The 53,946-nt window shown below is 66.3% G+C and carries 58 protein-coding genes, 2 tRNA genes and 1 pseudogene (1 of these 61 running past the window's edge); 35 read left to right on the forward strand and 26 right to left on the reverse strand.

Annotated elements, in window-relative coordinates; translation table 11 throughout:
* On the forward strand, nucleotides 1-193 hold the end of the coding sequence (locus AC5FRV_RS03695) for a VOC family protein (RefSeq protein ID WP_493559752.1). Its footprint begins 509 nt before the window's first position; only the last 193 of its 702 coding nucleotides appear in the window; its start codon lies off the left edge, out of view; it ends in the stop codon at nucleotides 191-193.
* A 27-nt stretch (nucleotides 194-220) separates the two neighbouring features.
* On the opposite strand, the gene AC5FRV_RS03700 is transcribed toward AC5FRV_RS03695, so the two are convergent.
* Nucleotides 221-526, reverse strand: a complete 306-nt coding sequence (locus AC5FRV_RS03700; RefSeq protein ID WP_493559753.1) for a DUF5779 family protein — start codon at nucleotides 524-526, stop codon at nucleotides 221-223.
* A gap of 96 nt (nucleotides 527-622) precedes the next feature.
* Nucleotides 623-946 (reverse strand): hypothetical protein, encoded by a 324-nt coding sequence (locus AC5FRV_RS03705; RefSeq protein WP_493559754.1) that lies wholly within the window; start codon nucleotides 944-946, stop codon nucleotides 623-625.
* 199 nt (nucleotides 947-1,145) lie between these two features.
* Between AC5FRV_RS03705 and AC5FRV_RS03710 the strand changes: the two genes are divergently transcribed.
* The 7 genes from AC5FRV_RS03710 (at nucleotide 1,146) to leuD (ending at nucleotide 8,410) form a co-directional block, all read left to right on the forward strand.
* Nucleotides 1,146-2,357, forward strand: a complete 1,212-nt coding sequence (locus tag AC5FRV_RS03710; protein WP_493559755.1) for a LeuA family protein — start codon at nucleotides 1,146-1,148, stop codon at nucleotides 2,355-2,357.
* A 375-nt stretch (nucleotides 2,358-2,732) separates the two neighbouring features.
* Nucleotides 2,733-4,496 (forward strand): biosynthetic-type acetolactate synthase large subunit, encoded by a 1,764-nt coding sequence (gene ilvB, locus AC5FRV_RS03715; protein WP_493559756.1) that lies wholly within the window; start codon nucleotides 2,733-2,735, stop codon nucleotides 4,494-4,496.
* Nucleotides 4,497-4,507: 11 nt separating this feature from the next.
* Nucleotides 4,508-5,095: an acetolactate synthase small subunit gene (ilvN, locus tag AC5FRV_RS03720; RefSeq protein ID WP_493559757.1), complete on the forward strand. Its 588-nt coding sequence runs from the start codon at nucleotides 4,508-4,510 to the stop codon at nucleotides 5,093-5,095.
* Nucleotides 5,088-6,137 carry a ketol-acid reductoisomerase gene (gene ilvC / locus AC5FRV_RS03725; protein WP_493559758.1) on the forward strand — a complete coding sequence of 350 codons (1,050 nt, stop codon included), beginning with the start codon at nucleotides 5,088-5,090 and terminating at the stop codon, nucleotides 6,135-6,137. Before ilvN ends, ilvC begins: the two co-directional genes overlap by 8 nt.
* Before the next feature lie 4 nt (nucleotides 6,138-6,141).
* Nucleotides 6,142-6,378 (forward strand): DUF7989 family protein, encoded by a 237-nt coding sequence (locus AC5FRV_RS03730; RefSeq protein ID WP_493559759.1) that lies wholly within the window; start codon nucleotides 6,142-6,144, stop codon nucleotides 6,376-6,378.
* A complete protein-coding gene (gene leuC / locus AC5FRV_RS03735) occupies nucleotides 6,375-7,796 on the forward strand; it encodes a 3-isopropylmalate dehydratase large subunit (protein WP_493559760.1) in 1,422 nt (473 codons plus the stop codon). The genes AC5FRV_RS03730 and leuC overlap by 4 nt, the downstream gene beginning before the upstream one ends.
* Nucleotides 7,793-8,410: a 3-isopropylmalate dehydratase small subunit gene (gene leuD, locus AC5FRV_RS03740; protein ID WP_493559761.1), complete on the forward strand. Its 618-nt coding sequence runs from the start codon at nucleotides 7,793-7,795 to the stop codon at nucleotides 8,408-8,410. Before leuC ends, leuD begins: the two co-directional genes overlap by 4 nt.
* A gap of 53 nt (nucleotides 8,411-8,463) precedes the next feature.
* Here leuD and AC5FRV_RS03745 read toward each other — a convergent pair whose 3' ends face one another.
* The gene (locus AC5FRV_RS03745) at nucleotides 8,464-9,417 is read right to left on the reverse strand and encodes a hypothetical protein (RefSeq protein WP_493559762.1); all 954 of its coding nucleotides are present in this window, start codon (nucleotides 9,415-9,417) and stop codon (nucleotides 8,464-8,466) included.
* Between the two features lie 322 nt (nucleotides 9,418-9,739).
* Between AC5FRV_RS03745 and AC5FRV_RS03750 the strand changes: the two genes are divergently transcribed.
* The 4 genes from AC5FRV_RS03750 (at nucleotide 9,740) to pfkB (ending at nucleotide 15,766) form a co-directional block, all read left to right on the forward strand.
* Nucleotides 9,740-11,641, forward strand: coding sequence for an ABC transporter ATP-binding protein (locus AC5FRV_RS03750; protein WP_493559763.1), 1,902 nt, complete (start codon nucleotides 9,740-9,742; stop codon nucleotides 11,639-11,641).
* The gene (locus AC5FRV_RS03755; RefSeq protein WP_493559764.1) at nucleotides 11,638-13,659 is read left to right on the forward strand and encodes an ABC transporter ATP-binding protein; all 2,022 of its coding nucleotides are present in this window, start codon (nucleotides 11,638-11,640) and stop codon (nucleotides 13,657-13,659) included. The genes AC5FRV_RS03750 and AC5FRV_RS03755 overlap by 4 nt, the downstream gene beginning before the upstream one ends.
* A gap of 94 nt (nucleotides 13,660-13,753) precedes the next feature.
* Nucleotides 13,754-14,734: an isocitrate/isopropylmalate dehydrogenase family protein gene (locus AC5FRV_RS03760; protein ID WP_493559765.1), complete on the forward strand. Its 981-nt coding sequence runs from the start codon at nucleotides 13,754-13,756 to the stop codon at nucleotides 14,732-14,734.
* A 123-nt stretch (nucleotides 14,735-14,857) separates the two neighbouring features.
* On the forward strand, nucleotides 14,858-15,766 hold the full coding sequence (pfkB, locus tag AC5FRV_RS03765) for a 1-phosphofructokinase (RefSeq protein WP_493559766.1): 909 nt from the start codon (nucleotides 14,858-14,860) through the stop codon (nucleotides 15,764-15,766).
* Between the two features lie 18 nt (nucleotides 15,767-15,784).
* Here pfkB and AC5FRV_RS03770 read toward each other — a convergent pair whose 3' ends face one another.
* Entirely contained in the window at nucleotides 15,785-16,909 is a 1,125-nt protein-coding gene (locus AC5FRV_RS03770; RefSeq protein ID WP_493559767.1) for a PfkB family carbohydrate kinase, read from the reverse strand.
* A 120-nt stretch (nucleotides 16,910-17,029) separates the two neighbouring features.
* Here AC5FRV_RS03770 and AC5FRV_RS03775 point away from each other — a divergent pair, with 120 nt between their 5' ends.
* Nucleotides 17,030-17,179 (forward strand): DUF7557 family protein, encoded by a 150-nt coding sequence (locus AC5FRV_RS03775; protein WP_493559768.1) that lies wholly within the window; start codon nucleotides 17,030-17,032, stop codon nucleotides 17,177-17,179.
* Here the strand turns inward: AC5FRV_RS03775 and AC5FRV_RS03780 are convergent.
* On the reverse strand, nucleotides 17,176-17,619 hold the full coding sequence (locus tag AC5FRV_RS03780) for a DUF5799 family protein (protein WP_493559769.1): 444 nt from the start codon (nucleotides 17,617-17,619) through the stop codon (nucleotides 17,176-17,178). The two genes, AC5FRV_RS03775 and AC5FRV_RS03780, sit on opposite strands and share 4 nt — an antisense overlap.
* Nucleotides 17,620-17,713: 94 nt before the next feature.
* Nucleotides 17,714-18,109 (reverse strand): OsmC family protein, encoded by a 396-nt coding sequence (locus AC5FRV_RS03785; RefSeq protein WP_493559770.1) that lies wholly within the window; start codon nucleotides 18,107-18,109, stop codon nucleotides 17,714-17,716.
* A 192-nt stretch (nucleotides 18,110-18,301) separates the two neighbouring features.
* Here AC5FRV_RS03785 and AC5FRV_RS03790 point away from each other — a divergent pair, with 192 nt between their 5' ends.
* Together AC5FRV_RS03790 and AC5FRV_RS03795 are read left to right on the forward strand one after the other, a co-directional pair.
* The gene (locus AC5FRV_RS03790; RefSeq protein ID WP_493559771.1) at nucleotides 18,302-19,018 is read left to right on the forward strand and encodes a TMEM165/GDT1 family protein; all 717 of its coding nucleotides are present in this window, start codon (nucleotides 18,302-18,304) and stop codon (nucleotides 19,016-19,018) included.
* Between the two features lie 131 nt (nucleotides 19,019-19,149).
* On the forward strand, nucleotides 19,150-20,049 hold the full coding sequence (locus AC5FRV_RS03795; protein WP_493559772.1) for an NAD(P)-dependent oxidoreductase: 900 nt from the start codon (nucleotides 19,150-19,152) through the stop codon (nucleotides 20,047-20,049).
* A gap of 72 nt (nucleotides 20,050-20,121) precedes the next feature.
* On the opposite strand, the gene AC5FRV_RS03800 is transcribed toward AC5FRV_RS03795, so the two are convergent.
* Together AC5FRV_RS03800 and AC5FRV_RS03805 are read right to left on the reverse strand one after the other, a co-directional pair.
* The gene (locus AC5FRV_RS03800; RefSeq protein ID WP_493559773.1) at nucleotides 20,122-20,838 is read right to left on the reverse strand and encodes a metal-dependent hydrolase; all 717 of its coding nucleotides are present in this window, start codon (nucleotides 20,836-20,838) and stop codon (nucleotides 20,122-20,124) included.
* 65 nt (nucleotides 20,839-20,903) lie between these two features.
* Nucleotides 20,904-21,191 carry a hypothetical protein gene (locus tag AC5FRV_RS03805; RefSeq protein WP_089817322.1) on the reverse strand — a complete coding sequence of 96 codons (288 nt, stop codon included), beginning with the start codon at nucleotides 21,189-21,191 and terminating at the stop codon, nucleotides 20,904-20,906.
* Between the two features lie 83 nt (nucleotides 21,192-21,274).
* On the opposite strand from AC5FRV_RS03805, the gene AC5FRV_RS03810 reads away from it, so the two are divergent.
* On the forward strand, nucleotides 21,275-22,399 hold the full coding sequence (locus tag AC5FRV_RS03810; protein WP_493559774.1) for a S1C family serine protease: 1,125 nt from the start codon (nucleotides 21,275-21,277) through the stop codon (nucleotides 22,397-22,399).
* Nucleotides 22,400-22,440: 41 nt separating this feature from the next.
* On the opposite strand, the gene AC5FRV_RS03815 is transcribed toward AC5FRV_RS03810, so the two are convergent.
* The 3 genes from AC5FRV_RS03815 to AC5FRV_RS03825 all read right to left on the reverse strand — a co-directional run bounded on the left by AC5FRV_RS03815 (nucleotide 22,441) and on the right by AC5FRV_RS03825 (nucleotide 25,530).
* Entirely contained in the window at nucleotides 22,441-23,289 is an 849-nt protein-coding gene (locus AC5FRV_RS03815; protein ID WP_493559775.1) for a hypothetical protein, read from the reverse strand.
* Nucleotides 23,286-24,452, reverse strand: coding sequence for a DNA primase small subunit PriS (gene priS / locus AC5FRV_RS03820; RefSeq protein ID WP_493559776.1), 1,167 nt, complete (start codon nucleotides 24,450-24,452; stop codon nucleotides 23,286-23,288). Before priS ends, AC5FRV_RS03815 begins: the two co-directional genes overlap by 4 nt.
* Nucleotides 24,453-25,050: 598 nt before the next feature.
* A complete protein-coding gene (locus AC5FRV_RS03825; protein ID WP_493559777.1) occupies nucleotides 25,051-25,530 on the reverse strand; it encodes a GNAT family N-acetyltransferase in 480 nt (159 codons plus the stop codon).
* A 305-nt stretch (nucleotides 25,531-25,835) separates the two neighbouring features.
* Here AC5FRV_RS03825 and AC5FRV_RS03830 point away from each other — a divergent pair, with 305 nt between their 5' ends.
* Both AC5FRV_RS03830 and AC5FRV_RS03835 read left to right on the forward strand, forming a co-directional pair.
* Nucleotides 25,836-26,930, forward strand: a complete 1,095-nt coding sequence (locus AC5FRV_RS03830; RefSeq protein ID WP_493559778.1) for a DoxX family protein — start codon at nucleotides 25,836-25,838, stop codon at nucleotides 26,928-26,930.
* Between the two features lie 82 nt (nucleotides 26,931-27,012).
* Nucleotides 27,013-28,473, forward strand: coding sequence for an RtcB family protein (locus tag AC5FRV_RS03835; protein ID WP_493559779.1), 1,461 nt, complete (start codon nucleotides 27,013-27,015; stop codon nucleotides 28,471-28,473).
* Here AC5FRV_RS03835 and AC5FRV_RS03840 read toward each other — a convergent pair.
* Nucleotides 28,377-28,934, reverse strand: a complete 558-nt coding sequence (locus AC5FRV_RS03840) for a type IV pilin (RefSeq protein ID WP_493559780.1) — start codon at nucleotides 28,932-28,934, stop codon at nucleotides 28,377-28,379. The genes AC5FRV_RS03835 and AC5FRV_RS03840 overlap by 97 nt on opposite strands.
* Nucleotides 28,935-29,025: 91 nt before the next feature.
* On the opposite strand from AC5FRV_RS03840, the gene AC5FRV_RS03845 reads away from it, so the two are divergent.
* A complete protein-coding gene (locus tag AC5FRV_RS03845) occupies nucleotides 29,026-29,877 on the forward strand; it encodes an eIF2B alpha/beta/delta subunit family protein (RefSeq protein WP_493559781.1) in 852 nt (283 codons plus the stop codon).
* A gap of 1 nt (nucleotide 29,878) precedes the next feature.
* Here AC5FRV_RS03845 and AC5FRV_RS03850 read toward each other — a convergent pair whose 3' ends face one another.
* On the reverse strand, nucleotides 29,879-30,076 hold the full coding sequence (locus AC5FRV_RS03850) for a DUF8106 domain-containing protein (protein ID WP_493559782.1): 198 nt from the start codon (nucleotides 30,074-30,076) through the stop codon (nucleotides 29,879-29,881).
* 202 nt (nucleotides 30,077-30,278) lie between these two features.
* On the opposite strand from AC5FRV_RS03850, the gene AC5FRV_RS03855 reads away from it, so the two are divergent.
* Nucleotides 30,279-31,364: a mechanosensitive ion channel family protein gene (locus tag AC5FRV_RS03855; RefSeq protein ID WP_493559783.1), complete on the forward strand. Its 1,086-nt coding sequence runs from the start codon at nucleotides 30,279-30,281 to the stop codon at nucleotides 31,362-31,364.
* 46 nt (nucleotides 31,365-31,410) lie between these two features.
* Here the strand turns inward: AC5FRV_RS03855 and AC5FRV_RS03860 are convergent, their stop codons facing one another.
* A complete protein-coding gene (locus AC5FRV_RS03860) occupies nucleotides 31,411-31,815 on the reverse strand; it encodes a universal stress protein (protein ID WP_493559784.1) in 405 nt (134 codons plus the stop codon).
* Between the two features lie 38 nt (nucleotides 31,816-31,853).
* Complete coding sequence (locus tag AC5FRV_RS03865; RefSeq protein WP_493559785.1) at nucleotides 31,854-33,209, reverse strand: bifunctional metallophosphatase/5'-nucleotidase; 1,356 nt, start codon at nucleotides 33,207-33,209, stop codon at nucleotides 31,854-31,856.
* Between the two features lie 96 nt (nucleotides 33,210-33,305).
* On the opposite strand from AC5FRV_RS03865, the gene AC5FRV_RS03870 reads away from it, so the two are divergent.
* The 7 genes and pseudogenes from AC5FRV_RS03870 (at nucleotide 33,306) to AC5FRV_RS03900 (ending at nucleotide 36,858) form a co-directional block, all read left to right on the forward strand.
* On the forward strand, nucleotides 33,306-33,545 hold the full coding sequence (locus tag AC5FRV_RS03870) for a DUF5816 domain-containing protein (protein WP_493559786.1): 240 nt from the start codon (nucleotides 33,306-33,308) through the stop codon (nucleotides 33,543-33,545).
* A 160-nt stretch (nucleotides 33,546-33,705) separates the two neighbouring features.
* Nucleotides 33,706-34,011: a DUF7116 family protein gene (locus AC5FRV_RS03875; protein ID WP_493559787.1), complete on the forward strand. Its 306-nt coding sequence runs from the start codon at nucleotides 33,706-33,708 to the stop codon at nucleotides 34,009-34,011.
* Nucleotides 34,010-34,189 (forward strand): annotated as a pseudogene (locus tag AC5FRV_RS03880) (mechanosensitive ion channel domain-containing protein); the annotation flags it as partial. The gene AC5FRV_RS03875 and the pseudogene AC5FRV_RS03880, both read left to right, overlap by 2 nt.
* Before the next feature lie 86 nt (nucleotides 34,190-34,275).
* On the forward strand, nucleotides 34,276-35,190 hold the full coding sequence (locus AC5FRV_RS03885) for a metal-dependent hydrolase (protein ID WP_493559788.1): 915 nt from the start codon (nucleotides 34,276-34,278) through the stop codon (nucleotides 35,188-35,190).
* Between the two features lie 150 nt (nucleotides 35,191-35,340).
* On the forward strand, nucleotides 35,341-35,958 hold the full coding sequence (locus tag AC5FRV_RS03890) for a hypothetical protein (protein ID WP_493559789.1): 618 nt from the start codon (nucleotides 35,341-35,343) through the stop codon (nucleotides 35,956-35,958).
* Nucleotides 35,955-36,614 (forward strand): DUF2238 domain-containing protein, encoded by a 660-nt coding sequence (locus AC5FRV_RS03895; protein WP_493559790.1) that lies wholly within the window; start codon nucleotides 35,955-35,957, stop codon nucleotides 36,612-36,614. The genes AC5FRV_RS03890 and AC5FRV_RS03895 overlap by 4 nt, the downstream gene beginning before the upstream one ends.
* Nucleotides 36,615-36,654: 40 nt before the next feature.
* On the forward strand, nucleotides 36,655-36,858 hold the full coding sequence (locus AC5FRV_RS03900; RefSeq protein WP_089817341.1) for a dodecin: 204 nt from the start codon (nucleotides 36,655-36,657) through the stop codon (nucleotides 36,856-36,858).
* Between the two features lie 41 nt (nucleotides 36,859-36,899).
* On the opposite strand, the gene AC5FRV_RS03905 is transcribed toward AC5FRV_RS03900, so the two are convergent.
* The 3 genes from AC5FRV_RS03905 to AC5FRV_RS03915 all read right to left on the reverse strand — a co-directional run bounded on the left by AC5FRV_RS03905 (nucleotide 36,900) and on the right by AC5FRV_RS03915 (nucleotide 39,334).
* Complete coding sequence (locus AC5FRV_RS03905; protein ID WP_493559791.1) at nucleotides 36,900-37,265, reverse strand: HesB/IscA family protein; 366 nt, start codon at nucleotides 37,263-37,265, stop codon at nucleotides 36,900-36,902.
* Nucleotides 37,266-37,329: 64 nt separating this feature from the next.
* Nucleotides 37,330-38,601, reverse strand: a complete 1,272-nt coding sequence (hisD, locus tag AC5FRV_RS03910; protein WP_493559792.1) for a histidinol dehydrogenase — start codon at nucleotides 38,599-38,601, stop codon at nucleotides 37,330-37,332.
* 67 nt (nucleotides 38,602-38,668) lie between these two features.
* Complete coding sequence (locus tag AC5FRV_RS03915; RefSeq protein ID WP_493559793.1) at nucleotides 38,669-39,334, reverse strand: DnaJ domain-containing protein; 666 nt, start codon at nucleotides 39,332-39,334, stop codon at nucleotides 38,669-38,671.
* Nucleotides 39,335-39,457: 123 nt separating this feature from the next.
* Between AC5FRV_RS03915 and AC5FRV_RS03920 the strand changes: the two genes are divergently transcribed.
* Nucleotides 39,458-40,291, forward strand: coding sequence for a CPBP family intramembrane glutamic endopeptidase (locus tag AC5FRV_RS03920; protein WP_493559794.1), 834 nt, complete (start codon nucleotides 39,458-39,460; stop codon nucleotides 40,289-40,291).
* A 193-nt stretch (nucleotides 40,292-40,484) separates the two neighbouring features.
* On the opposite strand, the gene AC5FRV_RS03925 is transcribed toward AC5FRV_RS03920, so the two are convergent.
* From AC5FRV_RS03925 to asd, 5 genes are all read right to left on the reverse strand, one after another.
* On the reverse strand, nucleotides 40,485-41,573 hold the full coding sequence (locus AC5FRV_RS03925) for an SDR family oxidoreductase (RefSeq protein WP_493559795.1): 1,089 nt from the start codon (nucleotides 41,571-41,573) through the stop codon (nucleotides 40,485-40,487).
* Nucleotides 41,561-43,147, reverse strand: a complete 1,587-nt coding sequence (locus tag AC5FRV_RS03930) for a succinic semialdehyde dehydrogenase (RefSeq protein WP_493559796.1) — start codon at nucleotides 43,145-43,147, stop codon at nucleotides 41,561-41,563. Before AC5FRV_RS03930 ends, AC5FRV_RS03925 begins: the two co-directional genes overlap by 13 nt.
* 156 nt (nucleotides 43,148-43,303) lie before the next feature.
* Complete coding sequence (locus AC5FRV_RS03935) at nucleotides 43,304-44,455, reverse strand: hypothetical protein (RefSeq protein WP_493559797.1); 1,152 nt, start codon at nucleotides 44,453-44,455, stop codon at nucleotides 43,304-43,306.
* Nucleotides 44,456-44,855: 400 nt separating this feature from the next.
* Entirely contained in the window at nucleotides 44,856-46,217 is a 1,362-nt protein-coding gene (locus AC5FRV_RS03940; RefSeq protein WP_493559798.1) for an NAD(P)/FAD-dependent oxidoreductase, read from the reverse strand.
* A gap of 109 nt (nucleotides 46,218-46,326) precedes the next feature.
* Nucleotides 46,327-47,364: an aspartate-semialdehyde dehydrogenase gene (gene asd / locus AC5FRV_RS03945; protein WP_493559799.1), complete on the reverse strand. Its 1,038-nt coding sequence runs from the start codon at nucleotides 47,362-47,364 to the stop codon at nucleotides 46,327-46,329.
* Nucleotides 47,365-47,549: 185 nt separating this feature from the next.
* Here asd and AC5FRV_RS03950 point away from each other — a divergent pair, with 185 nt between their 5' ends.
* The 3 genes from AC5FRV_RS03950 to AC5FRV_RS03960 all read left to right on the forward strand — a co-directional run bounded on the left by AC5FRV_RS03950 (nucleotide 47,550) and on the right by AC5FRV_RS03960 (nucleotide 49,426).
* Nucleotides 47,550-48,593 (forward strand): tyrosine--tRNA ligase, encoded by a 1,044-nt coding sequence (locus AC5FRV_RS03950; protein WP_493559800.1) that lies wholly within the window; start codon nucleotides 47,550-47,552, stop codon nucleotides 48,591-48,593.
* Between the two features lie 6 nt (nucleotides 48,594-48,599).
* Nucleotides 48,600-49,271 (forward strand): class I SAM-dependent methyltransferase, encoded by a 672-nt coding sequence (locus tag AC5FRV_RS03955; protein ID WP_493559801.1) that lies wholly within the window; start codon nucleotides 48,600-48,602, stop codon nucleotides 49,269-49,271.
* A gap of 84 nt (nucleotides 49,272-49,355) precedes the next feature.
* Nucleotides 49,356-49,426 (forward strand) — tRNA-Gly (locus AC5FRV_RS03960).
* A gap of 47 nt (nucleotides 49,427-49,473) precedes the next feature.
* Here the strand turns inward: AC5FRV_RS03960 and AC5FRV_RS03965 are convergent.
* Together AC5FRV_RS03965 and AC5FRV_RS03970 are read right to left on the reverse strand one after the other, a co-directional pair.
* Nucleotides 49,474-49,896, reverse strand: coding sequence for a hypothetical protein (locus tag AC5FRV_RS03965; protein WP_493559802.1), 423 nt, complete (start codon nucleotides 49,894-49,896; stop codon nucleotides 49,474-49,476).
* 144 nt (nucleotides 49,897-50,040) lie between these two features.
* Nucleotides 50,041-50,859, reverse strand: a complete 819-nt coding sequence (locus AC5FRV_RS03970) for an HD domain-containing protein (RefSeq protein ID WP_493559803.1) — start codon at nucleotides 50,857-50,859, stop codon at nucleotides 50,041-50,043.
* A gap of 669 nt (nucleotides 50,860-51,528) precedes the next feature.
* Between AC5FRV_RS03970 and AC5FRV_RS03975 the strand changes: the two genes are divergently transcribed.
* Together AC5FRV_RS03975 and AC5FRV_RS03980 are read left to right on the forward strand one after the other, a co-directional pair.
* Nucleotides 51,529-51,774, forward strand: coding sequence for a twin-arginine translocase TatA/TatE family subunit (locus AC5FRV_RS03975; RefSeq protein WP_493560150.1), 246 nt, complete (start codon nucleotides 51,529-51,531; stop codon nucleotides 51,772-51,774).
* 77 nt (nucleotides 51,775-51,851) lie between these two features.
* Nucleotides 51,852-51,925: transfer RNA gene (locus tag AC5FRV_RS03980), tRNA-Arg, on the forward strand.
* Nucleotides 51,926-52,120: 195 nt separating this feature from the next.
* On the opposite strand, the gene AC5FRV_RS03985 is transcribed toward AC5FRV_RS03980, so the two are convergent.
* Nucleotides 52,121-53,014, reverse strand: a complete 894-nt coding sequence (locus AC5FRV_RS03985; RefSeq protein WP_493559804.1) for a halocyanin domain-containing protein — start codon at nucleotides 53,012-53,014, stop codon at nucleotides 52,121-52,123.
* Nucleotides 53,015-53,280: 266 nt separating this feature from the next.
* Here AC5FRV_RS03985 and AC5FRV_RS03990 point away from each other — a divergent pair, with 266 nt between their 5' ends.
* Nucleotides 53,281-53,643, forward strand: coding sequence for a helix-turn-helix domain-containing protein (locus AC5FRV_RS03990; RefSeq protein WP_493559805.1), 363 nt, complete (start codon nucleotides 53,281-53,283; stop codon nucleotides 53,641-53,643).
* Complete coding sequence (locus AC5FRV_RS03995; protein WP_493559806.1) at nucleotides 53,640-53,942, forward strand: DUF7521 family protein; 303 nt, start codon at nucleotides 53,640-53,642, stop codon at nucleotides 53,940-53,942. The genes AC5FRV_RS03990 and AC5FRV_RS03995 overlap by 4 nt, the downstream gene beginning before the upstream one ends.
* Nucleotides 53,943-53,946 lie beyond the last annotated feature (4 nt).

A 53,946-nucleotide genomic window follows, 5' to 3' on the forward strand; every position in this document is an offset into this window, starting at 1 on the left:
GGAACTGTGGGAACCTCAGCTCGGCCTCGCCGACGGCCGCGGCGGCGTCCACGTGGACTGGGGCATCACCGCCGAGGACGCGGAAATCGCCGCTGATCGGGTGACACGGGATGCCCTGGCTATCGACGAGGTGGAGTCAGGTTTTCGAATCCGGGACCCCGACGGCCACTATCTCACGTTGTGCGAAGAATAGATCTCGGAACCGGTCAGTCGAATCGGTTCACTCCAGGCGGTCCCTGTCGATGGCGACTCCCGGCGGCGTGACGACGAGGAACCCCCGGAAGTGCATCAGTTCGCCGCCGCCCTCTTTCACGTCGCGCGCGAACGTCGACGCGAGTTCGTTCAGGTCGCCGTCGACGTCGAGCACGAGGACGTCGCCGTCGTCTATCATGTCGAGCCACTCCTCCGGCGGTGTGGAGTCGTCCAGCACCGCCAGGACGACGCGGTTACTCCCCTCTTCTCCCTCGTTCCCCTCGTCCATCTGGTCCTCCACGGCCTGCAGGTCCAGTCCCTCGAAGTCGCTCATGGGAGAGTGGTTGCAGTGGACCGAGAAAAATCCTCCCCTGGCGAACCGGACTCGTCGACCCCGAGCGGACTACTGGGTCGTCGCGAACTCGTCCGGTCAGTCGACCTGTCGCCAGGTGGGGTCCGTTTCGAGCCGAGACCCGTCGGATTCGAAGTCTCTCAGGGCGGCGCCGTAGAATCGTTCTCTCCCGACCGGTGTGTGTAGCCTGAGGAGAACGGTCGCACTCGTAACGCGGTAGACGGTCAGTCTCCAGGGTGTCTCGACGTGCGACCAGGTGACGTAACGGGTCGACTCGTCGTCTTCCACGATGCGGGAGCCGAGTTCCCAGCTCAGTCGACTCAGATGAGGGATATCGAAGGGCACGACCGCCGGGAGGTCGGCCGCGTCGCCGCATTCTCCCCGGGAGATATGGGCAGCCATACCACGACTGTTGACGGTCCGTCCTGAAAAACGTCGCTGTTTCCAGTCGGCGTGACTGGACCGGCGTCCGAACGCGCTACAGTCCGTGAGCGCCTGCAGGACCGAGTCGTTCCACGCCAACGGCTCTCACGCCTGCGGGTTCATGGACAGGTTTAAATACATCGCAGGGTCTGTACTCAAACGATTATGTCCAATCATAATGAGGGCACGTCGGGATCCCCGGCGGATCGAGTTCTTCCAGGGCACACTGGATTCCACTTCTGAGATTACAGAAGCAAGACTTTTCGATACGACGCTGCGCGACGGCGAGCAATCGCCACGCACGTCGTTTAGCTACGAAGACAAACGCGAGATCGCGGCCATCCTGGACGAGATGGGCACCCACGTCATCGAGGCCGGGTTCCCCGTCAACTCGGACGCGGAGTTCGAGGCCGTCCGGGACATCGCCGACGCCAGCTCCGTCACCGTCTGTGGGCTGGCCCGCGTGGTCGACAAGGACATCGAGGCGGCACTCGACTCGGGCGTCGACCTGGTGCACACGTTCGTCTCCACCAGCGACGTCCAGCTCGAAGACTCCATGCACGCGACGCGCGAGGAAGCGCTCGAGAGCGCGGTGGAGTCCGTCGAGCGCGTCAAAGAGGCCGGCGTCGAGTGCATGTTCTCCCCGATGGACGCCACGCGGACCGACAGCGAGTTCCTCATCGACGTCATCGAGGCCGTCTCGGAGGTCGACGTCGACTGGATCAACATCCCCGACACCTGCGGGGTGGCCACGCCGCGACGCTTCTACGACCTCATCGAAGAGGTCGTCAGTCACACCGACGCCCGGGTCGACGTCCACACGCACGACGACTTCGGCCTGGCGGCGGCCAACGCCATCTCCGGCTACGAGGCCGGGGCGGCACAGGCCCAGGTCAGCGTCAACGGCATCGGCGAGCGCGCCGGCAACGCGGCCTACGAGGAGGTCGTGATGGCGCTGGAGAGCCTGTACGACGTCGACACGGGCATCGACACGACCCGGATCACCGAACTCTCGAACGTCATCGAGGAGAAGTCGGGCATCGACACGCCCGCCAACAAGCCCATCGTGGGGACCAACGCCTTCTCCCACGAGAGCGGCATCCACGCGGCCGGGGTCATCGAGAACTCCGACACCTTCGAGCCGGGCGTCATGACCCCCGAGATGGTCGGGGCCAGGCGCCAGCTCGTCCTCGGTAAGCACACGGGGCAACACTCCGTACGCGAACGGCTCGTCGAGGCGGGCTACGACCCGACCGACGACCAGGTCCGGGAAGTAACCCGGCGCGTCAAGGACTTCGGCGCCGAGAAGAAGCGCGTCACCGTCGAAGAACTGACGCGCTTCGCCGACGACGTCGGCGTCGAGGAGACAGAAGAGGAGGTCAGGCTCTAGGATGACCTCCGTCGCGGATTCGACCGCCGGCCAGCGACTGGTGTCGGTGGCGGTGTTTGACGGGCAGAACGCGTCTCGGGAGGCGGGATCGCGACGCCGCGCAGCAGCGCTTCGGGACGGCCTGTCACAGAAGTCTTATTACGGGTGCGGAACAGAAATTCGTACTGATGACGGCGCACGCTGCACGAAGGGATCGCCCCGCCGGCAGCGGCGCACTCGTTCTTCTCGCGGGTATTGTAGGGGCGCTCTAGCCCCGCACACACCACTCTCTCCGCGACGTCGTACCGGCCTTTCACGAACACAGCAGGATCTAGCAATGAACGGACACAGCACAGCACCGAGGTATCGAGGACAGACCAGACGGGGTGAGCACCGATGAGCGAGGGTGCGCCCGTCCAGCAAGAGGACGAGACGGAAGCCGAGGATGCAGCGACCGGGGACAAACCGGTCGAGACCGGCGCCGAGTCCGTCGTCCGCGCGCTCGAGAACGCCGGCGCCGAGTACGTCTTCGGCGTCCAGGGCGGGGCGATCATGCCCGTCTACGACGCGCTGTACGACTCGGACATGAACCACGTGACGATGGCCCACGAGCAGGGCGCCTCTCACGCCGCGGACGCCTACGGCATCGTCTCCGGTGAACCCGGCGTCTGCTTCGCGACGTCCGGGCCGGGGGCGACGAACCTGATCACCGGCATCGCCGACGCGAACATGGACTCGGACCCGATGATCGCCCTGACCGGGCAGGTCCCGACGAACTTCGTCGGGAACGACGCCTTCCAGGAGACGGACACGGTGGGAATCTCCCAGCCCGTCACCAAGCACAGCTACTTCGCCGACGACTCCGACACCGTCGGCTTCGACGTCAGCGAGGCGTTCGCACTCGCCGAGGAGGGCCGCCAGGGCCCGACGCTCGTCGACCTGCCCAAGGACGTCACGCAGGGCGAGACCGACGTCCAGCCCGGCGAGCCGAAGGCGCCCGACACGTACCACCCGCCCGAGGAGGCCGACGACGCGAACGTCCAGGAGGCCGCCGACGCACTCGCGGCCGCGGACCGACCGGTCATCCTCGCTGGCGGCGGCGTGATCAAGGCGAACGCGTCGAACGCGTTGCGCGACTTCGCCATCGACTACGAGGTCCCGGTCATGACGACGATGCCCGGCATCGGGAGCTTCCCCGAGGACCACGAACTCTCCCTCGAATGGGCAGGCATGCACGGCACCGGCTACGCCAACATGGCCATCACCAACACCGACTGCCTGCTCGCGATCGGGACGCGCTTCGACGACCGCCTGACCGGCGGCGTCGACTCGTTCGCTCCCGACGCCGAGGTCATCCACGTCGATATCGACCCGGCCGAGATTTCGAAGAACATCCACGCTGACTACCCGCTGATCGGGGACGCGAAGGCAGTGCTCCGGCAGCTGTACGACGCGATGCCGGCCGCGCCCGACTGCGACGAGTGGCGCGAGCAGTGCCAGACGTGGAAGGCCGAGTACCCGATGGAGTACGAGACGCCCGACGACGAACCCCTCAAGCCGCAGTACGTCGTCGAGAAGTTCTCCGAGGTGACGCCGGACGACACCATCGTCACCACCGGCGTCGGCCAGCACCAGATGTGGGCCAGCCAGTTCTGGACCTACCGCGAGCCCCGGACCTGGGTGTCCAGCCACGGGCTGGGGACGATGGGATACGGCGTGCCATCGGCCATCGGCGCCAAGCTCGCCGCGCCCGACCAGGAGGTCGTCTGCTTCGACGGCGACGGTTCCTTCCTGATGACGGTCCAGGGACTTTCCGTCGCTGTCCGGGAGAACCTGGACATCACCTACGTCGTCCTCAACAACGAGGCCGTCGGGATGGTGCGCCAGTGGCAGGACGGGTTCTACGAGGGCCGCCGGATGGCCTCTGAGTACCCGTGGATCCCTGAGTTCGACAAGCTCGCCGAGGCCTTCGGCGCCCAGGGCTTCCGACTGGAAGACTACGACGACGTCGAGGAGACCATCGAGGCCGCCCGCGAGTACGACGGCCCGTCGGTCATCGACGCCATCATCGACCCCGCGGAGAACGTCTACCCGATGGTTCCCAGCGGCGGAGACAACGGACTGTTCGCGCTGAACGAAGACCACTTGGATCAACTATGAGCGGCGGAGGAATGCCAGGACCGGCTCCGGACGAACGGATGCGTCCGGCGGGCCGGCGCAACTCGCAAGGAATTCGCATCGACCCCGAGGCCGAGGCGACCCACCAGCCCCGACAGGCGGTGCTCTCGGCGCTCGTGAAACACGAACCCGGCGTCCTCTCGGAGGTGTCGAGCCTCTTCAGCCGGCGACAGTTCAACATCGAGAGCCTCACCGTCGGGCCCACGGTGGACCACGACGTCGCCCGGATGACCATCGTCATCGAGGAGCCTGACCCGGGCGTCCAGCAGGCGAAGAAGCAACTGGAGAAGCTGGTGCCGACCATCTCGGTCGAAGAGCTGGAACCCGAGGCCACCCGACGGGAACTCGCCCTCATCAAGGTGAACGGCGAGAAGCCCGACGACGTTCAGGCCGTCGCCGACATGTACGGTGGTCAGGCCGTCGACGTGACGACCGACACCGTGACGGTCGAGCTGACCGGCAGCCAGCAGAAGATAGACGCGGCGGTCGAGGCCTTCCAGCAGTTCGACGTGCAGGAAGTCTGCCGGACCGGAACCGCAGCACTTGAGAGAGGGGCGGACACACTCGAAACTGATGACTGACGAATTCACTACCGAAGTCTACTACGACGACGACGCGGACGAAGCACAGCTAGCGGACAAGACGGTCGCGGTACTGGGCTACGGCAGCCAGGGCCACGCCCACGCGCTCAACCTCCACGAGAGCGGCGTCGACGTGGTCGTCGGCCTGCGAGAGAACTCCTCGTCGCGCGCGGCGGCCGAGGACGAGGGCCTGACCGTGGCGACGCCGAGCGAGGCGGCCGCCCAGGCCGACATCGTCTCCGTGCTGGTGCCGGACACGGTCCAGCCCGCCGTCTTCGAGGAGATCGTCGACGAACTCGAGGAGGGGGACACGCTGCAGTTCGCCCACGGGTTCAACATCCAGTACAACCAGATCCAGCCCCCGGAGCACGTCGACGTGACGATGGTCGCGCCGAAGTCGCCGGGACACCTCGTCCGCCGGAACTACGAGAAGGACCAGGGGACGCCCGGCCTCATCGCCGTCTACCAGGACGTCACGGGCGACGCCAAGGAGCAGGCGCTGGCCTACGCGAAGGGCATCGGTTGCACCCGCGCCGGCGTCATCGAGACGACGTTCCAGGAGGAAGTCGAGACCGACCTGTTCGGCGAGCAGGCCGTCCTCTGTGGCGGCGTCACGAGCCTCGTCAAGCACGGCTACGAGACGCTCGTCGACGCGGGCTACAGCCCGGAGATGGCCTACTTCGAGTGCATGAACGAGCTCAAACTCATCGTCGACCTGATGTACGAGGGCGGGCTCGGCGAGATGTGGGACTCCGTCTCCGACACCGCGGAGTACGGCGGGCTCACCAAGGGCGACGACATCGTCGACGACCACGCCCGGGAGAAGATGGAGGAAGCACTCGAAGACGTCCAGTCAGGCCGATTCGCCCAGGAGTGGATCACCGAGAACCAGGCCGGCCGACCGAGCTACACGCAGCTCCGCCAGGCCGAGAAGAACCACGAGATCGAGGACGTCGGCGAGAAGCTGCGCGACCTGTTCGCGTGGGCCGAGGAGAACAGCGGGTCCGAGGACGACGAGCAGACGAGAGTGAACGCAGACTGAGACTATGAGTACCATGCAAGACGTGGACCACACGCATCCACACACGGACGAACCGTTCGGCGCGGCGTTCCGTCGCGGCCCCGACGTGGCCGCGGACGGGGGCGAGCGTAACGGTTCGGAATCGGCAGACGAACAGCAGCCGGACGAGGAATCCATGGAAGACGTCGACCACGAGTCCCCGACCGAGGGCGCCAAACGCACCTTCGAGCGCGGGACAGAGGGTCGGGACGAGTCAGTATGAGTTCGGGAACCCTCTACGACAAGGTCTGGGACCGCCACAAGGTGACGACGCTGCCCAACGGGCAGGACCAGCTGTTCGTGGGCCTCCACCTCATCCACGAGGTCACCAGCCCGCAGGCCTTCGGCATGCTCCGGGAGCGCGACATCGACGTCGCCCGGCCGGACCTGACGCTGGCCACGGTGGACCACATCGTCCCCACCGCCGACCAGTCCCGTCCCTACGCCGACGACGCGGCCGAGAACATGATGTCCGAACTCGAAGAGAACGTCCGCGACGCGGGCATCGAGTTCCTGGACCCGCCTTCGGGCGAACAGGGCATCGTCCACGTCGTCGGCCCGGAGCAGGGGATCACCCAGCCCGGCAAGACCATCGTCTGCGGCGACAGTCACACCTCGACCCACGGCGCCTTCGGCGCGCTCGCGTTCGGTATCGGGACGAGCCAGATCCGCGACGTCCTGGCCACCCAGACCATCGCGATGGAGAAACAGAAGGTCCGAAAGATCCAGGTCGACGGCGAACTCGGCGAGGGCGTCGAGGCCAAGGACGTCATCCTGGAGATCATCCGCCGTCTCGGCACCGAAGGCGGCGTCGGCTACGTCTACGAGTACGCCGGCGAGGCCATCGAGAACCTCGACATGGAAGGGCGGATGTCCATCTGCAACATGTCCATCGAGGGCGGCGCTCGCGCGGGCTACGTCAACCCCGACGAGACCACCTACGAGTGGATGAAACAGACGGACTTCTTCCAGGAGAACCCCGAGAAGTTCGAGGAGCTGAAGCCCTACTGGGAGTCCATCCGGAGCGACGCGGACGCCGAGTACGACGACGTCGTCCACATCGACGCCTCCGAACTCGACCCCGTCGTCACCTGGGGCACCACCCCGGGACAGGGCATCGGTATCCACGACCCCATCCCAGCGCCCGAGGACCTGCCCGAGGACAAGCAGGACACCGCGCGACGCGCCCAGGAGCACATGCGCGTCGAATCCGGCGAGTCGATGGAGGGCTACGACATCGACGTCGCCTTCCTGGGCTCGTGTACCAACGCGCGCCTGCCCGACCTGCGCCGCGCCGCACGCATCGTCGAGGGCCGCGAGGTTCACGACGACGTTCGCGCGATGGTCGTCCCCGGCAGCCAGCGCGTCCAGAAACAGGCCGAGGAGGAAGGCCTCAAGGAGGTCTTCGAAGAGGCCGGCTTCGACTGGCGCAACGCCGGCTGTTCGATGTGTCTCGGCATGAACGAGGACCAGCTGGAGGGCGACGAGGCGTGTGCCTCCTCGTCCAACCGCAACTTCGTCGGCCGCCAGGGGAGCAAGGACGGTCGGACCGTCCTGATGAACCCCCGGATGGTGGCCGCCGCGGCCATCACCGGCGAGGTCTCTGACGTGCGCGACCTGAAGGAGGTGAATCTGGCGTGACGGACCCCACCGAGGAGATTCCCGAGGTCGACTACGTCGAAGGGACCGGCGTTCCCATTCGCGGAAACGATATCGACACCGATCAGATCATCCCGGCGCGGTTCATGAAGGTCGTCACCTTCGACGGCCTGGGCGAGTTCGCGTTCTTCGATCTGCGCTTCGACGACGACGACCAGGAGAAGGACCACCCCTTCAACGAGGAGCGGTTCCAGGACGCCAACGTGATGGTCGTCAACGCGAACTTCGGCTGTGGCTCCTCGCGCGAGCACGCGCCCCAGGCGCTGATGCGCTGGGGCATCGACGCCATCATCGGCGAGTCCTTCGCCGAGATCTTCGCGGGCAACTGCCTCGCGCTCGGCATCCCGACCCTCACCGCCGACCACGAGACGATCAACGAACTCCAGCAGTGGGTCGACGACAACCCGGACGGGGAACTGGAAGTCGACGTCGCGGCGGAGACGGTCCGCTACGGCGACGAGTCGGTCAGCGTCTCGGTCGACGACGCCCAGCGCCAGGCCCTCGTCGAGGGCATCTGGGACACGACGGCGCTGATGAAGGCCAACCGGAACGCCATCGACGAGACGGCCGCCTCGCTGCCGTACGTCGACTCCTGATCTGATCGCCGTCGCTCGCGGGAACTCGTTTTGCGGACCGTCGCGACTCTCACTTACGGAATCGGCTCGAACCCGGACAGGTCCCGGTTTCCGTCGCGGTGCTGTTCGAGGTAGTAGGTGACGCCCGGCTGGTGAGCGGCGCCGACGATCAGGTGGATCTCGTTCGCGTCGTCGGCGTGGTACAGCGCGTAGTCGGCCATCCGCTCGTTGCGCGCGTGCGTCACGAGTTCGAGTTCCGGGTCGTGGCGGCGCAACCACTCGCGTTCGACGGGCTGTGGGAGGAAGCGCCGCTCGTAGTAGCGCTGCAGGTCGGGGAGATACGTGGGATTGGCCGCCGCGAGTCGCCGCTTCCGGAACGACTCGAAGTCCTCGCCGGTGGCCATCGATTCCTTGTTCGTCAGGAGCGAAGACGCGACGTCGCCGAGTGCGCGGCGGACGGCGTTCTGTTCGACCGCCGCGTCCGATTCGATGATGGAGAACACGCCGGAACGGAACCGGTCGGTGAGCGTGTCCACGTCTTCCGAGAGGCTATCGAAACCCGGCGTGAGCACGTCGGCGACGCGGTTGCTCTCGTCGAGGGACTCGCGCTCTGCCATGGCCCACCGATAGTCATCCATCTCGCGCACCGCGTCGAAGTCCGCGAAGTACATCGAGCGAATGCCCTGTTCGCAGTACACCGCCGCGTCGTCGGCGATCAAGCGGGTCACGTGGGCCCGGAGAAACCGGCGCTCCGCTTTCGTGTCAGCGTGCGTGATGCCGTGGACGTGGAACTCGGTGTCGTCGACGGCGACGGTGTTTCCCGGGAGTCCGCTGCCGCCTCCACTGGCAGCCAGTTCTTTCGTGCGGAGTTCGTTCCAGGTTCGCTTGGCAGCGAAGTAGGCGGCGTGCTCGGAATCGACGCCCGTGAGCGGGACGAGGTCGGCCAGCGACCCGGCCCGTCGGAGGGCTCTGAGCCGATATCGCTCGGCGTTCGTGAGCCGCCGTCGTTCGCCCCGCTCGACTGTCATCGGTGCCTGTAGTGTCTGCGCAATTATAAATCGTCTGGCCCCAGAACCGAAAGTCGCGGGAGACGCTGTATATGGTGGTATTTCGACCCTAAATGGAGGTAATTAACGTGCCAGTGAGGACTAGTTGGGGAAAATATATTTCGCGACGTGCCGGGACGCGCGTGCGAGTCTCTGTCACTCTCTCGCAATTACTAAATCCCAGGTGGGAACACAACGAATCGAAAGGTCGATGCCGAGATGAGTACTGGTCGTTTCACGTCCGTGCTGGCTGGACAGGAGGGCGTAGTCGCCGCGCCGCGACGGCAGCGGAGGGCGTTCTAGCATGTCGGGTGACGGTGGGGTGGCGTTGCGGGAACGCGACGTCGGCAACCCGCTGGGGTATCTCGTCGAGCGCTACGCCCGGCCCCACGCCGGTCGATTCGCGCTCGGCCTGGTCGCGCTCACGCTCGCGCGAATCCCCCAGCGGATACCGGCGCTCATGATCGGCGTCGCGCTCGACGGGTTACTGTTCGCCAGCGAGCCGTACGCGATTCCGCTGGTTCCCCAGTCGTTCACGTCGACGATGACGACGACCGAACAGCTGTGGTTCACCGTTATCGTCCTCGGGATGGCCGTCGTGGCCGAGAGCGGTCTCGACTGGCTCGCCCAGTTGCTGTACGACCGGGCGACGCTGGACACGCTCCACGACGTCCGGACCGCGACCTACGAGGCCGTCGTGGGCCTGGAGATGGGGTACTTCGACGACCGCCAGAGCGGCGAGATCATGAGCGTGCTCAACAACGACGTCGACAACATGGAGGACCTGGCGACGGGGACCTACAACGGCGTCACGTACGTCACGGAGTTGCTCGTGGCCCTCCTGTTCATGGCGCTGCTCAACTGGCAACTCGCCCTCGTCGTCGCCCTGACGCCCCTCGCCCTGGGGATCACGAGCCGCCTCTACGCGAACCTCCTCGAACCTCGCTACGACACCGTCCGCGAGAGCGTCGGCTCGGTCAACGCCCGGCTGGAGGACGCTATCGACGGGATCAGCACGGTCAAGGCGTTCACCAGGGAGGACGACGAGCGAGCGCGCGTCGAGGACGCCTCGGCCGCGTACAAGGAGTCGAAGTGGTCAGCCATCCGGCTCCGCATCGGCTACGACTTCACGACGTGGCTCCTCGGCCGCGCGGGCGAGCGCGGGCTCTTCCTGCTCGGTGGCTACTGGGTGCTGTTCGGTCCGCCCGCCTTCTTCACGACGACGCTCACAGCCGGGACGCTCGTCACCTTCCTGATGTACGCCCGGTCGTTCCTCCACCCCGTCCGAAACCTCGCGGTGCGGGTTATCGACAACTACGAGAACGCGCTAGCGTCGGGGAAACGCGTCGTCGCGGTGCTCACGAGCCCCGCAGTCGCGGAGGAGAACCCCGACGCGCAAGCCATCGAGGTGACCGAGGGCCGCGTGGTGTACGACGACGTCTCCTTCGCCTACGACGGTGCCGACGAATCCGCGATCCGGGACGTCGACGCTACCGTCGAACCCGGCGAACTGGTCGGCATCGTGGGCTCGACAGGCGCGGGCAAGTCCACACTGATCAAGCTCCTGTTCCGGTTCTACGACCCGGACGAGGGTGAAATCCGGGTCGACGGCCAGGACGTCGCCGGCGTCGACCTTCGGAGCCTCCGGGACCACGTGGGCTACGTCAGCCAGGACCCGTTCCTCTTCTACGGGACGGTCCGGGAGAACGTCGCCTACGCTCGGCCCGAGGCCGACCGGGAGGACGTCGTCGCGGCCGCGAAACTCGCGGGCGCCCACGAGTTCGTCTCCGACCTCCCCGAGGGGTACGACACGACCGTCGGTGAGCGCGGCGTGAAGCTCTCCGGCGGCCAGCGCCAGCGTATCGCCGTCGCGCGGGCGATTCTCCGCGACCCCGAAATCCTGGTGCTCGACGAGGCGACGAGTCACGTCGACAACGAGACCGAACTCCAGATCCAGCAGAGCCTCGACGCGCTCGCCGGTGACCGGACGACGTTCGTCATCGCCCACCGCCTCTCGACGGTCAGAGACGCCGACCGGATTCTCGTCGTGGACGACGGGGAACTCGTCGAGGACGGCGCGCACGAGGACCTGCTCGAGGCCGACGGCCTCTACGCCGACCTCTGGCGCGTGCAGGTCGGCGACGTGGGGTCGGTCTCCGACGAGTTCCTCGACCGCGCCGTCGACGGCGAGGAGGTGGCGCGATGAGTGACGACGGCGAGTCGAGGGAGCGCCCGGACGACATCGCCGACGCCGCCGAGACCGACTGGCCGCTCGTCGACCTGATCTGGTCACAGGGGCGGCCGCAACTGCCGTACCTGGGAGTGAGCGTCACGTCGCTCGCCTTCGGCACGGCGCTAGACATGGCCGACATCTTCGTCCTGGGTATCGCTATCGACGCGATGTTCAACGGGCAGGTGTACGCGCTCCCCCTGGTTCCCGACGCCTTGATTCCGCCGGAGGAAGAGCCGCTCGCACAGCTCTGGTTCACCTTCTATCTCCTCCTGGGCATGAAAGTCGCCGACATCCTCGCGGCGAACCTGAGCCAGATCACCCGGAACGTCTTCGCCCAGCGGTTCCTCCACGGACTCCGGATCGATGCGTTCGACACCGCGACGGGCCTCGAACTGGGTTTCTTCGAGGACAGCCGGACTGGCGACGTGATGAGCGTGCTCAACAACGACGTCAACACGCTCGAACGGTTCCTCACCCGGGGCATCACCGGTGCAACGCGAGTCGTCGTAGTGCTCGTGACGTCGATGGGCCTGATGGTCCTGTTGAACTGGCAGCTCGCGCTGTTCGTGCTCGCGGCGGCGCCGCTCATCGCCGGCGTCAACTGGTGGTTCTCGCAGGTGCTCGAACGCCTCCAGGACGTGGTCCGGTCGGAGGTCGGCGACCTGAACGCCCGGCTGGAGACGACGCTCAGCGGCATCGACGTGATCAAGGCGTTCGCGGCAGAGCCGTTCGAGAGCGAGCGCGTCGCTGAAGACTCCCGTAAACATAGGGACGCGCGGTGGGGCGCAAAGCGCGTCTCGGCCCGCCACCGCCCGTCGATGCGACTCATCTCCGGCGCGTCACTCCTCGTCACGTTCGTCGTCGGCTCGGTCTGGGTAATCGACGGGGCACCGCTCTGGTTCACTGGCACGCTCACGGCGGGCGAGTTGATCCCGTTCCTGTTCTACATGCAGCAACTGACGGGGCCCATGCGCTGGGTCGCCGGCGTCATCGAGACGTTCAAGAGCGCCAAGGCGGCCGCCAAGCGCATCGTCGGCCTGCGGGACGTCGACCGACGGATCGACGACGCTGGCAAAGCGGAACTCGGGGACGTCGACGGCGACGTCGAGTACGACGACGTCGCGTTCAGCTATCCCGGAAGCGGTTCGGGAGGTGACGCCGACGATGAACCCGAGCGCGTCCTCGACGGAATGTCGTTCGACGTCGAAGCCGGCCGGACGGTCGGCATCGTGGGATCGACCGGCGCGGGAAAGTCCACGCTGATCAAGCTCCTGCTCCGCTTTTACGACGTTCGTGGGACGTCAGGCAGGTCTGACGTCCCACGAGCACAGCAGAACTCTCCGAGTTCTGAGGACGTTGAGGAGGGCGCGGTCCGCGTCGACGGGACGGACGTCCGCGACGTGACCCGCGAGAGCCTCCGGCGGTCCATCGGGTACGTCAACCAGGACCCGTTTCTCTTCAACGGGACCGTCGCCGAGAACGTCGCGTACGGCCTTCACGAAGACGGGACGTCCGACGAGGCAAAGCGCGCAGCCGTCGAACGAGCCGCGAAGGAAGCAGGCGCACACGAGTTCGTCGAACGACTCCCCGAGGGGTACGACACCGAGGTCGGCGAGCGGGGGACGAAGCTCTCCGGCGGCCAGCGCCAGCGAATCGCCATCGCTCGCGCGGTCGTCGGCGATCCGTCCATCCTCGTCTTCGACGAAGCCACCAGCCACGTCGACAACGAGACGGAGGTGCTCATCCAGGAGAACCTGGACGACCTGACCGAAGACCGGACGACGTTCGTCATCGCCCACCGTCTGTCGACGGTCCGGGACGCCGACCGCATCCTCGTCCTCGACGACGCCGAACTGGTCGAAGACGGGACCCACGACGAACTACTAGAGGCCGACGGCACCTACGCCAACCTCTGGCGGGTCCAGGTCGGCAACGTCGAGGCGCTGCCGGACGACTTCGTCGAGCGGGCGCGCATCGGCGACGACGACTGACGACGACGCCGCCTGGTGGCGACCGCAGACCGCCGTCGATACTCGCGACTCCCACATCGATACCCTCTTTTCACGTCCCGAAGGACTGTGGGACATGACTCACGAGATCGCCGTGATCCCCGGCGACGGTATCGGACAGGAAGTGACGCCCGCTGCCGTCGAGGTACTTCAGGCACTGGACGTGGACTTCGACTTCGTCGAGGGCGACGCCGGCGACGCGGTGGAAGCAGAGACGGGTGAGGCGCTCCCGCAGGAGACCCGCGAGATGGCCGCCGACGCCGACGCGACGCTGTTCGGCGCGGCCGGCGAGACCGCCGCCGACGTCATCCTCCCACTCCGGGAGGTCGTCGGCTCGTTCGCCAACGTCCGCCCCGCCGTCTCCTACCCCGGGCTCGACGCGGTTCAGCCCGACACCGACATCGTCTTCGTCCGCGAGAACACGGAGGGCGTCTACTCGGGCATCGAGGACGAAATAACCGACGGAGTCCGGACGCTCACCCGCGTCGTCACCGAAGACGCCTCCCGCGACATCGCCGAGTTCGGCTTCGACTACGCCCGACAGAACGGTTTCGACGACGTCACCATCGCCCACAAGGCCAACGTCATGCGCGAGACGGACGGGCTCTTCCTGGAGACGGCCGAAGCAGTCGCCGAAGAGCGCGGCGCCGACTACGACACCGCGCTGATGGACGCGCTCGCGATGCACCTGGTCATGCACCCCGAGGACTACGGCGTCGTCATCTGCCCGAATCTCGCCGGTGACATGCTCTCGGACCTGGCTGCCGGCCTCGTCGGCGGCCTGGGCCTGCTCCCCAGTGCCAACGTCGGCGAGGAGAACGCGCTGTTCGAACCGGTCCACGGGAGCGCACCGGACATCGCCGGCCAGGGCGTCGCCAACCCGTCTGCGATGATCCTCTCGGCCGCGATGCTGCTCGACCACCTGGACTACGACGAAGAGGGCGACCGCGTCCGAGCGGCCGTCGAAGGGGTCCTCGACGAGGGCCCGCGAACGCCCGACCTCGGCGGCGACGCGAGCACCAACGAGGTCACGTCTGCGGTTCTCGACCGGCTCTGAAGTCGGACCGCTCCGCGACCAGGCCTCCTCCCAGGTCGGACGCTCGACGCCAAAGCAAACGGTATACCGGGGCCGAACGAACCATCGCGCGATGGGTATCTCGCGCTCCCGGGGGACGACACCGTGATTCTGACCGTCACCTACAACCCCGCCGTCGACCAGACGCTCCACTTCGACGGTGAACTGGCGCCGGGAACCGTCAGCCGCACCGCGGACGCCCGGTACGACCCTGGCGGCAAGGGGATCAACGTCTCGCAGTACCTCGACGCGCTGGACACGGAGACGATAGCGACTGGACTGCTCGGCGGGTTCACCGGGCGATTCGTCGCCGATACCCTGGCAAGCGAGGGAATCTTGGCCGACTTCGTCGACCTGGACGAACCGACGCGTCTCAACACGACGGCGCTCGCCGCCGACGGGGAGTACAAGCTCAACCAGGACGGTCCCGAAGCCTCCCAGGCTGCCGTCGACGCCCTGCTGGAAATTCTCGACGAACACGATCCCGACCGTGTCCACGTCGCCGGGAGCCTGCCGCCCGGACTCGGTGCCGACGCTATCGACGCCGTTGGGACTGCGGGCGCGTGGGAGACGTCCGTCGACGTCTACGGCGACCTGCTCGCTGCCGTGGACGGAGAATACGAACTGTGCACGCCGAACCGGTCCGAACTCGGGGAGGCGACTGGAACGGACGTTTCGACCCTCGACGGCTGTGCGACCGCTGCGGAGCGGCTCCGCGACCGCGGGTTCGAACGCGTGCTGGCCTCGCTGGGGGCCGAGGGCGCGTTCTATTCCGGCCCCGACGGCGTACTCGTCGCGGACGCCCTCGACGCCGACGTGGTCGACACTGTCGGGGCGGGCGACGCGCTCGTCGCCGGCTACCTGGCCGCTATCGACGCGGGAGAATCGACGGAGAGCGCCCTCCGGAACGGGATCGCCGTCGCGTCGACAGTGGTGGAACGGTCGGGAACGAGCGTGCCGTCCTTCGAGAAAGTCGCCACGCGGAGGAGGGCAGTCGAACTATCGCAGTACTAGACCGTTTCGCGGGGCGGGTCAGAACTCCGCCTCGTACCCGTCGAGGAACGCTCGAACGTCCGCCACCGACGGTGGTTCACCGGTCCGGACGAAGCAGCCCGCGACGGCGTTCCCGACGGCCGCGGCAGCGCTGGGGTCCATCCCCTCGACGAGCGCGAGCGCGAGGCCGGCGTTGAAGTGGTCGCCAGAACTCGTCGTCAGGACCGGGTCGTCGACGACGGGGACGGCCACCCGATGGATCCCGCCCTCGCTCACGACGACTGATTCTTCGAGTCCGTGGCAGACGACCAGTGCGACGTCGAGGGCGTCGAAGACGAGTTCCGCGTCGCCCGCGGCGTCCCGATCAGACTCCGTTCCCTCGACGTAGGTATCCGCGAGAACCTCGGTCTCGGCGCGGTTCGCGGTGAGGACGACCCGGGCGACGTCGTCCAGTTTGCCGAGCGCGTCACGGCCGGCGCGAAGCCGGCCGGGGTCGAGTTTCCTGACGTCGCCAGGGTCGACGACGACCGTCTCGGGCGGGTTCGCCAGTTCCGACCAGAGTTCCCTGAGGCCAGCGACCAGGTCGGGGAGGTTCGGCGTCTCCGCCCAGTAGCCGGCACCGAAGAGTCGCGCGCCGTCGAGCCGGTTCACCAGCGTCTCGCGACCGACGCGGTCACGGAGGCGGTCCCAGTCGAGTTCCATCGAATCGCCGTTCTCGATGAGCAGCAACTTCCCGTCGTCGAACTCGACGGCGTCGGTGTATCCCGGTTCGCCGAGCGTGTGGAGCTCGTAGTCGGCGAACTCCCGCTCGAACGGCTCTTGAATGGGGTCACCGTACATTCCGACGAGGACGGGGTCGAAGCCCCACTTCCCGAAGGCGCGGCCGAGGTGGCAGGTGTGGCCGCCCGTCCGCGTTCCGCGCTGGATCCACTCGAAGGAGAGTGAGCTGTCCGCGGCGACGGAGGCCGCGACGCGGTCGCTGAACCCCGCGAGTTCGTCGAGGCGGTCGTGGGTGTCGGGGTCCCGACGGTCGGCGACGACCTCGCGGACCCGGTCGACGAAGCCGTCGAAGCCGAACACGACGCGACCGCCCGAGAGCGTGGCGGGGAACTGCTCGACCGCGTCGGCGACCGCACCGGCGGTATCCTCGTCGAACGTCGTCATATCCTGTGCATCTCGCCGGCTCCATTAGAGCGCTTCGCTGCCGCTGGAACCGGCGCAGGGCTGGCGCCCAGGACGTGCCAGCCCCGTGATTAAGTGAGTCCGGCACCTCGTTCGACACGCATGCCAACCGTCGAACTCGACGAAGAGACGGTCGAGCGGCTGGAACAGCTCCAGGTCGAAGACGAGTCCTACGACGAGATAATCACCGAGCTGATCAACATCTACGAGGCCGAGGAGCTGACGATGTTCCACGGCGGGGACGAGTACTAGTCCTGCGCGCGCTTGCAGACGCTCTCCCAGCGACCGCTGGATTCCAGGCGCTCCTGGAGGCGGTCGCAGTAGTCGGTCGCCAGTTCGGTGGCCTCGTCGAGGCGCTCCTGGTCGCTGCCGCCGCTGCCACCGCCCAGGCCGAGCGCACCTTTCACCGAGTCCATCAGTCCGCCGCCGGAGTCCGATGACTGTGACCCGCCGCCCATTGCGCCTGGTTGCTCGAGGTTGTCCAGTTCCGGGATGATCGTCGGCACGCTGGACGTGTCGGGGACGAGTCTGGCATTGTCGGGCGTTTCGGGACTCTCTATTTCGAAGTCGAGCGCCGTCATCACGAGCCCCCACTGCTGGCGGTTGAAGGACGAGGCCTCGACTCTGTCGGCGAACTCCTGGTCGAGTTGCATCCGCTCGCCGGCGATCATGCCGGTCCAGTCGTCTGACATGGGCAGACCTTGGCCTGGCGGCCCTATCAGCGTTTCCCGCAGATCCCACGCTCAGTTGACGTGAACGGCGAAAAAGACAGCGCGTCGAACCGACCTAGACGCCGCTCTCGATCGAGATGTCGGCGTGGAGTTCCTCGCGCAGCGCGTCGTGGACGTGGCAGATCTCCTCGCCCAGTTCGACGACTTTCTGCTCGTCGTCGCCCAGGTCTTCTTCGACGCGGAGGTCGAAGCGGATGGCGGAGACGTCGTCGTCCTCGTCGAGGTCGGCCTCGACGTCGATCTCGATTTCGCCGATGTCGTCGTAGCCGGTCTGGTCCGCGGCGACGCGGAGCGCCGGGAGGTAGCAGGAGGCGTAGTCGGCGACGAGTACCTGCTGTGCCGACGGCCCGTCCTCCTCGAGGGCGTCGACGGTGAGTTCCCACTCGTCGTCGATGACGTTGTTGGCGGTGTAGCCCTCCTCGCACGTGCTGGTGACTTCGATGTCTGTCATTGCGTCCGGGTGGACGAACCCCTCCCCCCTAAACGTTGTCAGATCCGACGCGGGCTGGACGACCATACGTCCGTCGGACCGACCAATTTCGGGGAACAGGATTATTTGTTTAGAGCCCTCTAATCCGATCCATAGTCGTATGATGGTTCCCACCAGAGCGTCCGTCGGAAACCAGCGGCGGGGTCGGTCGGCGTGACTGGCTGGCTAGAGGTCGCGACTATCGCCTTCGTCACCCAGTTGCTGGTGTTACCCGGCGAGAAGGTCCAGTTCATCGTCGCGGCCTTGTCGACCCGGTACCACCCCCTCCTCGTGGTCAGCGCCGCCGCCAGCGCCTTCGCCGGCTGGACCGCCCTGGAAGTCGTGTTTGGGAGCCGCCTTCAGTCGGCGCTGTCGCCGTTCGTCCTCGACCTGTTCACCGGTCTCCTGTTCTGTCTGTTCGCCGTCCTCCTGTACCGGTCCGCACCGGGGCCGGACGAGGCGTCGTTCCAGACCGACGGCGGCGCGGTCGTCGGTAGCGACGGCGAACTCGACGTCCAGGTCCCCGTCCTGAAATGGGACGTCCCGAACGTTCTCGGCGGGTTCGTCCCCATCTTCGCGATGATGGCCTTCGGTGAGTTCGGGGACAAGACCCAGCTCGTGACCATCGGCCTCGCCGCCCAGTACTCTCAGATATCGGCCATCTGGGTCGGCGAGATGGCAGCCATCGTCCCCGTCACGCTCGTCAACGCGTACTTCTTCCACCGGTTCGCCGCTCGCTTCGACCTCCGGAAGGCTCACTACGCCGGTGCTGCTCTGTTCTCGTTCTTCGGTGTCGACACCCTCCAGGCGACTCTGACCGGCGTCTCCCTCTGGGAACGACTCGTCGAGACAGTCTCCGCTCTGGTCCTCTCGCTCGTGCCGTTCGTCTGAGGGCCGTGCGTCCGCGGTAATCGACCTGGTGCGACTCGACCTGGTCCGACCGGGCGCTCGTTCGCCGAGAACTCGGCCGTGAGGCCGCCGCTGGGCGGACATTCAAGTCCCGCCCGTGCGAACACCGGAGTATGACAGCAGTCGGATTCGTCGGACTCGGAGCGATGGGCGCGCCGATGGCGTGGAACCTGGCCGACGCCGGGTTCGACCTGACCGTGTACAACCGCACCACCGAGCACGAGCGACCGTTCGCCGAAGCGGGCGTCAGCGTCGCCGACTCGCCGAAGCACCTCACGGAGCGAGTCGACGTCGTCTGCCTGATAGTCTCGGACGGCGACGCGGTCGCGGAGGTACTCGACCGCGATCTCGGCATCCTCGCCGGCGTCGACGAGGAGACGACCGTCGTCCAGATGAGCACTATCGGCCACGACGAGACGGAAGCAGCAGCGAACGCTGTCACTGACCGCGGCGGCCGGTTCGTCGATTGCCCCGTCTCCGGTACCGTCGGACCGGCGGAAGAGGGCACGCTCGTCGGCCTGGCGGGCGGCGAGGAGGACGACGTCGAATCCGTTCGGCCGGTCCTCGAGGCGATGTGCGACCCGGTCGTCTCCTGCGGCGACGTCGGCCAGGGGACGAACATGAAGCTCTTTATCAACCTCCTGCTGGGCGACGCGATGAGCGCCTTCGCAGAAGCGCTGACCTTCGGCGCCAACCGGGACCTCTCCGTCGAGGACATGCTCACCGTCGTCGAGAACGGTGCGCTCGATTCGCCGCTGTTCTCGGCGAAGGGCGAGCAGATCGCAGCCGGCGACTTCGCGCCCAGGTTCCCCGCCGACTACCAGTTCAAGGACCTGAACCTGGCGCTCGACGCCGCCGGCGAGGACGGCGTTCCGATGGGCGTCACCGCCGCCGCCCGGGAACTGTTCAGCGCGGCCCGGGGCCGTGGCCACGGCGACGAAGACATGGCTGCTGTCGTCAAACACCTCGAAGAGACGACCGGCGTCACGGTGCGTGGTGAAGACGCCGAGTGAACGGCTCGGCCGAGTTCCGCGAACCGCGTGGTCGGTTTCGGCCCCGTTAGCGACCGGGAAACGAGGGGGACGCTACAGTTCGAACGTCTCGTCGCCGTCGAGGACGTGCACCTCGGCGTCGCTGCCGGTGCCTTTCACCTCGCGGACGAAGTCCTGCGGGTCCTGTTCGATGGGCGGGAACGAGTCGTAGTGCTGCGGGAACGCGTGGTCGACGTCGAGCCAGTCGACCGCGACGGCCGCCTGCATCGGCCCCATCGTGAAGTGATCGCCGATGGGGACCGCCGCGGCGTCGGGTTCGAGGAACGGGCCGATGACGTCGCGCATCTCCGTCATCAGCCCCGTGTCGCCGGCGTGATAGAACGTCGTCGACTCTTCGTCGCTCACTTGCGTCGGCTTCGTGTCGCTGATGACGAACCCGGCCGGCATGCCGCCCGAGCCCTGTTCGTAGGTGGTTCCGAGGCCGTTGGTGTGGTCGGCCCGGTGCATCGTCACGAAGGCGTCGCCGAGTTCGATCGTTCCGCCGAGGTTGAAGCCGGCGGTGTCGGAGACGCCGTACTCGTCCTCGACGTACGCCGCCAGTTCCGGCGTCGCCGCGACCGTCGCGTCGGGGAAGGAACCGACGTCGGCGACGTGGTCGGCGTGCCCGTGCGTGAGCAGGACGTAGTCCGGCGCGTCGACGTCGTCGGCGCTCAGATCCGTCTGGGGGTTGTCGAAGAACGGGTCGATCAGAAGCGACGTTCCGCCGACCTCTACGTGCCACGTCGAATGTCCGTGCCAGGTGAGTTCCATGAGTCGCCAGTGGCTACTCGGGGCTGGCACTTAATCGTTTGAGGCCGAGCGGTGGGTTCCGCGGGTTAGAACGGCCCGGAGTTCCCGCCGTCGGTCAGCGTCGGCTTCCCCTGTGCCCGGCGCACCCACTCGGCGATGTGGTGATTGAGCGCCCAGAACAGCACGACGACCATCGACACCGTCATCGCTATCAACACGACGCCGAGGTGGAGCGCGCTCGAGGCCGGCAGTCCGATCAGTCCGACGATGCTCCCGACGATGATCATCTCGAGCGCACACCGAATGCCGGGAACGACGAAATCCGGGGCGGGGACTTCCCGCCGTTCTCCCTGCAGTTCGTCTCGATTCGCCATGGGACTCTCTTTGTGAAGGACCACCGTGTACTTTGCCCCCGCGACGGGACGGGTTTATTCGGTTCGCGCCGAAAACAGCGGGTGTGAAACCTCCCCAGTCACGTCGGGCATTTCTCGGATCGGTGGCAACCGGGGTCACCGCGACCATCGCCGGGTGCAACTCTATCGGGTCGACCGATGAGGCCGACACGGCGACGCGGACCCCAGACGAGTCCACCGCGACCGCCGGGCAGTCGCGGGACCGCGACTCCGGCGCACCGCCGCAGGGCCGGTACGCCGACGTCTACGAGAGCGTCTCCCCATCTATCGCCAGCGTCGCTGTCTACACCAGTAACGGGCAGTCTGCACAGGGGAGCGCCTTCGCGTACGACGAGCGGTACCTCGTGACGAACGAGCACGTTATCACGGACAGCGACGACGTCTATCTCCGGTTCGAGAACACCGGCTGGCGCTCGGCGTCCGTCGTCGCCACGGACGTCTACAGCGACCTGGCGGTCCTCGAGGCAGCGAACCGCCCCGACGAGGTCACGCCGCTCTCGCTCGTCGACGCGGACCCGGCCGTCGGCACGGAGGTCGTGGCCATCGGGAACCCCTTCGGCTACTCGGGGTCTATCTCGGCTGGCATCGTCAGCGGCGTCGACAGGACGCTCCCCGCCGCGAACGGCTTCTCCATCGCCGACGCCATCCAGACCGACGCCGCCGTCAACCCCGGCAACAGCGGCGGCCCGCTCGTCACGCTGAACGGCGACGTCGTCGGCGTGGTCAACTCCGGCGGTGGCGACAACATCGGGTTCGCCATCTCCGCCGCGCTGGTCCACCGTGTCGTCCCGGCGCTAATCGAGAACGGTGACTACGACCACTCCTACCTGGGTGTCACCCTGACACCGGTGACGCCGACTATGGTCGAGGCCAACCAGCTTTCCGTCTCGAAGGGCGTGTACATCGACCAGGTACTCGACGGGACGCCCGCCGACGGCGTCCTCCAGGGGAGCGGCGGGACCGAACGGGTCGACGGTGTCCAGGCGCCCGTCGGGGGCGACGTCGTCGTCGGCATGGACGGGACGCGGATTCCGACTCGGCAGGCGCTGTCGACCTATCTGGCACTCGAAACCAGCCCGGGCGACTCACTCGACGTCGACGTTGTCCGCGACGGGGACCGCCGGAGCGTCACGCTCGAACTGGGTTCGCGACCCGAGCCTGGTCGGTAATCCTCGCGAGAAACGGAAAACGCTCGTCCGACAGCGCGACTCTATTCGAGCGGTTCGGCGGCGTCGCGTTCGACGAGCGGGTCCGCGTTCGCCGCGGGTAGCGTCACGATGTCGTCCGTCGAGAGGTCGTACTCCCGCTCGTCGACGCCGAAGATGGCGCCGACGTCGTCGGTGATGCGGACGGTACGTCGGTCGACGTCCGTCTCTTCCGCACCGTCTGCCTCGTTCTGCCCGTCGGCGTCGGGACTGGTTTCGGTCCCGTCGGTCGGTCCTGCAGCGGGTCCATCGGTCGGCACGTCTGGCGGAACGTCCGGCGGGACGTCCGCGGGTGCGTCGCCGTCGGGGCTGCCCATGACGTCCGCGGCGCCGACTCCTGTCGACGCCCCGTCCGCCGTCGGGTCTGCCTGTGGCGCCTCGCTCGCGGAATCAGTGGCGGCCGACTCGGTCTGTCCGCGGCCCGTCTGCGGAACGTCCGTCGGCGTGGAGACGGCACCGGGTGACGCCTCGCCCGCGAGGACGTCGAGGACGTGGTCCCGGTTCTCCTCGATGGCGTGCAGGAGCGTGTCGAAGAGGTCGCGTTCCTCGCGCGTGAGGCCCTCCTCTTCCGTCGGCATGTCGGCGGCGGCGAGCGACGCCATCTTCACGACCTTCCCGACGCGGCGCTCGTACAGCGCCTCGACGGTCTGTTCGGCGGTCTTGATGTCGTCGCTCAGCCGGTTCACCTCGGGGGAGTCGAACGGGTCCGCGGCGCGCTCGGCGGCCTGGTCGCGCTCCTCGCGCAACTGCTGGATGTACTCGCCGGCGTCCTCGTAGAACGACTCCCGGAGTTGCTGGAGGCTGTCGGTCTGTCGCTCCCTGGACTGTACCGATTGCAGTTCGTCTAAGTTCATTCTGGACCCTTCTCGGCCTGCCCGCGGGCCATCAGGAAGATGCCCACGTGCTCTGGTACGGATCGTGCACCTGCCTGGAATGTAAAGGTATCCCCACCGAGTTCGACCTCGACGTCGTCGGCGATCTCGACCGCGATCTCGTGGCCGGTGAACGTCTCCGGGACGGCGTCGACGAGCGGGTCGAACTCCTCGATCGAATCTCGGTCGATCCGCTGGACTGCGAGGCCGCTCCCGCCGTGGAGACTCCCCGGGAGCCTGATGAGCCGGTTCGTGTCGGTGGTGACCGGTTCGTCGATGGGGGCGATGTCCTCCTCGACGACCCGGTCCAGCAGCGTCTCGACGAGCGTCCGGATGCCGACGCCACCGGCTTCGAGGTTGCCGCTCTCGATGGCCTCGCGGTTGGCCTGGATGGCGCCGTAGACTGTCTTCGCGCGCCCCTCGCCGATGCCGTCGAGTTCCTGCAACGCTTCGAGGGCCGCCTCCTCTTCCATCGCCTCGAGTTCGCCGACGAACGCGAGGAGGCTGTCGTGGACGCGCTGACCCCACCCGCCCTCGGTCTGGAGGACGCGCGAGGCTGCCGTGTTGCCGGGCCTGATCTCCGTCGTCTGGATGCCGTCCGGTTCGAGGCCGACGGCGCGGACGTAGTCGACGATTTCCCGCCGGGAGTCCCGGGAGAGCTGCTGGATGCCCTCGTCACGGACGTGGACGTGGTAACCACGCCCGCCGGAGAAGACGACGGTGAGGTCGTCGAACCCGAAGTCGTTCTCCAGGAAGTCCAGCAGACAGAGCAGCGCGTCCTTGCACTTGGCGAGCATCTCGGCGTAGCTGTCCTCGCCGAGTTCGACGGCCGGCAGGTGGTCGGCGTCGAGGTCGAACACCAGGTCCGAGGACAGCCAGGTCTTCTCGTCCATCGAGGGCGCGCTGGGGTCCTCGTACCGGCCCGCGGAGAAGTAGACGTGCCTGGGTCGTTTGCGTTCGAGAAAGTCGCCGATTTCGCCCAGGTCGAGTAGCGAACGGTGGCGGACCATCGTCTCACCGGGACCGTCGGTCCACGGGATGAATCCCCACTCCCGGGCGTCGGCGTCCGGCGGAAGGGTGATATCTGCCCGCCGGTAGTGGTCGCCGAAGCGCCCCCGGAGGTACAGACGAGTCCGCTCTTCCATGGGATAGATGATTGGGGGAGGTGGTCATAGGAGTTGTGGATAGGAAGGTGTGAGCGAAGCGAACACCTTCTCAAAGCGAACGGGGAGCGGAGCGACCCGTGAGTAGGGCGGTCCGAGCGAAGTGAACACCTCGATAAAGCGAGCGGGATTCGATCAACCCTAATCGTCCAAAACGAACGGAAAACCGACGTCCTCGAACTGGTGAGGAAGACGGACCCGCCGCGCTCGGTTCGGCCCGCATGGTCCGAAAGAGTGGGATTTCCCCGAAATGGGGATGTGTGACCCCCTGAACCGTTCGACCGGTGTGTGACTGCCTCGCTGCCAGGTGGACGGTCTCGCGTCGGTCGCTGCTCGGCCACCGGCGGCCGGCGTGGGTCGACACGATGGCCTGGGTGGCTGCTGGGGCACCCACGGGCTCGTGGTTGGGCCTGAGGCTGTTCCTGAATGCCGACCCGGTAAAACGGTCGGAGCGTAGCTGGTTAGTAGATGTGCCTAAATGGATAGGTTCCGATCGTCGAGCAATTCCTCGAGAACTCCGTGGGCAGCGGAGTTTTCCCCTGACAGACTGAGCAGTTGGGAGGCGGGATAGTATCCGCGTTCAGCTGCCGAGTAGCTTCGACAGTTTCGCACGGATAGAGTCGTCGCCGAGCGAGAGGTAGAACGCGTCGCCGCCGTCCTCGTAGTAGTTGTCGATGCGACGGCGGACGTCGAATCCGAGGTGTTCGTAGAACCCGATGGCGTCGTCGTTCGTCGTCCGGGCGTGGCAGGTGACGCTCCCGAAGTCCTCGGAGACCCGGGCGATGAGTCGCTTCCCGAAGCCGTGGCCGCGGTATTCCGGGTCGACGGCGAGGAAGAGAACGTAGCCGTCCGAGCGGACGGCGGCGAACCCGACCAGGGTGTTGTTGGTCCGGTCGACGTAGACGTAGACGCGCGAGCGACGGTAGGCGTCGCGGAAGAAGCCGCGACGCTGGCGGAGGACGCCGTCTTCCTGGCGGATCCGTTCTTTGAGTTGCCAGGCGGCGTCCACGAACCCGTCGTCGCCGCGGTCGACGACCCTCGATTCGACGTTGACGCTCACTACACCCTTCTAACCGGCTGAAGACTATAATTCCACCGGCGTCCGGCCGAGCGCAGCGAGGCCGGGCTCGGTAGACGAACGGAGTGAGTCTATTGGCGTCCAGTCGAACAGCGTGAGACTGGGCTCGGGAGACGAGCGGAGCGAGTCTCCTGACGTCCGGCCGAGCGCAGCGAGGCCGGGCTCGGAAGACGAACGAAGTGAGTCTGCCGGTGGAACTCGACCGGCAGGTTCGGTTCGGAAACAGCGGAAACGTCATCGATTCGAAAGTCGAATGGCGTAAACCCGGCGGCTGGTAAGGCGGGCCCATGACTACTCGCTCGTCGTTCGCGGCCGCTGTCGTTGCACTCGCCACGTGCGGGTTCGTTCCGACCGCGGCGGCGCACGTCGACTACGTCACCGATCCTGTCGGTCAGGCGCGTGACGCGGTCACGTTCGGGTCAGACGTCCTCTCCGATCCGGTCAACGCCGCGATGGTGGCCGTCGCTTCGCTGGTCGGCGTCGCGGTGCTGGCGGCGTACCTCCGATACCGGCCGACCGTCCCCGACGTTCAGATCCTGCGGGAGACGCTCGGGACGTACGACGACCTCGTCCCCTGGATGCTTCGGCTGAGTCTGGGGCTTCCGCTCGTGGGCGCCGGGTTCCAGGGGTACCTCTTCGCGCCGACGGTAACGTTCGACCCCGGCGCCAACCCGCTGTTGCGTCTCCTGCTGATCGGCGTGGGGTTCTTCATCCTCTTCGGGCTGGCGACGCGTGTGGCCACCGCCGTCGGCCTGGGACTGTACCTGTGGGCGCTCGCGACCAACCCGGACGTCGTGCTGGCCATCGAGTACCTCCCCGGGTTCGTCGCGGTCTTCGTCCTCGGTGGCGGCCGCCCGAGCGCGGACGACATGCTCCAGGACGTCGCCGCCAGTGACGCGACCCTGTACGGCCGCGTCGACCCGGTCCACCACCTGAAGACGTGGCTCGACGACTTGACGGCCCCGTATCGACGATTCGTGCCGACGATTCTCCGGGTGGGGATGGGTGTCGCCTTCGTCTACCTGGGACTCGTCGAGAAACTGGGTTCCTCGGACCGGGCGCTCCAGGTCGTCGCAAAGTACGACCTGACCGCCGTCGTCCCCGTCGACCCGGGGATGTGGGTGCTGGGTGCCGGACTGATGGAGGTCGTCGTCGGTCTGGCGCTCGTCGCAGGCCTGCTGACCCGCGCGAGCGCCGCGACGGCGTTCCTCCTGTTCACAGTGACGCTGTTCGGCCTGCCGGACGACCCGGTGCTCGCGCACGTCACGCTGTTCGGGATGGCCTCTGCTATCTTCACGCTCGGTGCGGGGCCGTTCTCGCTGGACGAGCGCCTCGAGCGATCGACTGATGCCAGGGCGACGGCGGCCCCGGGCGACGACTGAGCTGGGGCGATGGCCGACGCCGCGTCCGACTCGACGCCGGACTACCGGACGACATTTCACTTCGCCGTGACCATCTTCGGGTATGACCACGTACGAGGCGGGCGACGTCACGCTGGAGCAGGTCCGCGAGTTCGTCTGGGAGATTCCCCAGTCCGGGGGGATGAACGTCCCGGCGCGAATCCTCGCCAGCGAGTCGCTGCTCGACGAGATCAGCGAGGACAAGACGCTCGAACAGCTTCGGAACTCGACGCACCTCCCCGGCGTGCGGAAGTACGCCCTGTGCATGCCCGACGGCCACCAGGGCTACGGCTTCCCCGTGGGCGGCGTCGCAGGCATCGATGCCGAAAACGGCTGTATCTCGCCCGGAGCAGTCGGTTACGATATCAACTGCGGGGTACGGATGATGCGGACGAACCTTACCTACGACGACGTGAAGGGCCACGAAGAGGTACTCGTGGACGCGCTGTTCGAGGCAATCCCCTCGGGCCTCGGCGGTGGCGGCGTCCACGAGGGGACCATCGACGACGTCGACGCCATCCTCTCGCGCGGGATGGACTGGGCGCTCGAAAACGACTACGCCGTGCGGGACGACCTCGAACACTGCGAAGACGAGGGGTACCGACCAGAAGGCAATCCCGACAAGGTCTCCGAGAAAGCCCGGAATCGGGGGAAGAACCAGGTCGGATCGCTGGGCTCGGGCAACCACTTCCTCGAGGTCCAGCGAGTCACCGACGTGTTCCGCGAGGACGTCGCGGCCGACTTCGGCCTCGCTGAGGACCAGATCGTCGTCCTCATCCACTGTGGCTCCCGCGGCCTGGGTCACCAGGTGTGTACGGACTACCTGCGGAAGATCGAACAGGCCCACTCGGGGCTGCTGAACCAGCTCCCGGACAGGGAACTCGCCGCGGCGCCCGCCGGTTCGCAACTCGCCGAGGACTACTACGAGGCGATGTGCGCGGCCATCAACTACGCCTGGGTCAACCGACAGCTGATCATGCACCGGACACGCGAGGTGTTCGAGGACGTCTTCGGCCGGGACTGGGAGGCGATGGAGATGGACCTGCTGTACGACGTGGCCCACAACATCGCCAAGCTGGAGACGCACGACGTGGACGGTGAGGAGACGGACCTGTACGTCCACCGGAAGGGAGCGACGCGCGCGTTTCCGGCAGGACACCCGGAGGTGCCGGCCGCGTACCGCGACGTCGGCCAGCCGATCATCATCCCCGGAAGTATGGGCGCGGGAAGCTACGTCCTCCGCGGCGGCGACCGGAGTCTCGAGGAGACGTTCGGGTCGACGGCACACGGTGCGGGGCGGCTGATGAGCCGGACGCAGGCGAAAAACGAGTACTGGGGCGAGGACGTTCGTGACGACCTGCGAGACCAGCAGCAAATCTACGTGAAAGCACAGTCCGGCGCAACGGTGGCCGAGGAGGCGCCCGGCGTCTACAAGGACGTCGACGAGGTGGTCCGCGTCTCGGACGCGCTCGGTATCGGCGACAAGGTCGCCCGGACGTTCCCGGTCTGTAACATCAAGGGTTGAAGCCGCTGAAGCCGGAATCCGGACGCCTCCGCGTCGCGACCGACCCACTCGCTCAGTTGTGTGCGGTTCTCCCCCTGTTCGTAGAAGATGCGGACGGTAGAGCGCTCTGTCACGGGTTCCCCGTAGCTGTTCCCTTCGCTCACCTGTACGATGTCGCCAGGGCCGATCTCCTCCGACTCGTCGACGCTTCCGGCTTCTGCCCAGGTCGTCTCGGCGTCGTCCCCCACGATGACGATGTCGCCGGCGGGGAACGCGTCACCCTCGACGTGGGTGACGATGAGTGCACCGCTGTCTTCGACGTGATCGTAGCTGAAGTTGGCGTTGGGACCGCTCGGCCCCTCGTCGGTGCCGATGAGCACGTTGAGGCCGACCAGTCCGGTCACGACGATAGTAATCCCGACGAGGATCACGACTCCCGTCGACTCGGTGACCGCTCGGTCGTCGCGGCGGAATTCCTCCATTCGCTCGGTGGTTGTGCGGGCATCGAATATAGGTGATTCGGCTGACGGAGACAGGGGAAAACCCTTGTCGATCCGGGGCACAGAGTGGGACATGATAGACGAGACCGTCGAGCAAATCGAGGAGATGCAGACCCACAGCTCCTCGGTCGTCGCCGTGCGGGCGGCCCGTGCCCTGCAGTCGCTGACCGACAGGGAGTTCCCCGCCGTCGAGGAGTACCTGCGCTCGCTCGAACGCAACAGCAACGCGCTCCGGCGGGCGAACCCGTCCCACGCGTCACTCCACACGACGCAACGCCAGATCGTCGAGCGCGTCACCGACGCGGACCCCGACAGCCTCGAGGACGCCCAGCGCGAGACGCACATCGCCATCGAAGAGGTCATCGAGCAGGTCGAGACCGCGAAGCTCAGCGCCGCCAAGCGCTGTGCCGACCAGATCGCCGACCACGACGTCCTCCTCACCCACGACTACTCCTCGACGGTCCTGAGCGCGATTCGCCTGGCGACGGAGCAGGGATCAGAGTTCGAGGTCTACGTCACCGAGGCACGCCCCCGGTTCCTCGGGCGGCGGATGACCCGCAAGCTCGCCGAGATCGACGCCGTCGACACCCACCACATCGTCGACAGCGCCGCGGGCCACTACCTGGCGGCCTGCGAGCGCGTCCTCGTCGGGATGGACTGCGTCGTCGACGACGTGCTGTACAACCGCGTCGGCACCTACCCCATCGCCGCGACGGCGAACGACGTTGGAGTGCCGGTCAGCGTCGTCGGGTCGGCGGCCAAGCTCATCGAGGGCGGCTTCGCCTTCGAGAACGAGTTCCGCTCGACGGCGGAGGTCATGCGGGAACCGGCGGACAACTTCACCATCGACAACCCCGCTTACGACGCGACGCCGATGCGTCTCGTCGACTCGGTAATCACGGACGAATCGCTCGTCGAATACTAGCTTACCGGACGGCGACGACCTGGTCGCACTCCGGACAGCGGTACTCCTGCTGGGTCTCGGCCGTCGTGACGTCCCACGATCCGTCGACTGGGCTCTCGTGCCCGCAGACGGGGCAGAACAGGACGTCTTTGCGTCGCTGACCGTCAGTTGGGGGCTTCTTCCTCTCTCTCGGTTCCGTACGAACGTCGGCGCTCGTCATTATCGGAGGCTAGCGTACCGTCCGTCATATACCTGTCGAGCGTTTGTTTGATTGTTACTGACAAACGGTGCTATCCCGCGATTTCGACCGTGTAGGATCGTCGTCGACCGTGATAGTTGGTGTCAACGACCCAGAGTAGTCGTCGAATTTCGCGAGAACCGGGTCACAACGTTTTTCGCACGTGGCGAGAGAGCACACGAGTATGCCAGCGGGACGGAGCAACGGGGCCTTCCTCGGACAGGTGACTGCGACACCGACGGGGACAGCTACCGGTAACACGACAGAGACCCCGGAGTCGCCCGTCCCGGTCGAACTGTTCCCGGACTGGTTTCCGTACTGGGCCCAGGACCTGCTGTCGGCGCTCGTCGTCGTCGCGCTCGCGTTCCTCGTCAGCAGACTATTCATCAAGCTGTTCGGTCGCCGCATCGCGCGTCGGTTCGAGCGACCGAGCGTGACCCGGACGGTGATCCGGGGCATCCGGTTCACTGTCTTCCTCTTCGCGTTCCTGACCGTTCTCAGCATCTACGACTTCGGGCTCGGGGACATCGCCATCCAGGTCGGTGTGTTCACGGCCGTGCTCGGTATCGTCCTCGCGCCCATCGTCGGCTCCGTCATCAGCGGGTTCTTCCTGCTGGCCGACCAGCCATACGAGATCGGCGACATGATCGAACTGGACGACACTGGCCAGACGGGCTTCGTCGAGGACATCACGCTCCGGTACACCAAGATCTTCACACTCGACAACACCTTCCTGGTTATCCCGAACGGGACGATGCGCGAGCGGGACGTGATCAACTACTCGGCCGAGGACTCTCGAACGCGACTCGAGTTGCCGGTGCTGGTCACCTACGAAAGCGATATTCCGGAGGCCCGGCGGCTGATACAGACCGCCGCGCGCCAGGTGGACGTGGTCATCCAGGGGGGCCCGGACATCCGCGTCGGCGCAGCGCGCTACCCGGCGGCCCCGACCTGCTACATCGACGAGTTCGGCGACCACGGCATCCTCCTCACGCTCCGATACTGGATCGAACAGCCCTACAAACTCCTGGCGACGCGCTCGGAGGTCCAGACGAACGTGTGGGAGGCCCTCGCCGACGCCGACGTCGAGATCGCCTACCCCCACTCGCACCTCTACTTCGACGAGACGAGCGGCCAACTCGGCGTCGGGATGGACGAACTGTCGCGCAACGGCCCGACCGGTTCCTCGACGATGGCCCACGACGTCGATGGGATCGACTCACCGGGAGATGACGTGCGTTCGGACGAACGAACTGACGACGCGAACTGACGAGAGCGGTGACGATGCGAACTGACGAGAGGGGCGACGACTTCAGTTAGTCGGCGGACGCGGTGACGACCTCACAGTCGACTTCCTCGTGGAGGAACCGCTCGACGTCGGCGTCGTCGACGAGCCGGCGGATCATCGCGCGCCACCGGCCGGCCTGCTTCTTCCCGATGACGACGACGTCGGCCTTCTGGGCGGCGATCTCTTCGAGGATGGTCTCCTCGACGAGCAATCCGGAGCGGACGACGTAGCGCGTCCGTGGCAGGTGGCCGAACGCCTTCTGGACGGCTTCTTTCAGTTGCCGGCGCGTGATACCCCGACCCTGCTGGTAGAGATTGACGTGGAGAATGGAGAGGTTGGCCTCCCGCTCCTCGGCGACGCGGATGCCCTCGGCCAGCGTCGCACGCGAGTGTTTGGTCAGTGGATACCGGACGGGAACGACCACCTGTGTCATCAGTGGGTCGTTCACTGCCACACGGTACAAGGGTTCCGCTATCGGTAGACGAGTCGGTCTTCGACCTCCGGGTCGATCCCCTCGGCGCGGGCGTAGTCCGCCATGACCCGGTACTGCGTGTCGAGCGTCCCGGTCCGGTGGGACGCGTCGAGCACTGGGAACTCCTCGCTCGTGTGAAAGAGGAAGTCGGCGGTGGCGACGGAGTACGTCGCGTCGTCGGCGACCGGTGTCCCGTTCACGTGGACCGAGTCGATCGCTCCGTCGGCCCTGTCCCAGACGACCGACAGCCCGCTCAGGTGGCCGTTCCACCAGTCGGACGCCCCGAATCCGACGTTCGCCCCGCTGCACTGCCGGATAACCGTCCGAAGCTCCGCACCCGTCAGCTCCGCGACGGCGACGGGTTCGTCGAACGGGACGACAGAGACGAGGTCGGCTACGGTGACGTCCCCCGCCAGAGGCGGCCCTTCTCTGATCCCGCCGCTGTTCTGTAGCCCGACGTCCGCCTCCGCGGCCCATCGGTACGCGTCGGCGACGAAGTTCCCGATGCGACTCTCACCGCGAAACGCCGTCGACTCGGTCCGCAAGATCGGGTCGCTGACGTGACCGACGACCTCGTCCAGGTCGGCCTCCTCGCGCAGTTCGGCCATCGCCTCAGCGACGTCGTCGTGCCGCGGGCCATCCTCGACCTCGTGACGGGTGACCGTCGGCGACTCGCCGAGGGTTACCTCGTAGACGATTTCCCCGTTGACGCCGGGGCGAGTAAGCAAGGTGTCGTCGAGGCGTTCGACGATTTCGCTGTGGACGTGGCCACCGAGGATGACGTCGACGTCCGTCTCGGCTGCCAGCGTCTCGTCGAGTCTGCCGAGGTGGGAGAGGACGACGACCCACTCGGCGCCGCGTTCCCTGAGCGCCTCGGCGGCCTGCTGGACGGGGACTGTCGGGTCGAGAAACTCGAGGGAACCCGTCTCGGGGACGTAGGCGGTCGTCTTCGGGTCGGTGACGCCGACGAACCCGACCGTCGTGCCGTCGACGTGCTGGACGGCCCAGGGGGCGGTCTCGTCGGCGAGGAGTCGCCGGCCATCGCCGTCGACGACGTTCGCCGTGAGCCAGGTCTGGGGTGAGTCCGCGACGATTCCGCGGATGGCGTCGACGCCGTGGTCGAAGTCGTGGTTTCCGAACGTCTCGAAGTCCGGGACCACGGCGTCGTAGAACGGGAGCGACTGGCGGCCCTCGGTGATCAAGGAGAGGACGCCCGGTGCGGTGTTGTCGCCCGTCCCGCAGACGATGGTCGCATCGTCGCGAAGGGCGTCGATGGTGCCGGCGAGACGGCCGGCGTTCTCGGGGTCGTCGTAGGCGTTCTCGACGTCGGAGTAGTGGACGAGGGAGGGCGGCATCTACTGCCGTCCACGCCACAGGCGGACTAATCCTCTTCGGCTCCCCCCGTTGCCCGGAGAGTTAGCCCTAAACCGCTCGACGCCCCAGAACCGGGCATGGAGGAACGCGACGGCCCAGACGGCCGGCAACTCTACGTCGACCGGGAGCAGCGCGAGCGCGGATCCAAGGGACCGTTCTTCGTCGCCTTCGGCGACCCGGAGCGCGAGTCCCGCTGGGGGTACTTCTGCGACAACTGTCAGACGTTCAATAACGCCATGGACGCCATGGGCCGTATCCAGTGCAACGTCTGTAGCAACGTTCGCAAGCCCGACGAGTGGGACGCGGCCCACGAGTGATAGTGGTCGTTGTAAGCCCGTACCGGCGTTCGCCGGTACCGTCCACGTCGAACGCCGGTACGGGCTTACAACGACCACTATGAGTCGCCGTCGGCGCATTCACGTCAGCAGTCGGGACAGTCCGAACGCTTAATACCTCACCCTTGGTACTGAGTATCAGATGGGGGCTGTTACCACCTCACTGGCGTCGCAGGCCGAGTCGATATTCGACGACCTCGGGTACAGCGTGTCACAGCACGACACCGAACTTCTCGCGGAGCGCAAGTGGCGCGTCGTCCACGTGACCCTCTCCTATCCGGAGGAGGTCCCGTCCGACGGCGAGTTCCGGTGTTTCGTCACCCGGTCCGAGGAGGCCACGTCCACCAGCAGACGGGTCGCGATGGCCGATCCCGACTACGAGTGGGCCGTCATCGGCGTCGACGACGACGGCGAGTACGAGGTGCGAGAGCGGTCCCACGCCACGTGAGCTTTTAGGCGGCGCCGTCGCCGGCGTCTACCTCCTTCGCGACCCGGAGTTCGATGGCGACACCGTCACCGTCGACGACGTCACCGGCGAGGTGGTCGCCATCGAACTCCGGAAGACGCGCCTGCCCGTGGACGGCGACACGGGCGTCCGTGCGAACGAGGCCATCGAACAGGAGTGACGCAAGGACGGCCACCCGGCGGGCTAATTGGTACCACGCTACACCCTGCACAAGAAGCTTATAAGCGTCGACGGTGAACAACGGGTATGTTCGTGGGGCACGCGCTCCTCGCATTCGCCCTCGTCGCGGCGTTCGCTCGATGGCGGGGCTGGGAGCCAGAGCGGGCGATACAGGTCGGCGTCGTAGCCGGTCTCTTCGCGACAGCCCCCGACCTCGACATCCTCTACGGCCCCGTCGGCCTCGTCGGCGGCGTCTCCGGCGTCATGGGCGCCGCGGAGACGTTCTGGTCGACCGGCAACGTCACGCACCGCGGACCGACTCACTCGATGGTCGTCGGCCTGGTCGCGGCAGGCGCGTTCGCGGCGTGGGCTCGTGGGTCCGTCACGTCACGCGCGCTCGCGCTCGTCGTCCTCGGTGGTGTCGTCACCACAGTCGCGACGCTCAGCGGCGGACTGGCTGCCGTCGTGACCGCCCTGTTCCTCGGCGGCGGCCTCCTCGTCAGCGTTCTCGGTGACCGCTGGGAGTTCGGTCCCAGGTCCGTGGGGCTCGCGGCGCTCGCCGGATTGCTAACCCATCCGCTCGGTGACCTCTTCACCGGCGAACCGCCGCAGTTACTGTACCCGCTCGACGTCACGCTCCTGAGCGAGCGGATCGTCCTGCACCCCGACCCGACGCTCAACCTGCTCGCCGCCTTCGCCGTCGAACTCACTGTCGTCTGGCTCGCCATCTACGTCGCCTTCTCGCTGAAGAACAGGGACGTCCGGACGTATGTCGACCGGCGCGCCGTGCTCGGCCTGGCGTACGGTGGCCTCGCCCTGTTGCTCCCCGCGCCGACGCTGGAGACGTCGTACCACTTCGTCTTCTCCGTCCTCGCGTTCGGCTTCGTGGCCTTCCCCCGACGGCGCGTCCGCCGGGTCGACGCGCCGCGCGTCTTCTGTACGGCACTCGCCGTCGTGACCTGTGCCGGGCTCGCGTACGCCAGCGCCTACGTCGTGTTCTGATAGCGTCGGTCGTCATTCGCTCCCGGTGTTTTCCGTCGCCAGTTCGTTCGGCCCCAGCCCACCCTCGGTGGCGCGTCCCCGCTAAAATCAGGTCCAACCGACACTACGATTCCCGACAGCCTTTCAACGGAGGACGTCATGGTCGGGGACATGAGTGCCAACGTCGGGCAACTACTGAGTGGGGCGCGACGAAACGCCGCCCTCTCGTGGGCCCTCGTGGGCTTTCTCGCGCTCGCCGTCGCGACGAGCCTGTTTCGTGGCGACCTGATCTGGGCCGGCTTCGCGCTGGTCGTCGCGGTGCTGGCCGTCTTGCCGCCGGTGCTCCTCCGGAATCCGACGGCGATGTTACCGTGGGAAGTGACTGCGCTGTGTGCGCTCCCCATCCTCGGACGGGCGCTGTCGACCGTGACGCTCACCGGACAACTCGCCACGTATCTCTCCGTCGCGGGCATCGCGCTCGTCGTCGCCGTCGAACTCCACCTGTTCACGCCCGTCCGGATGACCGACACCTTCGCCGTCGGCTTCGTCGTCGTCGCGACGCTGGCGATGGCCGGCCTCTGGGCCGTGGTCCGCTGGGTAGCCGACCTCATGCTCGGGACGACGCTCCTGCTGGACCCGGCGCTCTCCGAGCACGTGATCGAACGCCAGCTGATGTGGGAGTTCGTCGCGTCGACGGCGGCCGGCGTCATCGCGGCACTGGTGTTCACCCTGTACGTCCGCCGACGTATCGAACCGGACCTGCGATTCCCCGAGGAGGTGCCACGGTGAGGGTCCGCGACCGGGTCGGCGTCAATCAGCTCTGGCAGCGGCGCATCGTGTGGGTGATGGAGGCCTCGCTCGTTGGCATGTTCTTCATCGGCATCGACCGCGGGAACACCGGTATCATCGTCAATACGGCCATCGCCCTCGCCATCTCCCAGCTCCCCGCCGTCCTCGAGCGCGACTACGACATCGCGCTCGACGCGGGTCTGACGCTGTGGATAACCGGTGCGGTGTGGTTACACGCGGTCGGGACGGTCGGGATGCCGGGCGCCGACCAGAACTTCTACGCGACGATCTGGTGGTGGGACCACCTCACCCACGCGCTGTCGTCGTCGGTCGTCGCCGCCGTGGGCTACACGACCGTCCGCGCCATCGACCTCCACTCCGAGGACATCTACCTCCCGCCGCGGTTCATGTTCGTGTTCATCCTGCTGTTCGTCCTCGCCTTCGGTGTCTTCTGGGAAGTGATCGAGTTCACGCTCGGCGAATTCGCGGCGCTGGCCGGCGCCACGTCGGTCCTCACCCAGTACGGCCTGGAGGACACCATGCTCGACCTGGTGTTCAATACGATCGGTGCGGTCGTCGTCGCCGTCTGGGGGACGGCCCACCTCACAGACGTCGTCGGCATCGTCGCGAACGTCATCGAGAACCGCCAGCGCTGACCGGAGCTTTTTGCCGTCGCCGACCGAACGGACTGGTGGAATGGTCTTCAAGAAGATATCACTCACCGGCACGAGTCCCGACAGCTTCGACGACGCGGTCGACGACGCCGTCTCGCGGGCCGAAGAGACGCTCGACAACCTGAAGTGGGCCGAAGTCGAGGAGATGGGCGTCGAGATCGCCAACGCCGAACAGGGTCGTCAGTACCAGGCGGAAGTGATGGTCGCGTTCGAACTGGAAGAATAAGCGGCGGAGAGACGGAGGGCGGCCACTCGGTGCGAGGCGAGTCAGGTCCGGAACGACTCGCCGCAGCCGCACTCGCTCTCGACGTTCGGGTTGCGCACGTGGAACCCCTCGCCCTGGAGGCCGCCCTCGAAGTCGAGGACCGAGCCCCCGATGTATTTGAGACTCGACTGGTCGACGAACACCCGTAGTCCCTCGTGTTCGAACACCTCGTCGTCGTCTTCCGGCTCCAGTTCGAATCGCATTCCGTACGAGAGCCCGGCACACCCTCCCTGCTGGACGAAGAGGCGGAGCCCGGCCTCCGCTACGTCCATGTCCTCGCCATCCATCAGGTCGATCGCCTCGTCGGCGGCGGGCTCGGTCACGTCGATCCGCGTCGCGTCCGGATCCGGCTCGGCGGTACTGCTCATGGGAGGTCAAACGTGACGGGGCGTGTTAACGGTGACGCCCACCTCGGGCCCACGTCGGACGGTGCTACTCTTCGAAGCGCTTGCGAACGCTCTCGGCGTGGGCCTCGAGTCCCTCCGCTTCGGCGAGCGTCGTGATGGTGTCGCTGAGGTCGGCGAGGCCGTCCCTGGAGATGCGCTGGACCGTCGTCGACCGGAGGAAGGTGTCGACGGAGAGGCCGCCGACGACGCGCGCGCCGCCGCCAGTCGGGAGGACGTGGTTCGGCCCGCTGGCGTAGTCGCCCGCGGCGACGGGGCTGTAGGGACCGAGGAACGCGGAGCCAGCAGACGGGATGCGATCGAGCAGTTCCTCGTCGTCCTCGGCGAGGATCGAGAGGTGCTCCGGGGCGTACTCCTCGGCGAAGAGGACGGCCTCACTCATCGAACGAGCCACCAGGACGCCGGAGACGTCGCTGTCGAGCGCTGCGCGGATCACGTCCTCGCGCTCGCGTCCGGTCGCCTGCTCCTCGACGGCGGCGGCGATGGCGTCGGCCTGTGACTCGTCGTCGGTCACCGCGACGACGGAGGCGGCCTCGTCGTGTTCGGCCTGGGCGACCAGGTCCGCCGCCGCGAGTTCCGGGTCGGCCGTCTCGTCCGTGACGACGAGGATCTCGGAGGGACCGGCGAGGAAGTCGATGGCGACGTCGCCACGAACCTCGGCCTTGGCTGCGGTCACCCACCGGTTGCCCGGGCCGACGACCTTGTCGACTGCCGTGACCGTCTCGGTGCCGTACGCCAGCGCCGCGATGGCCTGGGCCCCGCCGACCTGGTAGACGGCGTCCGCGTCGGCCACGTGGATGGCGGCCAGCGTGACCGGATTGATCTCCTCGGCCGGCGGCGTCGCGACGGCGACGTGCTCGACGCCTGCGACCCTGGCCGGGACGACGCCCATCAGTACGCTCGAGGGGTAGGCGGCAGTCCCGCCGGGTGCGTAGACGCCGGCGCTCTCGATGGGGGCGAAGCGTCGACCGAGCGTGCGTCCGTCGAACTCGTCTCGCCAGTCTTCGGGGAGCTGGGCCTCGTGGAACGCTCGGATGTTCTCGGCGGCAGCCTCGATGGCCTGGCGCGTCTCGTCGTCTATCTGCTCGTAGGCCCGCTCGGCGGCGTCACTCACGTCGAGGTTCCCGACGGTGACGCCGTCGAACTCCTCGGAGAACTCGCGCAGGGCGACGTCCCCCTCCTCGCGGACGCGGTCGACGATGTCGCGGACGTCGTCGCGGACGGCCTCGACCCCGGCGTCGCGTTCGAACAGCGCGCTCCGTTCGTCGGGCCCGAGGTCGGCGACGCTTCGGACGTTCATAGGCGTCGTTCGCGGTGGCGCGAAAAACCGTTTGCCATCTGCGCCGCGTCGGTTACGAGCTCGAGAATCAGGCGTAGGCCCGGACGGACAGGTGGAGCGACGTCGCCGCCAGCGCGACGACGCAGAGGACCACGGCGAGGACGACGCTCAGCGCCGACTGCGACCCCCAGGACACGATGACCCAGGCCGTGGCCAGCGCGCTCGCCAGCAGGATGACGTCGAGCAAGAGCCACGGGCCGACAGACTGGAACCGGGACAGCAGGCCGCCGGCCCTCGCCGGGGCGCGGCCGGGGTTCATTCGCTGGCCAGGGCGATAGTACGCGGTCGCGGTGCCGCCGCTGGCCGCTCTCGTCGGGTTCTCGCGCGGCGTCGCGTCGGTCGTCCCGCCGCCGTCGGTGTACGCTTCCGCCGCCTTCGCTGCCGCAGATCGCGTCTCACTGCCGTCGCTCGTGCCCGTAGCGGCACTCTCAGGCCCCGATTCTGATTCGACGGCCCACCCACAGCCCCCGTGGCGCCGGAGGTACGCCTCGTGGCCGAGTCGGTCGTACTCCGACCGTTTCGACTCGTCTGCGAGCACTTCCTTCGCCGTCGTCAGGCGTTTGAACGTCTCTGTCGCGTCCGATCGGTCGGACACGTCCGGATGGTGCGACTTCGCCTCGTCGCGATACGCGCGGACTATCGTCTGTCTGTCTGCGTCCCGGCCCACACCGAGGACGCTGTAAAACGTCTCCACAGTACACACCCTTACTATCTGATCAAATTCGGCCACAAGCTTAATAAACTACCTACAATTTCGGGCGTCGACATCGGTCCAGGAGGGAATTGTTTTCACGCTCCGGGTCACTTTATCGATACTATGTTGGAGAGCGAGAGACCGTACGTCCGGATCGCCGTCGCGATGGTTTCAGCTATCGTGCTCGGCGCGGGTGGATTGCTCTTCGGTGCCGTGTTGATGTTCCTGGCGCTCCTCGTATTGATCGCGGTGGTCGGCATGGAGCTCACGGCGTCGATGCAACTCGTGGTCAGCCTGGTGTTCGTCCAGGGCGTGGGGTGTATCGGGGTCGCCGCGGCGTACGTCAAACTCCGACCCCGGATCGCGCCGGCCATCCGTGACCTGTTCGATATCTCCGGGACGCCGCCCAGGTTTCGTATCGGTCTCTCTGTACCGGGACTGCGTGACGTCGCCGTCGTCGTCGTCGGCTACGGCCTCGCCTTCGGCTCCATGTTCGTCGGCGCCGCCCTCGCGTCGCTCGTACAGGTCGACACCGGCACGAACCAGGCCGCGGCGATAGCGATGGAGAATCCGGAGATCATCCTGCTCCTCGTGCCGGCGTCCATCCTCCTCATCGGCCCCGGCGAGGAAGCGCTCTTCCGTGGCGTCGTCCAGGGGCGCATGCGTGAGGTGTTCGGCCCGGTTCCGGGCGTTCTCATCCCGAGCGCCATCTTCGCCGGCCTCCACTACTTCGCGCTCACCGGTGGCTCCTTGACTGGCAATCTGGTCGTCCTCGTCATCCTCCTCGGTCCGTCGCTCGTCTTCGGCGCGAGCTACGAGTACACCGACAACATCGTCGTCCCGTCCCTCATCCACGGCTTCTACAACGCGACGCTGTTCACGCTGCTCTACGTGGTGATCGAGTTCGGTGACGAGTTGCCGGACCAGGCGGCGGCTACGCTCTCGTTCGTCGTGTAGACCGAATCACTGAGCGATCCATTCGCCATCTGTCCCCTTCGCCGTGACAGAGAGCAGGAGTAACGGGCCACCCTTACGGATAACCCGTCCTCGTTGAAACCCTCGCTGACAAACACGAGCAGGGAGTAGCGCGAGCCAGAGTGGATGCTTTCCCGCGTGTCTCTCGGGAGAGCTGTCTGTCTGGAAACCCCAGTTAGACCATCGGTTCGTCACCGACGGCGGGATTCTCGACAACGTAGGCGACGAGTCGGTCGACGTAGGACTCGAACGGCGGCACCGCGATTCCACTTCCTTCGAGCGCCTGCAGCGTCTTCGGACAGGCGTACCGCGTCGGATGGTCGAGGTAGTCGAGCGTCGCGGGCGCAAGCGGGAGCGACGAGGGGAGGCGGTTCGACACCATCCGTGCGACCGGCTTCGTCGTCGGCAGTCTGACGGTGCGATGTCCGGCCGCCGCTGCGAGAACGTCGACGAACCGCGGGACGGAAAGCGGCGCGGGATCGCAGAGCTGGTAGACCTCGTCGACGGTCTCCTCGCGCGCGCTGAGGGAGGCGATCGCGTCGACGACGTAGTCCCTTGGGACGACGTTTAGCTCGGCGTTGCTGGAGTCCGGCAGCGTGAACGTCACCGAGAGCCACTCGGGTTGAGCCAGCAAGAGACGGAGCAGATAGTAGGGGCCGTCGAACTTGTCGGTCTCGCCCGTCCGGCTGTCGCCGACGACGATCGCGGGCCGGTAGACCGTCGCGGGCAGGCCGGCGTCCATCCGGTCCTGGACCGCGACCTCTGCGCGGTACTTCGTCTCCTCGTAGTGATTGTTGAACGACTGGCCCTCCTGCAGGTGGTCCGCAGTGAACACGCCATCGTATCGGCCGCTGACGTAGCAGGTACTGACGTAGTGGAACCGCTCCACGTCGCGGCCGTCGGCGAACTCGAGGACGTGTTCGGTCCCCCGGACGTTGACAGCTTCCGCCAGATCGCGGTCGACGGCGAGGTCGTAGACTGCCGCGAGGTGGTAGAGTTCGCGAACGTCCGCGAGCGATTCCTCGCCCAGTCCGAGGCCGGGTTCGGTGATATCGCCCTCGTAGAGGCGGATGGCGTCGTCGCTGATCCCGTCGACTCTGGCGGTGATCTCCCGCGCTCGCCGGCGGGCGGTCTCGAGGTACTCGGGCTGGACCAGACAGGCGACTGGTCCGTCGCCGCGGACGAGGACGCGACCGAGCAGTGCCGACCCGAGAAACCCAGGGAAGCCGGTGAGGAGGATATCGGCATCGCTCACGGCAACCACCTGGTGAGTCGCCGCTGAACGCGCGTCAGTCCGAACATGAAGCGTGCGAACCAGCGCGGTGAGACGCCCGCTGGCGCGCTCAGCGGACCGATCCGCGAAGTCGCGATCGTCTGGGCGTCGACGTACCGTCGGAGTCCCTCGGGACCGTGACGCCGGCCGAGTCCCGAGTCGCCGACGCCGCCCATCGGCGCATCCGTCGCCGCCCAGCCGACGGTGTACGGATCGTTGACGCAGACGGTGCCACAGTCGATTTCACGGGCGACCGCACGGCCGCGCTCGCGGTCGGTCGTCCAGACGCTGGCGTTCAGTCCGTACTCGGAGTCGTTCGCCAGTTCGATCGCCTCGTCGACGCCGGAAACTGGGTGGACGGAGACGACGGGGCCGAACGTCTCCTCGCAGGCGACCCGCGAGTCGGGGTCGACGTCCGTCAGGATCGTCGGTTCGTAACAGAACGGTCCGACGTCGGGACGGGCGCGGCCACCCGAGAGCAGCGATGCGCCCTCTGTGACCGCACTCTCGACGTGCTCGCGGACGCTATCGAGGTGATCGCCATCGATCAGCGAGCCGACCTCGGGGCCGTAGTCGAACTCGAGACCGATTTCGAGCCGCCGCGTGGCGCCGACGAAGGCGTCCACGAACTCGTCGTACCGTCGCTCGTCGACGTAGATCCGTTCAGGAGCGAGACAGAGCTGGCCCGCGTTGGTGAATGCACCCTTGACCGCGCCGCGGGCGGCCGTCTCGGGATCGGCGTCGTCGAGGACGAGCATCGGATTCTTTCCGCCGAGTTCGAGCGAGCAGTCGATCAGGTTCCGGCCAGCCCGCTCGGCGACAGTTCGACCGGTTTCGGTGCCGCCGGTAAAGGCGACGTAGTCGACCTCGTCGATCAGCGCCGAACCGACCGTCGGCCCGTCGCCGGTAACGATCTGGAAGAGGTCGTCCGGGAGACCGGCCTCCGCCAGCAGGCCCGCGAGCGCCAGCGCGGTAAATGGCGTCCGCTCGTCTGGTTTGCACACGACGGCGTTGCCGGCGAACAGGGCGGGAATCACGTCGGTCATCGCGAGCGTCAGCGGGTAGTTCCAGGGTGAGATAACGCCGACGACGCCCACGGGATCGTACGTGACCGTCGCGTCCGTGACCAGTGGCACCGCACCTGACCGGTGAGCGTCCGCGAGTATCGATGATCCGTTCGCCGCGTAGTACGAACACGTCAGCGGGACGTCGAGTATCTCCTCGACGGCGTGGAGACGGGACTTCCCGGTCTCGAGTTGCACCACGTCGAGCAATTCCTCACGGTGTTTCAGAACGAGAGTTCCCATCCGCTCGAGAACCGCCGCCCGTTCGTCGTCCGCCGTCCGTTCCCAGTCGATCTGGGCCGACCGAGCGCGTTCGACCGCAACCGCGACGTCGTCGGCCGTGCAGGCCGGGATCGCTCCAATAGTTTCGTCGGTGACCGGTGTCAGAACGTCGATGGACGCCCCGTCGCCGGGCGTCTCGATACGAGCCGCGAGCCGTTCGAGGTACCCACTCTCGAGGGTCGTCTCCTGGACGATCCGCGAGCCGATCGTCTGTGCCATGTCTCTATTATCGATTCGAGAGCAACTGTAGCTTTGGTTTAGAAACTGACTGGGCATACCGACCGCAAACAGACCGAACCATCGTGCAAGCGATGCGCCCTGTATTCAGTACGGCAACTGGTACCTGTCACTAGTCGGGGGTTTCGAGGAGGATGATCAACCGACGAATCCCGCTATCGCCACGAGCAGGTCACTGTCGCCGGCGATCTGGGACGTCGTGAACGCCAGCACGGGAATCCACACCGAGCGCGACCGTTCGTAGGCCACGCTGGCGATGGCCACCACGACAGTCGCGGCGAGGCCGCCGACCGCGAGGCCGGCCCAAGATGGGTCGATCCCGACCAGTACCGCGAGCGGAACGGCGACGACGGCGACGCCGACAGATGCTGCGACGACGGGCGTCACTTCGCCGTCGAGTCGTCGAGCGCCCAGTCGAACGCTCCGGACAGCGACGGCAGCCCCCAGTAATGACAGTAGAACGACTGCGGCGAGCGCGCCGACCACCCCCACTGCGCTGGGCGTCAGTCCTCCGGCGACGAACGCCCACCCGAGTACGCCGACGAGCGCCGTGACTGCAGCAGTCGCGCCGGCCGGTCCCAGCCACTCGCGGAGTCGCTCCTGCACCGCGCCGTTGTACAGGAGCCCCATACCGAGGCCGACACAGACGCCAGGGACCACCACGCGCCAGGCCATGAGTCCGGCCGAGAGCTGTGGGCCGAACCGCCCGACGACGCCGTCGGTGAGAAGCGGATTTCCGGGGGCCACCGCGACGGCGAACTGAGCGAGCCCTGTGATCGCACTCAGGGTGAGTACCACACCGGCGAGGGGAACAGCATCACGCCCCGGAAAGTCGAGGTGCACGTCGAACTCACACGCCTTCGCATACGCGAACGCGGGTACCCCCATCGCGACACTGGCGACGAGGAACGACGTGAGCACCTGTCCCGGGAACACCGGAACGTCCGTGACACCGTGGAGGAGGTACGCGGCGACCAGGAGCAACATCGCCGTGACACCGCCGATCTGGGTGACTTCGTGCCGTTCAGCTCGTGCCTTCTGCGGTCGTCTGGTCCGGACCACACCGTACATCCCGGCGAAGGCGGCCATTCCGAGCACGGCGTAGACTACTGCACCGGCGACCTGTGGATCGAGCACGTTCGGTACCAGCTGGGAAACGAACGCCACTCCCCTGACGAACAGGAACTCCAGCACTTGCGACGCGAACAGGAGAGCGAACAGCGACCCGTAGGCGCGTGCTACGGGGCTATCCCGCACGACCGGGAGTTTTCGGAGGGGCTGGGAGACCATTTCGTGATTCGAACGACCAGTCGGTAAAAAAGACTGTTCTTCACCGTCTCTGCTGGCTGTTCGGTCGTCGCGAGAGACGCCGAGGAACGCGCAGATGGGGCTCGACGGAACGTGAATGTCGCCCGCGACACTAACGACCGACCTCATCCTCGGCTGCGTGCCGCGTCAGTCGGATAACCCTCGTGGCGGGCGGGTCTTGCCTCTGGCAAGACCAATTGGCGAAGCGGCGTCAGCCGCTGAGCCGGTCGTTCCGTCAGGAACGACGAACTGCTGCAACCGCGTACTATAGCGCACCCGGGTTCGCCGCGCTGTCATCGTCCCGATGTCGGGTCTCGGGCGGGGACTAGAGGCACGCAGTAAAAATATCGACTCCAGCGGATTAAGCCCTCCGCTCGCCGGTTCAGACGGAGTACTCCGACTCGGCAAGCTGTACGTATGCGCCGTCGCGATAGCGGCGTTTGGTCCACTTGTACCGGCCCAGCAGCCGCAGCCCGTCGACGCCGGCGGCCAGCGCCTGGCGCCACCGAACCCCCTCGACGTGTTCCATCCGGGCCACCGTCTCGAACGTGCGGTCCCAGTCGTCCGGGCCGAAGTCGTGGACGACCTCGGCCATGGCGACGTTGCGCAGGACCTCCTCGCCGATGGCGGCCTTCCACTCGTCGTTGTACCGTTCCATCCGATCCTGGGCGGCGAGGGTGCCGGCGATCTTGCCGGTCCGCACCGCGACGTGGTCCCCGCCCTCGTGGAAGGCCGACGTCGCACCCATCGCGCCGCCGACGACGGCGATATCTGCGCCCGCGGGCGAGTCGATCGGTCGCGTCGAGGAGATCGGGTACGTCTCCGTGCCACCGGTCTTGCCCCGGTCCTCGACGAGCGGGAAGTCGTCGAGGTCGTAGTCGGGGAACTCCCGTTCGAGGAGGCGTTCGACGTACTCGGCGCCGCGGGGGATCTGTTCGTCGTCCTCGCGGAGCAGCGCCCACTCGCTCCTGTCGTAATCGTCGATGTCCAGGCCGATGGGCATCGTCAGGCCGATGCGGGCGACGTTGCCGTCGTTCGGGAAGATCCACGGGTAGGCCGTGTGGCCGGGCATCACGCCCCACCAGAAGTCGATGGTGTCCTCGGGGAACAGCTCCTCGGGCATCCGTCGGTGTTCCTGGTAGGCGATGTGGTTCGCCTCGGTCGAGGGGAGGCGGTCGCTGAGCGTCTCCTCGCCGGGCAAGAACTGGCCGACGGCGCCCGCTGTGATCGTCCGTTGCGGCCCGTCGGCGAGTATCAGGAACTTCGCTTCGAGGTCCTCGCCATCGGCGAGCGAGACACGGTGTGGGTGCTCGTCCGACTGGTCCGTCTCCACGTCGGTGACGCTGACGCCGACGCGGTACTCCGCACCGGCGTCTTCCGATCGGTCGCGGAGCCAGTCGTCGAACTTCGCCCGGTGGAAGGTAAATCCGAAGTTCGGATAGCTGGCGTCGATACCGGTCGACCGGAGCGTTACGGACTCGTTGGGGCCGATGAACGACGCGCCGTCGAGTTCGCTGAGGATGACGTCCTCGGGGAACTCCTCGTCCGGCTCGAAGTCCATCAGGTCGACCCAGTAGTCCAGCATCCCCGCCGCGTCCGTCGAGTCGGGGCCCAGACGGTCCCTGTCGGCCCGTGGGACCCCCTTCTCGAGGACGACGGCGTCGGCGCCGTGGCGGGCCGCGGCGTGGGCGGCCGAGGTCCCAGCGGGCCCCCCACCGACGATAGCGACGTCTACGCGTTCCATACCCGTCCCGTGTGTCCCGGGGGCTTAAATTCCCTGTTCGCCGGAGAGCGAGGCCCGAGGCTGTTGACACGACGCCGAGCGCAAAATCGAATCGCGACGAATCGACCGGTTAGATGTAGCCGTGTTCGGCCAGCAGTTCGCCGTTGAGCACGCTCGCACCCGCGGCGCCGCGCATCGTGTTGTGTGACAGACAGTTGAACTGGACGCCGTCGTCCGTCTCGCGGAACCCACCGGCGGAGACGGTCATGCCGTTACCCAGCGACCGGTCGAGTCGCGGCTGCGGGCGCTCGGGTTCGTCGAACACCTCGATGAGCGTCTCGGGGGAAGAGGGCAGGTCGATGCTCGGCTGAGTCGCCATCGTTTCGGCGGCGTCCTCGGCGGTCACGTCCTCGGCCGTGTCGGCCCAGACGTTCTCCAGGTGGCCATCGATGGTCGCGATGCGGTTACAGGAGGCGGCGACGTCCATGTCGTGGAGGGTGACCTCCGCGCCGTCGAAGGAGCCCAGCAGTTTGCGGGACTCGCTCTCCATCTTCTGTTCCTCGCCACCGATGTGCGGGATGGCGTTGTCGATAATTTCCATCGACGTGACGCCGGAGTACCCTGCGCCGGAGACGGCCTGGAGCGTCGAGACGGTGACGTCCGTCAGCGTGTACTCGTCGTCGAGTGCCTTCAGCGGCGGTACCATCGTGATGGTCGAGCAGTTGGGGTTCTTCAGCAGCGCGCCGTCCCAGCCCCGTTCGTCGCGCTGGACTTCGAGCACGTCGAGGTGGTCGGCGTTGACCTCGGGAATGATCAGGGGCACGTCCTCGTCCATCCGCCCGTTCGAGGAGTTCGAGGAGACGACGTAGCCGGCCTCGCAGAACTCTGGTTCGACCTCCGCGCCCACGCTGGACGGGAGCGAGGAGAAGATGAGGTCGACGTCGTCCGGTACCTCGTCCGCGTCCGTCGCGACGACCTCCATCTCCGCGATGTGGTCCGGGATCGGCGCGTCGATGCGCCACTTCGCCGCCTCGCGGTAGCGCTTCCCTGCGCTCGCTTCACTCGCCGTTACCGCTGCCAGTTCGAAGTCGGGATGCGGGTCGATCAGCTGGATGAGGCGCTGACCGACGGCCCCCGTCGCACCGAGAACGCCTACGCGTACAGTCATCGTCTGACATAGAGCCACCGCACCTCAAAACAGTTTGGATACTGCGGGAGCGAGGCGTCGTCACGTAATTTTCGACGGTCGTTCGTGAGAGTTCAGTGGACTCGTCTGGACGGTTCCTGACGGCCCGGCCCGACGCTCCAGTTTCGAACGGAACGGTTTAACCGGCGCGGCGGGGAAGCGACGGTATGGACACCGCCGAGCGTTTCGACCTGGCGACCCGGCACACGCAGGAGGTCGTCACCGAGGAGGAACTGGAGACGCTGTTCGCGGACGAGGACGAGCCGACGGCGTACATCGGCTACGCCCCCACCGGCGAGATGCACATCGGTCACTTCACGACGATGCGGAAGCTCGCCGACTTCCTGCGAGCCGGCGTCGACGTCACCGTGCTCATCGCCGACCTGCACGCCCACCTCGACGACGAGAAGAGCCCATTCGACCTGCTGGACGCGCGCTCGGCGTACTACCAGGAGGCCATCGAGGGGATGATCGAGGCCGCCGGTGCCGACCCCGAGGACATCTCCTTCGTCCGCGGGACGGACTACCAGCTCGACGAGGAGTACACGCTGGAGATGTACCGCATGGCCGCTGAGACGACGCTCGCGCGGTCCCAGCGCGCCGGCAGCGAGGTCGTCCGGGAGGCCGAGAGCCCGAACCTCGGCGGGCTCCTCTACCCGCTGATGCAGGCACTGGACGTCGATGCGCTCGACGCGGACATCGCCTACGGCGGCGTCGACCAGCGCGGCATCTACATGCTTGCCAGGGAGATCCTGCCGGACCACGGCGGCGAGGCTCCCATCTGTATCTTCGCGCCGCTCCTCTCCGGACTCTCCGGCGGCAAGATGAGCGCCTCCGACGAGTCTTCGAAAGTGAACCTCAACGACTCGCCGGACGACGTCGTCGACAAGATCCAGGAGGCCTACTGCCCGATGGGAGAAGTGGAGGACAACGGCGTTCTGGAGTACCTCGAGTACCTCGTCTTCCCCGTCCTGAACGAGCGCAGTGAAGAGTTCGTCGTCGAACGCCCCGACGAATACGGTGGCGACCTCGTCTACGAGACCTACCAGGACCTCGAAGACGACTTCGTCAGCGAGGAACTCCACCCGGCGGACCTCAAGCCCGCCGCGGGGGAGTACATCTCGGAGGTCATCGACCCCGTTCGGGAGCGACTCGACGCACAGCCCGATCTCCTCGCCGAGGCCTACCCCGAGAAGTACGCCGACGAGTGAGCGGGCATGGCTGACGACCAGGCGACCCGCCGTGACGTCCGGGACACCTACGAGGAGATAGCCGACCACTTCTCGAAGACGCGCGAGTACGCCTGGCCGGAAGTCGAGTCCTTCGTCGAGAGTGCGGGCAACGTCGATCGCGCACTCGACGTCGGCTGTGGTAACGGTCGGCACGCCGAACTGCTCGCGACAGGAGCGGCGGAAGTCGTCGCGCTGGATGCCAGCCGCGGTCTGCTATTCGAAGCACGGGAACGCTTCGGCTCACTCGGGGACCGGGTCCCACTCGTCCAGGGCGACGCCGCAGGGCTTCCCCTCGCCGACGATTCCATCGACCTCGCCGTTTACGTCGCCACGCTCCACCACCTCCCGACGCGCGAGGACAGGCGACGGAGCCTCGACGAACTGGCTCGCGTCCTCGCGCCGGACGGACGCGCACTCGTCAGTGCGTGGTCAACCGCCCACGACCGCTTCGACGCGTCGGCCGCCGACGCCGTCGGGTTCGACACGACCATCGACTGGACGCTCCCCGGCGACGAAGTCGTCCCCCGCTTCTACCACATCTACGCGCCCGACGAGTTCCGCGCCGACATCGAAGCGAGCGGCCTGACCCTCGTCGACTTCGAGATCTCCAGCGGCAACTGCTACGCCGTCGTGCGACCGGAAGGGAAACGGTCATAAACCACGACGGGATACCTAAAATTGAGCACCGGTGGTGAGCGATTCCGAAGGAATCGCGAACCTCGGTGCACGAACGGAGTGAGTGCACCGGTGGTCTAATGGCATGACTTTGGCCTTCCAAGCCAACGATCCGGGTTCAACTCCCGGCCGGTGCATTCTGCGGATGCGACAACGGAACGAGCAGCGGTAGTACAGTTCACGATCAGGGGTCGACGGTCGTCCAGACGTCGGAGGTGAGGACCGCGTCGGGATTCTCGGGAACGGAGAGCCGGAGCCCTTGGTCCGTCTCGATACTCACGACGTCGGGGGCGTTGATGCCCGGCGAATTGCGAGCGGGATGCGTGAGCGGTTCCTCTCGACTGGGGAACCCTCGGAAGGTGGGGCAATCGACCGGTGAAACTGGCTCTGGGTTCTGTTCGCTTCCGGTTTCACCTCGCCCACTGGCTGCCTCGGTATCCCTGGCATCGCCGTCGCTGCCGGCGTGGACCGTCACACTGGAGACTCGACCGCTGAGCCACGAGAAGACTCGCCCGACGTACTCGCGCAGGGACCAGGAACGGTCTGACAGTGCCTCGTCCGGCGTTTCGTCACCATCGGGGGGCTTGTCAACCGGTGTGATACTCATACGCAATATTCGCCGTGACGACACAAAGCCATGCGGTCGATAACTGACTCAGTCGTTCGTAAACCCCTCCAAAACCGCGAGTAAGTACTTATTGCAACCGTACACGTCTGCCTAAAAACCGTTCTGCTCCGCGACCGTCGTCACTTAGAGTTCGATTCGTTCGACGAGCGGCTCTGTCTCCTCCCGGATGTTGAGTGCGACGATTCGGACGTGTTGTTCCAGTCCGGAGCCGTGAAGTTTCGCCTTCAGCAGGTTGTCGACCTGGTAGACACCGGCGGCGTTGGTCATCTCGATCTCGACGAGGACTGCCTTGTCGTCGCCCGGTTCGAGGAAGACGCGCTTGATGGCCTGACTAGACACCGTGTTGATGCCCCGGCCGCCCTGTTCGTAGGGAATACGGGACCGTCCCTGCTCCATGTCCAGCGCGTCCGCGACGCGGACGACGCCCGCTTCGAGTGTGAGCGGGTCCTCCGGGGTGTGGTGACAGAGGATGGCGTGGAGTATCTCCCCCTTGACGCGCACCGCGTCCGCGACGTCGTAGAACTCCGGGAGGACGCGGTCCAGCAGGTCCGCGGCCAGCGGGATGGAGTAGTAGGGGTGCTCGTCCCGGTGGACGACGTGGCCAATGTCGTGAAGCGTCGCGGCGAGTGCGACGATGACCGGTTCGTCCGCCTCGTCGAGCCCCTGTTCGAGCGCGCCGTTGAACGTAACGTCACCTCGCTTGAGCAGGTCGTAGAGGCAGAGGGCTCGATGTCGGACGATGCTGACGTGTTTGCTCCCGTGGTCGTTGTACCCCTTTCGCTCGACTGGATTGACGTTCTGCGCCTCGAGATAGGCCTGTATCTCCTCGTCAGTTTCGACGTAATCGAGCACGTCGTTGACGCGTTCGTCGGGGAACGCGTGGTCTGCCGACGGGTCGTAACGGTGCCCGTCGCTATCGGCGTCTGTCTCGGTGTCACTCATCGAAGGGATATTCGAAAGCCATAGAGAAAAGAACTCGGCTCTTCAGGTCGCGTCACCTGCACCGGTGTGAGCGACCGACGAGTTCCCGAGCAGATCTCCACACCTCACCTGTGACGCGAAGGCCACCGGCGAGAGACCAAGGGGGGTGGGGGTCTTGGCTATCGAGGGCCGGGTGGCACAGGCTGGTATAATCGAACCAGCAGCTAGTTTAAATATTTCTCGCGGGCATAATACTATGTTCGATATCGACGCTCGAAATCGAACCGGGTGAACGGGTTTCGAAGACACCGGTGATGGCGTCCACCGTCGATTCGGCCCTGTACCGGCTGGTATTCACACGCCTACAATTTCTGTCGTGTTTGCTTCTAGCAATCGTCTCCTATACGTGCCAGTAACCTACTAGTCGCGTGTCCGATACGTCGATTCGCCGCGATGAACACGCGACTGGACACTCGCTCGCACGGAGTGATGCCATCGTCGAACTGACGCTTATACCACCTCAACCGCCGGCAACGTGGCGAATACGGACCCAACGCGCTCACACGAGTGCCGACGTCCCACTATCCCCACGCATTCGTGTAGTCTGGCTCCGCTGAGACGAGCAAAAAGCCTATAATAACGACAGCGTAAATTCCGCTTACGATGGTAGCACCCGTCCTTCAAATCGGACTGCCCGGAACCCAGGAGATGATGATCATTCTCCTGATCGCAGTCCTGCTGTTCGGCGCGAACAAGATCCCCAAGCTCGCCCGCTCGACCGGCGAGGCGATGGGTGAATTCCAGAAAGGCCGCGAAGAAGTAGAGCAGGAACTCCAGGAGATTCGCGACGGCGAGACGAAGTCGAGCACGTCCGCCGACACCACGGTCGAATCGGACGCCACCGAATCCACCACGACCGAGACGTCCACCGAGTAATTCGCGCGATTTCTGCTATTTTCACTCCCCGGAGTGGAACGGAAAGCGTTTTTCACTAACCTGCGTTGTACCGAACAGGGCGTGTGGCCTAGTGGATCAGGGTGAGGGGTTCCTAACCCCTAGATCGCGGGTTCGAATCCCGCCACGCCCGCTCACCTCGCTACGCTCGGTTCGCGGGCGTGGCGACCTTCGCGAAACCTTCGGTTTCGCTCAGTCCCGCCACGCCCGTGCAAGGAGGAGCGTAGCGACGACTGAACCGGCATGGCGGGATTCGAACCCTGCGAGTCACAGCCCGCGCAGGGCGAAGCCCGAGAAGGAATGTCTCGCTCCGGTTCGAATCCGGTCCCTACTCGACGACGACGGCGCCCTTCATGCCGACGCCCTCGTGGGGTCGACAGGCGTACCGGTAGACACCAGACTCCGTGAACGTGTGCTCGAAGTGGACGCCGGGCTCAACGTGGATGTCGTCAGTCCGGATATCGGCGTCCTCGAACACGACGTCGTGACCGCCGCCCTCGCCAGTCCACTCCCACGAGACCGTCGTCCCGGCTGCAATCTTCACCGCGGGCGGCGAGAACGCGAACGCGCCGCGGTGGTCTTCGGCGCCGACTGTTACGGTCGTCGTCTCGACGTCGGTTTCGTCGGCGATGGTCCCGTCCCAGATGCTGACGCCCGCGAGCCACTCGTCCACGGCCGGATAGTCAGTCGACGGTGGCGTGGCGACGACGATGGCGCCCTTCATGCCATCGTCGTCGTGTTCTTCGCAGACGTAGCGGTACGTTCCGGTCTCCTCGAACGTGTGTTCGAAGATAGTGCCGGTGTTGGCCTCGACGGGGTCGCTACTCTCGAAGGCGTCGTCGGTAGAGACGACGTTGTGCGCGCCGCCGTGGCCGGTCCACTCCCAGTAGACTGTCGTGCCGGGCGCGATCTCGATAGCCGGCGGGTCGAACGCCAGGTACTCGCCATCGTGCTCGGCGTCCTCGCCGACCCAGATCGAGACGGAATCGTCGTGGCCCGCCCGGGGTATCGTTCCGTCGTACCCGTTGGCGTCGGCGAGCCAGGCGTCGAGGTCGGTTTCGGATTGCTCGCTCGCGTCCTCCGATGGCTCTGTAGTGGTCTGAGTGGAACCGTTCTCGGCCGTGTCCGGTGAGCGGGTCGTTCCGCTACTTACGCATCCGGCGGTGGCCGTCAGTCCTGCTGCGGTACCGAGGAGGTGGCGTCTGGTAAGCGGGGAGCGCATACCTGATTCTGTGTTCGACCCGCTTCGACGTAATGCGACGCTCTGGTTTCCAGATTCTGGAAATCGGTATTCGATACTTTATTCGGTCATCGAATACGTTCGGACGCGGCCGTCACCCTGAATTCCGCACGCTGACCGACGAACCGGTACGTTGAGGGGCCTCCCCCGCAATCGCCCCTCTGAAGTGAGGGTCCGCCGAGGCGACAGCCGGGACCTGAACGACGACCCCTGTGATTCGGCCGACGGATCGCGACGGATCGATAGCCATGACGACAGACGAACACCACGCGAATCAACCACTGTTCGACGCCCTCGCGGACCCCGATTGTCGTCAGATAGTCGTCTCCCTCGACTCGCCCGCCTCCGCCAAGGAGGTCGCAGAGCAGTGTGATCTCCCCCAGACGAGCACGTACCGCAAGCTGGAGATCCTGAGCGAGGCAGGCCTCGTCGAGGAACGCACGCGGATTCGCTCCGATGGGCACCACGCCACCTGTTACGTCAGGGACTTCGACGGGGTGTTCGTCGCCGTCGACGGAGACCAGTCCTTTGATGTCGACGTGGTGAGTGGATCCGAATCACCCGACGAACGGCTCGCACGCTTCTGGTCACGCATCAGTGAGGAACTATGAACGGGACTATTCCAATCGTCGTCATCGCATTCAAGACCGTCACGCTCTGCCTGGGCGGCCTGATTACCTATCTCGCCGCCAAGGCCGCTCGCAAGACCGGCTCTTCCGGGCTCACGTATCTCGCCGTGGGATTCGGTATCGTCACATTCGGTTCGTTGCTTGCGGGTATCGTCGACCAGTTACTCGTGTTCGACGGGGCCCAGGCGCTCGTCCTGGAGAACGGGCTGACCATGGTCGGATTCGGAATCATCGCCTACTCGCTGTACGTCACCCGGCGGAACTCGGCGACCGCCAGGTAAACGC

Source organism: Halomicrobium sp. HArcel3 (assembly GCF_058933135.1).

Excerpts from the sequence above, each read along its gene's own strand:
- AC5FRV_RS03930 (WP_493559796.1), bottom strand. The coding sequence starts at position 43,147 with ATGGCACAGACGATCGGCTCGCGGATCGTCCAGGAGACGACCCTCGAG.
- AC5FRV_RS03870 (WP_493559786.1), top strand. The coding sequence starts at position 33,306 with ATGGAGGAACGCGACGGCCCAGACGGCCGGCAACTCTACGTCGACCGG.
- AC5FRV_RS03860 (WP_493559784.1), bottom strand. The coding sequence starts at position 31,815 with ATGACACAGGTGGTCGTTCCCGTCCGGTATCCACTGACCAAACACTCG.
- AC5FRV_RS03855 (WP_493559783.1), top strand. The coding sequence starts at position 30,279 with ATGCCAGCGGGACGGAGCAACGGGGCCTTCCTCGGACAGGTGACTGCG.
- AC5FRV_RS03745 (WP_493559762.1), bottom strand. The coding sequence starts at position 9,417 with ATGACAGTCGAGCGGGGCGAACGACGGCGGCTCACGAACGCCGAGCGA.
- AC5FRV_RS03920 (WP_493559794.1), top strand. The coding sequence starts at position 39,458 with ATGTTGGAGAGCGAGAGACCGTACGTCCGGATCGCCGTCGCGATGGTT.
- AC5FRV_RS03785 (WP_493559770.1), bottom strand. The coding sequence starts at position 18,109 with ATGACAGACATCGAAGTCACCAGCACGTGCGAGGAGGGCTACACCGCC.
- AC5FRV_RS03750 (WP_493559763.1), top strand. The coding sequence starts at position 9,740 with ATGTCGGGTGACGGTGGGGTGGCGTTGCGGGAACGCGACGTCGGCAAC.
- AC5FRV_RS03950 (WP_493559800.1), top strand. The coding sequence starts at position 47,550 with ATGGACACCGCCGAGCGTTTCGACCTGGCGACCCGGCACACGCAGGAG.
- AC5FRV_RS03710 (WP_493559755.1), top strand. The coding sequence starts at position 1,146 with ATGAGGGCACGTCGGGATCCCCGGCGGATCGAGTTCTTCCAGGGCACA.
- AC5FRV_RS03970 (WP_493559803.1), bottom strand. The coding sequence starts at position 50,859 with ATGAGTGACACCGAGACAGACGCCGATAGCGACGGGCACCGTTACGAC.
- AC5FRV_RS03730 (WP_493559759.1), top strand. The coding sequence starts at position 6,142 with ATGAGTACCATGCAAGACGTGGACCACACGCATCCACACACGGACGAA.
- asd (WP_493559799.1), bottom strand. The coding sequence starts at position 47,364 with ATGACTGTACGCGTAGGCGTTCTCGGTGCGACGGGGGCCGTCGGTCAG.
- AC5FRV_RS03835 (WP_493559779.1), top strand. The coding sequence starts at position 27,013 with ATGACCACGTACGAGGCGGGCGACGTCACGCTGGAGCAGGTCCGCGAG.
- ilvN (WP_493559757.1), top strand. The coding sequence starts at position 4,508 with ATGCCAGGACCGGCTCCGGACGAACGGATGCGTCCGGCGGGCCGGCGC.
- AC5FRV_RS03805 (WP_089817322.1), bottom strand. The coding sequence starts at position 21,191 with ATGGCGAATCGAGACGAACTGCAGGGAGAACGGCGGGAAGTCCCCGCC.
- AC5FRV_RS03830 (WP_493559778.1), top strand. The coding sequence starts at position 25,836 with ATGACTACTCGCTCGTCGTTCGCGGCCGCTGTCGTTGCACTCGCCACG.
- AC5FRV_RS03780 (WP_493559769.1), bottom strand. The coding sequence starts at position 17,619 with ATGTCAGACGACTGGACCGGCATGATCGCCGGCGAGCGGATGCAACTC.
- AC5FRV_RS03850 (WP_493559782.1), bottom strand. The coding sequence starts at position 30,076 with ATGACGAGCGCCGACGTTCGTACGGAACCGAGAGAGAGGAAGAAGCCC.
- AC5FRV_RS03815 (WP_493559775.1), bottom strand. The coding sequence starts at position 23,289 with ATGAACTTAGACGAACTGCAATCGGTACAGTCCAGGGAGCGACAGACC.
- AC5FRV_RS03800 (WP_493559773.1), bottom strand. The coding sequence starts at position 20,838 with ATGGAACTCACCTGGCACGGACATTCGACGTGGCACGTAGAGGTCGGC.
- AC5FRV_RS03940 (WP_493559798.1), bottom strand. The coding sequence starts at position 46,217 with ATGGAACGCGTAGACGTCGCTATCGTCGGTGGGGGGCCCGCTGGGACC.
- leuC (WP_493559760.1), top strand. The coding sequence starts at position 6,375 with ATGAGTTCGGGAACCCTCTACGACAAGGTCTGGGACCGCCACAAGGTG.
- AC5FRV_RS03760 (WP_493559765.1), top strand. The coding sequence starts at position 13,754 with ATGACTCACGAGATCGCCGTGATCCCCGGCGACGGTATCGGACAGGAA.
- AC5FRV_RS03955 (WP_493559801.1), top strand. The coding sequence starts at position 48,600 with ATGGCTGACGACCAGGCGACCCGCCGTGACGTCCGGGACACCTACGAG.
- AC5FRV_RS03935 (WP_493559797.1), bottom strand. The coding sequence starts at position 44,455 with ATGGTCTCCCAGCCCCTCCGAAAACTCCCGGTCGTGCGGGATAGCCCC.
- AC5FRV_RS03705 (WP_493559754.1), bottom strand. The coding sequence starts at position 946 with ATGGCTGCCCATATCTCCCGGGGAGAATGCGGCGACGCGGCCGACCTC.
- AC5FRV_RS03845 (WP_493559781.1), top strand. The coding sequence starts at position 29,026 with ATGATAGACGAGACCGTCGAGCAAATCGAGGAGATGCAGACCCACAGC.
- AC5FRV_RS03900 (WP_089817341.1), top strand. The coding sequence starts at position 36,655 with ATGGTCTTCAAGAAGATATCACTCACCGGCACGAGTCCCGACAGCTTC.
- AC5FRV_RS03965 (WP_493559802.1), bottom strand. The coding sequence starts at position 49,896 with ATGAGTATCACACCGGTTGACAAGCCCCCCGATGGTGACGAAACGCCG.
- AC5FRV_RS03775 (WP_493559768.1), top strand. The coding sequence starts at position 17,030 with ATGCCAACCGTCGAACTCGACGAAGAGACGGTCGAGCGGCTGGAACAG.
- AC5FRV_RS03905 (WP_493559791.1), bottom strand. The coding sequence starts at position 37,265 with ATGAGCAGTACCGCCGAGCCGGATCCGGACGCGACGCGGATCGACGTG.
- AC5FRV_RS03985 (WP_493559804.1), bottom strand. The coding sequence starts at position 53,014 with ATGCGCTCCCCGCTTACCAGACGCCACCTCCTCGGTACCGCAGCAGGA.
- hisD (WP_493559792.1), bottom strand. The coding sequence starts at position 38,601 with ATGAACGTCCGAAGCGTCGCCGACCTCGGGCCCGACGAACGGAGCGCG.
- AC5FRV_RS03885 (WP_493559788.1), top strand. The coding sequence starts at position 34,276 with ATGTTCGTGGGGCACGCGCTCCTCGCATTCGCCCTCGTCGCGGCGTTC.
- ilvC (WP_493559758.1), top strand. The coding sequence starts at position 5,088 with ATGACTGACGAATTCACTACCGAAGTCTACTACGACGACGACGCGGAC.
- AC5FRV_RS03890 (WP_493559789.1), top strand. The coding sequence starts at position 35,341 with ATGAGTGCCAACGTCGGGCAACTACTGAGTGGGGCGCGACGAAACGCC.
- ilvB (WP_493559756.1), top strand. The coding sequence starts at position 2,733 with ATGAGCGAGGGTGCGCCCGTCCAGCAAGAGGACGAGACGGAAGCCGAG.
- priS (WP_493559776.1), bottom strand. The coding sequence starts at position 24,452 with ATGGAAGAGCGGACTCGTCTGTACCTCCGGGGGCGCTTCGGCGACCAC.
- AC5FRV_RS03990 (WP_493559805.1), top strand. The coding sequence starts at position 53,281 with ATGACGACAGACGAACACCACGCGAATCAACCACTGTTCGACGCCCTC.
- AC5FRV_RS03840 (WP_493559780.1), bottom strand. The coding sequence starts at position 28,934 with ATGGAGGAATTCCGCCGCGACGACCGAGCGGTCACCGAGTCGACGGGA.
- AC5FRV_RS03995 (WP_493559806.1), top strand. The coding sequence starts at position 53,640 with ATGAACGGGACTATTCCAATCGTCGTCATCGCATTCAAGACCGTCACG.
- AC5FRV_RS03770 (WP_493559767.1), bottom strand. The coding sequence starts at position 16,909 with ATGACGACGTTCGACGAGGATACCGCCGGTGCGGTCGCCGACGCGGTC.
- AC5FRV_RS03795 (WP_493559772.1), top strand. The coding sequence starts at position 19,150 with ATGACAGCAGTCGGATTCGTCGGACTCGGAGCGATGGGCGCGCCGATG.
- AC5FRV_RS03700 (WP_493559753.1), bottom strand. The coding sequence starts at position 526 with ATGAGCGACTTCGAGGGACTGGACCTGCAGGCCGTGGAGGACCAGATG.
- AC5FRV_RS03875 (WP_493559787.1), top strand. The coding sequence starts at position 33,706 with ATGGGGGCTGTTACCACCTCACTGGCGTCGCAGGCCGAGTCGATATTC.
- AC5FRV_RS03755 (WP_493559764.1), top strand. The coding sequence starts at position 11,638 with ATGAGTGACGACGGCGAGTCGAGGGAGCGCCCGGACGACATCGCCGAC.
- AC5FRV_RS03865 (WP_493559785.1), bottom strand. The coding sequence starts at position 33,209 with ATGCCGCCCTCCCTCGTCCACTACTCCGACGTCGAGAACGCCTACGAC.